This is a genomic window from Phenylobacterium zucineum HLK1 (genome assembly GCF_000017265.1).
In the GTDB taxonomy this organism is placed as follows: domain Bacteria; phylum Pseudomonadota; class Alphaproteobacteria; order Caulobacterales; family Caulobacteraceae; genus Phenylobacterium; species Phenylobacterium zucineum.
The window spans coordinates 2,612,446-2,667,336 of record NC_011144.1; the positions used below are offsets into that span (position 1 = coordinate 2,612,446).

Genomic DNA, 54,891 nt, shown 5'->3' on the forward strand with positions numbered 1-54,891 from the left:
GCCAGTCGGCCCACGACGCCGCGGCCGTGGCCGCCCAGGCCGCGCAGGACGCCGCCGCGGGCGCGGCCGCCGCCACCGAGTCGGCCGCCAACGCCGCCGCCGAGCAGACCGAGGAAACCGCCGCCGCCGCGTCCGAGGCGGTGAACGACGCCGCGGCCGACGTCGCGGACGAGCCCCGCTAGGCCAGCTTTCTGGCCCCGAGCGCCGCGAGCCAATGGGCCTCGCGGCGCTTGAGCTCGTCCGTCAGGCCCATGGGGCTCAGGTCGGGATCCTCGATCCGCTCCAGCACCTCGTAGGAGAGCGCGTCGGCGCCATGCGCCCGCAGCGCCGCCTGCAGGTCGCGGTTGGGGTGGCTGCCCATTCGCAGGGCGAAGCGGACGCTGTTCTCCTGGGCGTCGATGTTGCGCGAGACGCCGATCCAGGCCGCGCCGGCGGCCTCGCAGCGCAGGACGTAGATCCCCGCGGAGACCTTGCGTTCCTTGAAATCCCGGATGGCCTGGCGCTTCGAAGCGGACATGGGCCAGCGTTAGCCGGCCCCGGCCGCAGCGTCAATTATATCCGGGTAAAATAGAGCCTTTGATCGGCGCGCGGCGAGGGCCTACATCGAGGTCATGCGCCAGACCTTCGACGAGACGACCGACCGCAGCTTCGGTCCCAAGCACGTCCCCCTGATCCGCCAGGCCATGGAGGCCCAGGGGCTCGACGGCTTCCTCGTGCCGCACGAGGATGAGCACCAGAACGAATACCTGCCGGCGGCCAACGACCGCCTGGCCTGGGCCACCGGCTTCACCGGCTCGGCCGGAGCGGCGGTGATCCTCAAGGACAAGGCCGCGGTGTTCGTGGACGGCCGCTACACGATCCAGGTCCGCGACCAGGTGGATCCGGCCTTCTTCGAGATCCGCGACCTGGTGGACGGCGGCGTGCCGGCCTACCTCGAGCAGGCGGCCGCCAGCGGCCAGAAGATCGGCTACGACCCCCGCCTGCACAGCCCCGACGCCCTGCACCACCTGCGCGCCGCCGCCGCCAAGGCCGGCGCCGAGCTCCTGCCGGTGGCCGAGAACCCGCTGGACCGAGCCTGGGGCCAGGCGCGCCCGCCGCAGCCGACCGCCCCCGTCGTTCCCCATCCGCTGGAGTACGCGGGCGAGGATTCGGCCGACAAGCGCGCCCGCGTGGGCGAGCTGATCGCCAAGAGGGGCGCCGACGCGGCGGTGCTGACCGCCCCCGCCTCGATCGCCTGGCTGTTCAACGTGCGCGGCGGCGACGTCATCCGCAGCCCCCTGCCCCTCGGCCAGGCCATCCTGAACAAGGACGGCACGGCGCGGCTGTTCCTGGACCCGCAGAAGGTCACGCCCGAGCTGCCGGCCTGGCTCGGCAACCAGGTGCGCCTGGAGACGCCGGGCGACCTGCCCCAGGCGCTGGCCGACCTGAAGGGCCTGAAGGTGGCGGTGGATCCCGCGCAGTCCTCGGCCTGGTACTTCGAGGCCCTGCAGAGCGCCGGCGCCGAGGTGGTCCGCGCCGAGGACCCCTGCGCCATCCCCCGCGCCTGCAAGAACAAGGTTGAGATCGAGGGCAGCCGCAAGGCGCATGTGCGCGACGGCGCGGCCCTGTCGCGCTTCCTCCACTGGCTGGCCACCGAGGGCCAGGAGAGCCCGCCCGACGAGATCACCGCGGTCCAGAAGCTGGAGCAGTTCCGCGAGGCCACCGGCGCGCTGAAGGACCTGTCCTTCGACACCATCGCCGGCGCGCTCTCCAACGGCGCCATCTGCCACTACCGGCCCACCGCGCGGCTGAACAAGCGGGCGGAGAAGGGCAGCCTGCTCCTGGTGGACTCCGGCGGCCAGTACCTGGACGGCACCACCGACGTGACCCGCACCGTGGCCATCGGCGAGCCGACCCGCGAGATGTGCGAGCGCTTCACCCTGGTGCTGAAGGGCCATCTGGCCCTGGCGCGGGTGCGCTTCCCGGCCGGCACCACCGGCAGCCAGCTCGACGCGCTGGCCCGCGTGCCGCTGTGGGAGGCGGGCCTCGACTACGACCACGGCACCGGCCACGGCGTCGGCAGCTACCTGGGCGTCCACGAGGGTCCGCAGCGGATCTCCAAAGCCCCGAACACCGTCGCCCTGCGGCCGGGGATGATCGTCTCGAACGAGCCCGGCTACTACAAGGAAGGCGAGTACGGCATCCGCATCGAGAACCTGCAGTTCGTCACCGAGGCCGAGCCGGTGGCCGGCGGCGAGCGGCCGATGCACGGCTTCGAGGCCCTGACCCTGGCGCCCATCGACCGGCGGCTGGTGGTCAAAGAGATGCTGACCCCCGAGGAGCTGGCCCAGTTCGACGCCTACCACGCCCGCGTGGCGCGCGAGATCGGCCCGCTGCTGGACGGCGAGGCCAAGGCCTGGCTCGCCGAGGTCACCGCCCCGCTCTAGACGGCTTCGGCGTCCGCCAGGGCCCGGACCTGGCGGACGTAGGCCTCGGCGTCGAACTTCTTGAAGGTGTTCGGGCCCATCGACCTGACCGTGCCGAACACCGGCTGCGGCCCCCAGGGGCGGTCGTGCAGGCCGAACAGCCAGCCGACGTTGGTGAAAGAGTTGGGGTCGCGCCCGTCGAGGAACCAGCGGTTGTTGAGGGCCAGCGCCGTCTCCCACGCCTCCTCGGGGCTGGCCGACCAGTGCAGGATCTTCTTGCCCCAGTACATGCGCAGCCGGTTGTGCATGTAGCCTGTGGCCCGCATCTCGAGCATGGCCGCGTTCCAGTAGGAATCGTGCGTCTCGGCCGCCTCGAACTGATCGCGGGTGTAGAGGTGCGGCCGCGGGTCCGAGGCGTGGTCCGCCAGCGTCTGGCGGGCCCACTCGGGCAGGACCTCGTAGCGGTCGTAGGCCGGCGCTTGGAAGGCGTGGTTCATGGCCAGCTCGCGCCGGACGATCAGCTCCTCCAGATAGGTCGCCACGCCGCTGACGACGCCGGCCTCCCGCACCGCGAGCGCGATCTCCACCGGCGAGATCTGCCCGAAGTGCAGGTAGGGGCTGAGGTGCGAGACCGCGCCCGCCTCCGGACGGCTGCGGTCCGCCTCGTAGCGGGCGAGGCCCCGATCCAGGAAGGCGGCCAGGGCCGCGCGGGCCGCCCCCTCGCCCGCCGCGAAGCGCCGGACCGGCGGCACGGACCGGTCGATCTTCAGGCCCGCCAGGACGGCGTCCACCTTGGACAGGTCCACGTCGCCGGCGACGCGCAGGCCGAGGGCGGGATGGTTCACCGGCCGCTCGGCCAGCGGGTGCAGGTAGTCGTCCCACAGCCGGTGCAGCTTCGGCCGGATGGTGCGGGCGGCGTACTCGTGCTTGTTCGAGGCGGCCTCGACGGGGACGACCACGTCGCCTTCCACCTGCACCAGCCGGCGGGCCAGGCCCTCGGCCAGCCTCTCGCGCCAGGCCCGCTGGATGCGCAGGTAGCCGCGGTCGGCCACGACCAGGGCGGCGTCGGCCGCCAGCTCTCGCACCAGCTCGTGCGGCGGCCGTTTGCGGATGACGAAGCCGATCCCCCGCGCCGCCAGCGCGCGCTCCACCTCGGCGAGCCCCCGCAGCATGAAGTCGTAGTGCCGGGCGTTGGCCTCCGGAAAGGCCGCAAGCCCGAAGCAGACCAGCAGCGGCAGCTTCAGCGCATTGGCCTGCTCGACAGCGTATTCCAGGGCGGGATTGCCGCCGGCGCGCTGGGACTGCTGCATCCAGTAGAGCACGTAGCGGGCCCCGGGACGCGGCGGCGCGTCCACGAGGACCTTCAAGCGGGACGAGGGGATCACGGGAGAGTTCGGGCTCCTAGCTGCCGACCATCTCCAACCATTCGTCTTCGGTGAGCACCTGGATGCCGAGCTCGGCGGCCGTCTTCAGCTTCGAGCCTGCGCCGGGACCGGCCACCACGATGTCGGTCTTCTTCGACACCGAGCCCGACACCTTGGCCCCCAGCCGCTCGGCCTGGGCCTTGGCCTCGTCGCGGGTCATCCGCTCCAGCGCGCCGGTGAAGACCACGGTCTTGCCGGCCACCGCCGTGTCGGTCTTGGGCTTCTCGGCGTCGAGGATGGTGAGCTGGCCCGCCAGGTCCTCGACCATGGCCCGGTTGTGGTCCTCGCCGAAGAAGGCCGCGGCGGCCTCGATCACCGCCCCGCCGATCTGGTCGAGGGCGTCCAGCTCCTCGACCGCCTCGGGATCGCGGGCCGCCACCTTGTCCATCGCTTCCAGGAAGTGGGCGGCCGTGCCGTAGCCGCGCGCCATCACCGTCGCGGTGGTCTCCCCGATGTGGCGGATCCCCAGGCCGTAGATGAAGCGGTCCAGGCCGATGGTGCGGCGGGCCTCGATGTTCGCCAGCAGGTTGCCCACGCTGGTCTCGCCCATCCGCTCCATGGCCAGCAGCTCGTCGCGCTTCTCGTGCAGGCGGAAGATGTCGGCCGGCGCCTTGATCCAGCCGCGCTCGAAGAAGGCGGTGAGCTGCTTCTCGCCCAGGCCCTCAATGTCGAACGCCCGGCGGGAAACGAAGTGCAGCAGGTGATTGATGCGCTGGAACGGGCAGGCGAACTCGCCCGAGCAGCGGCGCACCACGGTCTCGGCGCCCGAGGCGGTGGTCTCGCGGACGACCTCGGTCCGGAGCGGGCACGGGCAGACGTGCGGGAAGTCGTAGGGGACGGAGTCCTTCGGCCGCTCCTCGGGGATCACGCGCAGGATCTGCGGGATGACGTCGCCGGCCCGCTGCAGCACGACCGTGTCGCCGACGCGCACGTCGAGGCGCGCGATCTCGTCGGCGTTGTGCAAGGTGGCGTTGGTGACCACCACCCCGCCGACGGTCACCGGCGTCAGGCGCGCGACGGGAGTCAGGGCGCCGGTGCGGCCCACCTGGATGTCGATGGCCTCCAGCACGGTGCGCGCCTGTTCGGCCGGGAACTTGCGGGCGATCCCCCAGCGCGGCGCGCGCGAGACGAAGCCCAGGCGCTGCTGCCACTCGAGGCGGTCCACCTTGTAGACCACCCCGTCGATGTCGAAGCCCAGGTGCGGCCGCTCGGCCTCCATCTCGCGGTAGGCCTCCATGAGGCCCTCGGCGCCTTTCACGCAGCGGGACTGCGGCGTGGTGCGGAAGCCCCAGGCCTTCAGCGCCTGCAGCGCCTCCCACTGGGTCTGGGCGAACGGGGCGCTGACGAAGCCCCAGGCGTAGGCGAAGAAGCGCAGGGGGCGCTGGGCGGTGATCTTCGGGTCGATCTGGCGCAGCGAGCCCGCCGCCGCGTTGCGCGGGTTGGCGTAGGTCTTCTGGCCGGCCGAGGCGGCGGCCTCGTTCAGGGCGGCGAACTCGGCGTGGCCGAGGTAGACTTCGCCGCGGATCTCGATGACCTCGGGCCAGGCCTGGCCGTGCAGCTTCTGCGGGATCTCCCCGATGGTGCGGACGTTGGCGGTGACGTCCTCGCCCACCCGGCCGTCGCCTCGCGTCGCGGCGCGCACCAGGCGGCCGTTCTCGTAGCGGATCGAGCAGGACAGGCCGTCGATCTTCGGCTCGGCCGTGTAGGCGACCTCCTCGTCCAGCCGCAGGAAGCGCTTCACCCGCGCGTCGAACTCCAGCGCGTCCGCGTCCGAGAACGCGTTGTCCAGCGAGAGCATCGGCACGCCATGCTCGACGGGCGCGAACTGCTCGGCCCTGGCCGCGCCGATGCGCAGCGACGGCGAGTTCTCGCGGATCAGGTGCGGGAAGGCCGCCTCGAGTTCGTCGTTCCGCCGTCGCAGGGCGTCGTACGCCGCGTCCGAGATCGTCGGCGCATCCTCGCGGTAATAGCGGATGTCGTGCGCGGCGATCTCGTCGGCGAGCCGGGTCAGCTCTTCGGCGGCCTCGGCCTCGGTGAGGGATTCGACAGACTTCATCGGGCGAAGGTCTAGCGCGGCCTCCCTCCGCCGCGAAGCGGGAGCGCGCGCGGATTCAGGCGCCGATAAGCGCGCGGGCGGCCGCGCGGGCGGCGTCGGTGATCTGGGCGCCGGCCAGCATACGGGCGATCTCCTCCTCGCGGTCGGCTGGCGAGAGGACCTCCACCGCCGTGCGGATGCGCCCCTCCCCATGGGCGGCGTCCCCGGCCTTGGAGATGCGCCAGTGGGCCTCGGCCCGGGCGGCGACCTGCGGGCTGTGGGTGACCACCAGGACCTGCGCGTTCCCTGCCAGCTTCTTCAGGCGCAGGCCGACGGCGTCGGCGACCGCCCCGCCCACGCCCTGGTCCACCTCGTCGAAGATCATCAGCGGCTGCGGCCCGGCGGCGCGGCCGGCCAGCGAGGCCTTCAGCGCCAGAGCGAAGCGAGCGAGCTCGCCGCCCGAGGCGATGGCGCCCAGATCGCCGAACGGCGCGCCGGGATTGGTCGAGACCTCGAAGGCCACCTTGTCCAGGCCCGCGGGCCCCGCCCGCTCCTCGGCCAGCGGCTCGACGGCGACGCGGAACCGCGCCTTGTCCAGCTTCAGCGGCGCCAGCTCGTCCATGACCGACTGGGCCAGGCGCTCGCCGGCGGCGCGGCGAGCCTCGGTCAGGCGGCCGGCGACTTCGAGATAGGCGCCGCGGGCCGCCTTCAGCGCCGCCTCGGCGGCCTTCAGCGCGTCCTCGGACGACTCCACCGCCCGCAGCCGCTCGGCGAAGCGCACCCGGAGCGCCGGCAGCTCGTCCACCGTCACGTTGAGCTTGCGGGCGAGGCCGCGCAGGTCAAACAGCCGCTCCTCGGCCTTCTCCAGCCGGTCGGGCTCGAAGTCGAAGGCGGCGGCCGCCGCGTCGATGGCGGCCTCGGCCTCGCCGGCCTCGATCAGCACCCGGTCCAGGGCGGCGGACGCCTCGGCGACGCGGGAAACGGCGGTCCCGTCCGCCGCCGCGCCGGCGGTCACGGCGCGCTCGCGGGCGCGCTCCAGGGCCCGGACGGCGGAGGCGACCTTCGAGCCCAGGCCGTCGAACACCTCGCGCGCGGCGGCGATGTCGGCCAGGGCCTTTTCGGCCGAGCCCAGCAGGGCCCGCTCTTCGGCAAGCTCGGTCTCCTCCCCTTCCCGCGGATCGAGGCGGTCCAGCTCGGACAGGCGGAAGGTCAGCTCCTCGGTCTCGGCGGCGGCGCGGGCGACGTCCTCGCGCAGGGCCTCGACGGCCTCGCGGGCGGCGCGCCAGTCGCGGTGGCGGGCGGCGACCTCGGCGGCCAGCGGCTCCAGCCCGTCGAACGCGTCCAGCATCGGCCGGTGGGTGCGCGCATCGAGCAGGCCCACGGTCTCGTGCTGGCCGTGCACCTCGAGCAGCGCCTCGCCCAGCTCGCGCAGAACGCCGACGCCCGTGGCCTGGTCGTTGACGAAGGCGCGGGAGCGGCCGTCGGCCGACAGCGCCCGGCGCAGGACCAGGTCCTCGTCGCGGGCGTAGGAGAGGCCCTTCTCCTCCAGCAGCTCCCAGACGGGATGGTCGGGCGCCGGCGCAAAGACGGCGGTGGAGACCGCCTGGGCGGCCCCGCGGCGCACGAGCCCGGAATCGGCGCGCATGCCGGTGGCCAGGCCCAGGGCGTCGAGGATGATGGACTTGCCGGCCCCGGTCTCGCCCGTGAGCGCGGTCAGCCCCGGCCCGATCGACAGGTCCAGGGCCTCGATCAGCACGAAGTCGCGGATCTGCAGGCCGATCAGCATCGCAGGGAACATCGCCCGGAATCAGGCGCGGTTGAAGAGGCGAAGGACGCGATTTGTTCCGCCCCGCCGCCGCGGAAGCGCGAAAGCCCTATTTCGGCTCTGGCGCGGTGGCGGCCGCGTCGGTGGCCGAGGCCTCCGGCGCGGGCGGCTTGATGGTCTGGCCCTTGTCCTTGCGGAACGGCAGGCGCAGCAGGCCCCTGCGGCCGCCGCTCTCGGGCTCGACCGCCGGGCGCAGGCCCTTGTCGGTCAGCAGCCGGTAGGCGTCGCGGTACCAGGGATCGCCCGGATAGTTGTAGCCCAGCACCGCCCCGTTGCGCTTGGCCTCTTCCGTGAGGCCGAGCGTCAGGTACGCCTCGACCAGGCGATAGAGCGCCTCGGGCGTGTGGGTGGTGGTCTGATAGCGGTCGACCACGGTCTTGAACCGGTTCACGGCCGCCAGGGTGTCGCCGTTGCGCAGGTACCAGCGGCCGACGGTCATCTCCTTGCCGGCGAGCTGGTCGTTGACCATGTCGATCTTCAGGCGCGCGTCCTGGGCATATTCGCTGGCCGGATAGCGCTGCACCACCGCGCGCAGCGCCTCCAGCGCCTGGCCGGTCGCGGCCTGGTCGCGGCCCACGTCGACGATCTGTTCGAAGTAGCAGATGGCCTTGATGTAGTGGGCGTAGGCCGCCGCCGGGTTGCCCGGATAGAGCTGGATGAACCGGTCGGCGTCGCCGATCGCCTCGGGATAGTCGTTCGACTGATAGTGGGCGTAGGCCTGCATCAGGATGGAACGGCGCGACCACTCCGAATAGGGGTGCTGCCGCTCGACTTCCTGGAAGTAGTTGATGGCCTGGTTCCACAGGCCGCGGTCCAGCCGGTTGGCGCCGGTCGCGTAGAGCAGCTCGACCGGCCGCTCCTCATAGACCAGGCGCGGCTTCTTCTTGTTGCCGGCGCAGGCGCCGAGGGCGAGCGCGCAGGCGGCGGCGACGAGGACCACCCGGGTAGACGTTCGAACCGAAGACACCTTCACCTCAAGACCAACACGCGCGCCCCCACGCGAGAGAGTCGCTTCTACACCACCGACTGTGGCGAGCAAACGGCGGCGCGTCAGACCGCCTCGGCCAGATCCTCGGCGAAGGTGCGGACCCGCCAGGCGTCGGGCCGCGCGGCCAGGGCGCGGACCAGGGCGTTGTTCAGGCCGTGGCCGGCCAGCACGCCCTCGAAGCGGCCCACCACCGGCGCGCCCAGGACGAACAGGTCGCCGATGGCGTCCAGCGCCTTGTGGCGGACGAACTCGTCGGGCCGGCGCAGGCCCTCGGGATTGAGGATGCGGTCGCCGTCGATCACCACGGCGTTCTCCATCGAGCCGCCGCGGGCCAGGCCCATGGCGCGCAGGGCCTCGACCTCGTGCAGGAAGCCGAAGGTGCGGCAGTCGGCGAGCTCGTCGCGGAAGGCGGCCTCGTCCATGGGCAGGTCGATGGCCTGGGTTCCGATGGCCTGGGAGCCGAAGCGGATCTCGAAGGCCACCTCGAAGGCTTCCGCGGGGCGGAGCGCGGCGCGCTTGTCGCCGTCGATCACCTCGACGGGCGCCAGGATTTCGATGTAGCGGCGCGGGGCCTGCTGCTCGCGGCGGCCGGCGCGGTCCAGCACCCGCACGAAGGGCAGGGCCGAGCCGTCCATGATCGGCATCTCGGGGCCGTCCACCTCGACGACGGCGTTGTCGACGCCGAGCATGACGAGGGCCGCCATCAGGTGCTCGATGGTCGAGACCGTGACGCCAGCGGCGTTGCCGACCACCGTGCCGAGCTGGGTCTTGCAGACCGCCTCGGGCGAGACGGCGATGCGGTTGTCGCTCCCGGAGACGTCGGTCCGCACGAAGACGATCCCCGTGTCGGCCGCGGCCGGACGCACCGCCACGCGCGTGTACGCGCCGGTGTGGACGCCCACGCCCGCGAACAGGGCCGGCGCCTTGACGGTGTGCTGGAACACGGGTGCGGACAAACCGGGACCTTCCACAAACACAACCGGTCCGGCCCCTTCCCGTGACACCGGGACAGCGACCGAGCCTTCGCCCTCAACTCGTGCATAGGGCGGTTTGATGCAGCGCAGCAAAACACTTGCTGTTTCGCTTTGTTTCCCGCGGCTCGCCGCTCAGGAGGGCCTCAGTCCGCGGGGAAGTGCTGCGTGCCGACGAGGTTCATCGAGCGGTCCTGGATGCGCACCTGGGCGTCGCGCCCCAGGCGGGCGAGGCAGGCGGCGAGCGCCTTGGCCTGCTCCTCGGCGCGGCGGCCCGACCGGAACACCAACGGCTCCAGCTCGGCGCAGCGGACGGTCCAGCCGTCCGCCAGCGGCGATACCCAGATGACGCGCTGATAGGCCATTGTCCGTCCTCCCTCGCAGGCTGACGGACGCAAGGATAGCAGGGGGCCCCGCCCCCTGCTTTCGCGATTCTGTGACAGTTCCGCCTAGTTGGCGAGACGGCGCAGGAAGGACGGAATCTCCAGGTCCTCGGCCGTGTCGGGCTCCTCGGCCAGCTGCGGCGCCTCCAGCGGCTGGGCGCCCCCGCGAACCGGGGCCGCCATCGGGGCGGCCGAGGCCGCGGGCCGGGTGTCCATCCGCGCCTGCGGCGCGGCCGGCGGGGCGTCGTAGCGCGGGCGACCGCCGAACAGGCTCAGGAAGCCGCCGCGGGGCTTGCGCGGCTCGTAGGCCGGCTCGGCGAACAGCGGTTCGTCCTCGGGCTCGGCCACGGACTCGTCGACGATCCGGCGCACCGGCGCGAAGGCCGGCTGTTCGGCGACCTCGGCGGCCGCAGCGTCGAAGATGTCGGGCTGCTCCTCCTCGCGGGCCTCGGCGGCGAGGACCGGCTCGGGCTGGGGCGCGGCGGCGACCGGCTGGGCCGGGGCCTCGGCCCGCGGGCTGACGGTGGCCCGCAGCGGCTCGGCGGTGATCGAGCGGCGCTCGACCTTGGGCTCGATGGCGGCGATCGAGGCGCCGTCCATGCCGGTGGCGACGACCGACACGCGGATCATGCCTTCCAGGGTCGGATCGAAGGCCGCGCCGAAGATGATGTTGGCTTCCGGATCGACCTGCTCGGAGATGGCGTTCGCCGCCTCGTCGACTTCCAGCAGGGTCATGTCGAGGCCGCCGGTCACGTTGACCAGCACGGCCTTGGCGCCCTTCAGGGACACCTCGTCCAGCAGCGGGTTCTGGATGGCGTTCTGGGCGGCCATCAGGGCGCGGTCGTCGCCGGTCGCCTCGCCGGTGCCCATCATCGCCTTGCCCATCTCGGTCATGACCGTGCGGACGTCGGCGAAATCGAGGTTGATGAGGCCAGGCAGCACCATCAGGTCGGTGATCGAACGCACGCCCGAGTGCAGGACCTGGTCGGCCATGCCGAAGGCCTCGGCGAAGGTCGTCCGCTCGTTGGCCACGCGGAACAGGTTCTGGTTCGGGATGACGATCAGGGTGTCGACGTAGCGCTGCAGCTCCTGGATGCCGGCGTCGGCCAGGCGCATCCGGTGGCGGCCCTCGAAGTGGAACGGCTTGGTGACGACGCCGACCGTCAGGATGCCGCGCTCACGCGCGCACTTGGCGATGATCGGGGCCGCGCCCGTGCCGGTGCCGCCGCCCATGCCGGCGGTGATGAAGACCATGTGGGCGCCGTCGAGGTGCTCGCCGATCTCGGGGATGCTCTCCTCGGCCGCGCTCATGCCGACTTCGGGATGGGCGCCCGCGCCCAGGCCCTGGGTGACCTGCACGCCGAGCTGGATGCGGCGCTCGGTCTTGGAGAACTGGAGCTGCTGGGCGTCGGTGTTGGCGACGACGAACTCCACCCCCTCGAGCCCCGCCTCGATCATGTTGTTGACGGCGTTGCCGCCGGCGCCGCCGACGCCGAACACGACGATCCGCGGCTTCAGTTCTGTGGCGCGCGGCGCGGAGAGGGAAATGGCCATGGACCTTCGCGTCCTTCCAAATGCGGTCTTGGCGCCGGCGACCCGCCCACCGACGCATCCTGTTTAAGGATGGGTTTACTAGGCGACCGACATCCTTAATCGGGGGTTAAGCCCATAGCGCGAGTCGCCGTTCGGGCGAGCTTGGCCGGAACGAAAAAACCCCTTTCCCCACAAGGATTCCCGCAACGCCGCGCCGGCGCCCGCGGGCGCCGCTGCGTCAACCCGTCGCCGTCGCAAATCCGTCAACCGCCTGTCGCCGTCCTGAGACCCCCCGCCGCTAGCTGCTCGCGCCAAGGAGGCCGGGTCGGCGGCCTCGCGTTCGAGGGGGCGGCCGTGCGGCGACTTCTATCGGTGGGCGCGGCGGCGCTCGTGCTGCTGCCGGCTGCAGCGAACGCTCACGGGCCCCATGGCCACGGGACAGGCTTCGCGCCGGCGCCGGGGGCTCCCGCCAGCCGGGCCGATCCGGCGCAGCGCCGCTGGCAGGCGGGGGACCACCACGTCCACAGCTGGTACAGCGCCGACTGGAAGCCCGCGGCCGACGGGGCCTCCCCGCCCGAGCCGATCATCGGCGGGGACTCCAGCAACAGCATCCCGACGAACGCCCGCATGGCGCTCCGGCACGGGCTGCGCTGGATGGTCGCCACCGACCACGGGGGGCCGAACCACTCGCGGCTGAACCGCGAGAAGGCCTATCCCGAGCTGGTGCAGTCCCGCCGCCAGGTCCCGGGCCTGATCCAGTTCTTCGGCATGGAGCTGGACACCCCTGCGGCCGAGCACTCCAGCGTGATCCTGCCGAAGACCGCCGATGAGGCCGATGTCCTGTTCGGCATCGAGAAGGGCTACAACCGGCGGGAGCCGTGGCCCGCCGATCCGGCGCGGGACACCGAGGCGCGGATGATCGCGGCCCTCAAGCACATGGACGCCCTCCCCGCCAAGCCGGTGGTGATCGCCAACCATCCGTCGCGGACCGCCAAGGCGGTGGGCGAGTACGGCCAGGTCGCGCCGGCCGAGCTGCGCGGCTGGAACGATGCGGCGCCGCAGGTCGCGGTGGGTATGGAGGGCGCTCCGGGGCACCAGGCCGCCGCGCTGAACGCCGACGGCTCGCCCGGACGGACCGAGCCGCGCGGCTCGTACGGCGGCTCGCCCACCCTGGGCGGCTTCGACCAGATGACCGCCCGGCTGGGCGGCTTCTGGGACTCCATGCTGGCCGAGGGGCGGCGCTGGTGGGTCACCTCCACCTCGGACTCGCACCGCCACTACACAGAGGGCGGCGAGGACTTCTGGCCCGGCGAATATTCCAAGACCTACGTGAAGGCGGTCCCCGCCTACGAGGACGTGCTGGACGGGCTGCGCAACGGCCGGGTGTTCGTGACCCTGGGCGACCTCGTCTCCGAGCTGGAGGTGACCGTCCAGACCGCCGACGGACGCCGCAGGGCCGAGATCGGCGGGACGCTGAAGATCCCGCGCGGCTCGGACGTGACGGTGGTGATCCGCGCCCGCGACCCGGCAGGGAAGAACTTCGGCGGACGCTCGCCCGAGGTGGCCCGCGTCGACCTGATCCGCAGCGAGGTCACGGGTCCCGTCGCCGACCGGTCGAGCGACACCAACCCCCGCGCCCGGGTGGAGAAGCGCTTCACCCCGCGCGACTGGGTGCGCGAGGGCGAGCGGCTGTCGATGACGGTGACGCTGAAGGCGGTGACCGAGCCGACCTACGTGCGGGTGCGCGGCACGAACGGCGACGAGGCCGAGCCGCTGCCGGACACGACCGGCGAGGATCCCTGGTCGGACCTGTGGTTCTATTCGAACCCGGTCTTCATCGAGGTCGAGTAGCTAGAGGTTCTCGCGCAGCCAGGCGGCGGCCTTGGCGACCGGATTCGCGCGGGGGTCGAGGGGCTCGCGGCGCAGCTTGGCCGAGGCCAGCGAGCGGGACGAGACCGCCTCGCGCGGGCCGAACGCGGCCCGGTGCAGGATTCCGGCGGCGGCGGTGAACGCCGGGCCCGAGGCGGCGTCGGCCAGGTGCGGCACGCGGCGCGGACGGCCCAGGCGCACCGGACGGTCGAACACCCGCACGGCCACCTCGCGCACGCCGGCGAGCTGGCTGGCCCCGCCGGTCAGCACCAGGCCCGCGCCCGGCTCCACCGGCGCGCCCGAAGCCTTCAGGCGGTCGCGCAGCAGCTCCAGCGTCTCCTCGACGCGCGGCGCGATGATGCCCTTCAGCAAGCTGCGGGGGGCCACGACCGGGCCCGCGCCGGGATCGTCGCCCCGCGGCGGCGCCTCGATCATCTCGCGGTCCTCGTTGGCCGAGGCGATGGCCGAGCCGTGCAGGGTCTTGATCCGCTCGGCGCCGGCGATGGAGGTCGACAGGCCGCGGGCGATGTCCTGGGTCACGTGCTGGCCGCCGACCGGCACGGTCTCGACGTGGACCAGGCTGCCGCCGGTGAAGACCGCGGCCGAGGTCGAGCCGCCGCCCATGTCGATGCAGACGCTGCCGAGGTCCATCTCGTCCTCCTCCAGCGCGGCGAGGGCCGAGACGAAGGGCGCGGCGACCACGCCCTCGAGCTGGAGGTGGGCGCGCTCGACGCAGGCGCCCAGGGTCTGGAACACGGTCTCGGCGACGGAGACGACGAGCAGCTCGACGCCGAGCGTCTTGCCGAACATGGCGCGCGGATCGCGCACCCCGCCCTGGCCGTCCACCGACCAGGCGACGGGAAGGATGTGGACCGCCCGGCGGCCGGGCAGCTTGATCTGGGCCAGGGCGTTCTGGATCGCCCGCACGAGGTCGTTGTCGCCGATCGGTCGCGCGCCGATCGAGACCCGGCCGGCGACGCGCGACGAGGCGAGCTGGCCGCCGGCGGTGGAGACGGTGACGCCCTGGACGTTCACGCCGGCCACGTTCTCGGCCCGCTCCACGGCCTGGGCGATGGCGTCGGAGGCCTCGTCGAGGTTGACGATCGCGCCGCCGCGCACGCCGCGCGACTGGACATAGCCCACCCCGCAGGTGGTCAGCGTACGGTCGGCCTTGCGGACGCCCTCCGGCTTCATGATGAAGCAGGTCACCTTGGAGGCGCCCAGGTCGACGGCGGCCACGACCTTCGGCGGCGCGAGCGCAGCCTTCAGGGCCTCGCGGCCATCCTTCCGGGAAGCTTCAGCACGGGCGGCGGACTTCAGCATTTGAGGTCGTTTCTTCTCCTTACACGCCGGCGGCGGCGAGGCCGCCCGGCGCGGTGGGGTCTGCAGGCGGACGCGGCCGGACGGCCACGACGTCGGGATTGCGCAGGTCGATACGCTCGAAGCCCAGCTCCAGGATTCGCGAGCGCAGGTCGAGCTGTTCGAGCTGGGCCAGGGCGTCCTCCTCGCCGGCGGCGGGGAGCTGGATCAGCGAGCCGTCCTTCAGCCGCAGGTCCCAGCGCCGGTCGTCGACGCGGACCAGGGCCTCCATGCGGCGCATCAGGTTCGGACGTTGGGCCAGGATCGGCAGGATCTGGCCCGCGTGCTCGGCGCCGCCGGCCCCGACCACCAGCGGCAGGGTCGGGAAGCGGGCCGGGTCGGCCTCGGGGATGACGCGGCCCTTCTCGTCGATGACCACCGTGCGGCCGTTGTGCTGCCACACGGCGAGCTGGCGGCGCTCCTCCACGGCGATGACGAGGGTGTCGGGCAGCAGGCGCACGACCTTGGCCTCCTTCACCCAGCCCACTTCCTCGACCCGGGCGCGCAGCGCCTCCAGGTCCATGCCGAGCAGCGGCTGGTCCTTGCGGACCGCGGCGGCGCGGACGATGTCGGGGGTCGCCATCTTGGACGCGCCCTGGACGTGGACGGCGCGCAGGCGGAAGCCCGCGTCGGCGAACTGGCCGTCCACGGCGGCGGCGGCGGTCTGCACGAGGCGCTCGCCCCGCCCGCCGGTGGCGAGCGTCGCGGTCACCGCGGCGACGAGCACCCCGGCCGCGGCCAGCAGGATCAGCTTGGGAGACGGACCCGCGCGCGCGGGCGAACCGGCCCCGCCCTTCGCGGGGCGCCTGGCCGGACTAGGGGGCGCTTTGGCCCGAGGCTTCGCCTGAACTCGCGATCCTCCCCGCTCCGCCGCGGGCATAGGCGTCCTCCGTGATCCACAACACGAGCCGGTCGAAATCCACGCCCTGAGCCGCCGCCTGCTCGGGAACGAGAGAGGTGGGCGTCATGCCGGGCTGGGTATTGACCTCCAAGAGGACCAGAATGTCGTTAATGTCGTCATAACGCAGGTCCGACCGGGTAACTCCGCGACAACCAAGCGCGGCGTGCGCCCGCTCGGAGTATTCCTTCGCCTTTTCAAGCGCGTGCGCCGGCATCCTGGCCGGGACGATGTGCTTCGAGCCGCCCTCTGCGTACTTGGCCTCGTAGTCGTAGAACTCACGCTCGGTCAGGATCTCGGTGACCTCCATGGCCTTGCCGTCCATCACGCCGACGGCCAGCTCCATGCCGCGGATGAAGGGCTCGACCATCACCTGCTCCCCGTAGGTCCAGGAGGGTTCCAGGATCTCCTGCGGCGGCCGGTTCGCCCGGTCGCGGACGATGAACACGCCGACGGACGAGCCCTCGGCGTTGGCCTTGACCACATAGGGCGGCGCCATGACGTGCTCGCGGGCGACGTCGTAGCGGTTGTAGAGCCCGCCGCCGGGCACCGGCACGCCCGCGGCGGCCAGCACGGCCTTGGCCTTGGCCTTGTCCATGGCCAGGGCCGAGGCCAGCACGCCCGAGTGGGTGTAGGGGATGGCCAGCGTCTCGAGCACGCCCTGGACGCAGCCGTCCTCGCCCCAGGCCCCGTGCAGGGCGTTGAAGCAGACGTCGGGCTTCAGGGCCGAGAGCACCTGGGCCAGGTCGCGGCCGGCGTCGATGCGGCTGACCTTCGCGCCCAGCCGCTCGAGCGCGTCGGCGCACTCACGGCCGGAGACGAGGCTCACCTCCCGCTCGGAGGACAGGCCGCCCATCAGGACGGCGACGTGGTGACCGGAGAGCGGCGCTGCCATGGGGCGACTCGCGAGAGCTGAAGGGGTTGCGTCCGCCGTCGCCTACAGGGGCCCTGCGGTCAAGGGGCCTCGCCGCCGCGCTCGCGCCGGCCCAGCAGCCAGAAGAACGCCGCCAGCACGCAGCCCGCCACGATGCCGGCCGTAAGGTCGTGCAGCAGGGTGAAGGCGAAGGTGGCGAACAGCACCGCCCCGCTCCGCCAGCTCCTCATCAGCCGGGCGAACTCGTCCTTCTCGGTCATGTTCCAGGCGACCACCACCAGCACGCCGGCCAGGGCGGCGAGGGGCACGTAGCTGGCCAGCGGGGCGGCCAAGAGCATGAACAGCAGCAGGAAGACGGCGTGCAGGATCCCGGCGAAGGGGCTGCGGGCGCCGGCCCGGATGTTGGCCGCCGTCCGCGCGATGGTGCCGGTGACGGCGATGCCGCCGAACAGCGCCGAGCCGACGTTCGCCAGTCCCTGGGCGACCAGCTCCATGTTCGCCCGGTGGACGCGGCCGGTCATCTTGTCGGCGACGGTGGCCGACAGCAGGCTCTCGACGCCGCCCAGCAGGGTGAACGACAGGGCCGCGGGCAGCACCTTGACGGCGAGGTCCCACGACAGGTTCGGCAGGGCCGGCATGGGCAGGCTTTGCGGCAGGCCGCCGAAGCGCGTGCCGATCGTCTCCACCGGCAGGCCCAGGGCGACGGCGATCAGGGTCGCGCCGACGACGCCGAACAGCATCCCCGGCCAGGTGGGGCGGAAATGGCGCAGCACCAGGATGAACGCGGCCACGCCCACGCCCAGCGCCAGCGCCGCCGGATTGAGCGTCGGCGCCGCCTGGGCCAGGGCCGCCAGCTTTGGCAGCAGTTCGCCCGGCTCATGGCCGGCGAGCGTCAGGCCCGCCAGGTCCTTGATCTGGCTGGCCAGGATGGTGACGGCGATGCCGGCGGTGAAGCCGACGGTCACCTCGTGCGGTATGTGCCGGATCAGCGAGCCCAGCCGCAGCAGGCCCACGATCGTCAGCATGAGGCCCGAGAGCAGCACCGTCAGCAGCAGGCCCTCGATGCCGAATTTCGCGACCGTCGCGGCGACCAGGACGATGAAGGCGCCGGCCGGTCCGCCGATCTGATAGCGGCTGCCGCCCAGGGCCGAGACGAGGAAGCCGCCGACGATGGCGGTCCACAGGCCCCGCTCGGGCGAGACGCCGGACGCCACGGCGATGGCCATCGACAGCGGCAGGGCCAGTATGGCCACGGTGAGGCCCGCCATCGCGTCGCGCTTCAGCGCCTCGGCGCCGTAGCCTTCCTTCAGCGTGCTGGCGAGCTTGGGTTTGTAGCGGTGGGCCGTTGCGGTTCCGTCGGGCATCTTGACCATGGACTGGTAGACGCCGTCGGCCCGGGAGTGCGCCGTACGAACGCGACCATTCGATTTACCAAGTAAGCGGCCACCCCGCCGATCGGCAACTCCGGACCGCTACGGAGGGCGGGCGGCCGATCGCCGCGCTGCCGCCATGACGCTGTCAGCAGGACGACCGCAGGCTGTGGGCCATGAGCCACGTCGCCACCGCCCTGGACGCCCTGCCCCGCCCGCCCTGCGCCGAGCTGCTCGGCTGGCAGGTCCTCGACGCTCGGCCCGAGCAGGGCTGGATTCGCGTCCGCTTCGAGGGGCGCCCCGAATTCCTGAACCCGGCCGGATACGTGCAGGGCGGCTTCCTGGCGGCGATGCTGGACGACACCATGGGGCCTGCGGTGTTCATCCAGTCGGACGGGCGGCTGTTCACCCCCACCATCGACCTGCACGTCAGCTTCCTGGCGCCGGCCCGCCCCGGCCCGCTGTTCGGCGAGGGCCAGGTGATCCAGACCGGCAAGAGCATCGCCTTCCTCGAAGGCCGCCTGAGCGACGCCGACGGCGTGCTCGTCGCCCGCGGAACCGCGAGCGCCCGCCTGGTCCCCGCCGAGAAGGCGCTGGGCTAGGGCTTCGCCCGGAAGTCCACGTCGCTTGCAGCGGCCGCGTGGAGGAAGGCGGCCCAGACGGCGACGTTCTGCGACAGTTCCGCCGGGTCGATCTTGTCCAGCGTGTCGTCGGCCGAGTGGTGCAGATCGAAATAGCGGCTGGCGTCCTGCTCGAACTCGACGAACGGCGCGCCCGCCTGGATCAGGCCCGAGACGTCGGCCCCGCCGAAGCGGGGGGCCTCGCGGCTGACGATGGCGTTCAGCGGCGCGACGGCGGCCCGGAAGGCCTTCATCGCCACATGGTCGCGGCCCGCCTGCGGCAGGCGGATGGTCCAGATGCGGCCGGCGCCGGAATCGCTCTCGCCGACCACGACCATCCTGCCGACCTCGTCCTTGTGGGCGGCGAGGTAGGCCTCGCTGGAGCCGCCCTGCTCCTCAGAGCCCCACATGACCACGCGGATCGTGCGGCGCAGCGGCCCCTGGCCGGCGGCCAGCTTGGCGGCGGCCGTCGTGATGGCGATGCCGGCGGCGTCGTCCACGGCGCCGGTGCCGGCGTCCCAGGAGTCCAGGTGGCCGCCGACGATCAGCACGCCGGCGTCGGGGTCGGTCCCGGGCAGTTCGCCCGAGATGTTGTAGGCGGGGACCTTCGCCTCGTAGCGCGAGGTCATGGCGAGCTTGAGGGTCACCGGCTTGCCGCGGGCGACCATGCGCTCCAGCAGGTCGGCGTCGGGCGTGGACAGCGCCGCGGCGGGGATGCCGCCCGGCCGGGCGCCGCCCGCGTGCGGCAGGCGGGTGTCGTCGGTGGAGAGCGAGCGGATCAGATAGGCGACGGCGCCGCGCTTGGCGGCCTCGACCGGCCCCTGGCTGCGCTGGGCGTTGATGGCGCCGTAGCCCGATCCGTCCTGGGCGCGGGTCATCACGCCGGTGACGACCGCGATCTTGCCCTTCAGCGCGCCCTCCGGCTGGGCCAGCATCTCCTCATAGGTGCGGAACAGCGCCACCTCCGCCGTCAGCCCGCCCTTCGGCGTCGACGAGGAGCCGCCGAGGCCCAGGATGTGCAGCTTGTGCGGATAGGGCCCGACCACCTCGGCGCTCTCCTCGCCGCGGAACCAGCCCGAGGCGGTGAAGGTCTCGACCTTGACGTTCTGGAAGCCGAGCCGCTTGAGCGTTTCGACGCCCCAGTCGCGGGCGCGGTCCATGGCGGGCGAGCCCACCAGGCGCGGACCGATCTCGGTCGTGAGGGACTCGGCGATGTCCCAGGCGGTGGGATCCTTCAGCGCCGCGTCGCGGACGGCGGCGGTCGAGGCGGAGATGTCCTGGTTGACCGTCTGGGCGGCCGCGGGCGCGGCGGCGAGGACGAGGCTGGCGCCGACGGCCAGCAGAGCAAGATTGCGCATGGCCCCGGCGTGCGCGGGCGGCGAGATTCCGTCAAGGCCGCCTGCTGACAAGCGTGGCAGTAGCGGAACGCGCCGGGCGCCTCAGGGACGCCCGATCCGCTTGATCTCCCAGTCGAGGTCGACGCCGAACTTGGCCTTCACGTCGGCGCGGACCGCCTCGCCCAGGCCCTCGAGGTCGGCGGCGGTCGCCTCGCCGGTGTTGATCAGGAAGTTGGAGTGCAGCGGCGAGAACATCGCCCCGCCGAACAGCTTGCCGCGCCAGCCGGCCTCGTCCACCAGCTTCCAGGAGGAGTGGCCGGGCGGGTTCTTGAACGTCGAGCCGCCAGTCTTCTCGCGGATCGGCTGGGTCTTCTCGCGCCGCTCGGTGATCTCGGCCATGCGCGCCTCGATGGCGGCCGGGTCGTCGGGCCGGCCCTCGAACAGGGCGCCCAGGAAGATCAGCGGCTCGGCGGCGGCGCGGGCCGACTTGCGGTAGCTGTAGCCCAGGTCGGCGTTGGAGAGCGTCAGCCGCTCCCCCGCGCGGGTCAGCGCATAGGCCTCGACGAGCACGTCCTTGGTCTCGGCGCCGTAGCAGCCGGCGTTCATCACCAGGGCCCCGCCGATCGTGCCGGGCACGCCGCGGTAGAACTCCAGGCCCGCGATGCCGGCCTTGCCAGCCTCGCGCGCGACGACGGCGTCCAAGGCCGCGGCGCCGGCGTAGAGGCGTCCCTCGCCACGCGGCTCGACCTTGGCGAAGGCCTTGCCCAGGCGGATCACCACCCCGTCCACTCCGCCGTCGCGGACCAGGGTGTTGGAGCCGACGCCCAGCACCGTCACGGGAACCTCGGCCGGCAGGGCCTTCAGGAAGGCGGCCAGATCGTCCTCGTCCTCGGGCAGGAAGATCACGTCCGCCGGCCCGCCGACGCGGAACCAGGTGAACGGCGCCAGCGGCTCGTCCCGCAGGAGCTTGCCGCGGACGGCGGGGAGCCTGTCCTTCCAGGTCATTTGGGCCAGCTCATTCCGCGGCCGCGCCCCCCGAGGCGCTCAGGGCCTCGAGCTCGCCCGGCAGGGCGTAGGCCCAGCTGGTGATGTCGCCGGCGCCCAGCAGCACGACGAGATCGCCGGGGTGGGCCTCCTCGCGCACCAGCGCCGCCAGGCCGGCGGGGGCCGGAAGCGGCAGCACGCGGCGGTGGCCGTAGCGGCGCAGGCCCTCCACCAGGCTCTCCTTGCCGACGCCCTCGATGGGCGCCTCGCCGGCCGCGTAGACGTCGGCCACGATCACCGTGTCGGCGTCGTTGAAGCAGGCGCAGAAGTCCTCGAACAGGTCGCGCAGCCGGGTGTAGCGGTGCGGCTGGACCACCGCGATCACCTTGCCCTCGCTGACCGCGCGGGCGGCCTTCAGGACCGAGGCGATCTCCACCGGATGGTGGCCGTAGTCGTCCACCACGCGCACGCCGCCGGCCACGCCCGTGGTCGTGAACCTGCGCTTCACCCCGCCGAAGGCCGCCAGGCCCTTGCGGATGGCGTCGGGCGAGACGCCGAGCTCCCGGGCCACGGCGATGGCGGCCAGGGCGTTCTGGACGTTGTGCTGGCCGGCCATCGGCAGCAGCAGGTCGTCGAAGCTGATGAAGCCGCCGTCGCGCGGCTGGATCACCACCGAGAAGCGGGCGCCCTCGGGGCCCATGCGGATGTTGTGCGCGCGCACCTCGGCCTGGGGGTTCACGCCGTAGGTCACGAGCCGGCGGTTCTCGACCCGCGCGGTCATGGCCTGGACCTCCGGATGGTCGAGGCAGACGGCGGCGAAGCCGTAGAACGGGATGTTCTCGACGAAGTCCTGGAAGGCCTTCTTCACCGCCTCGAAGTCGCCGTAGTGGTCGAGGTGCTCGGGGTCGATGTTGGTGACCACGGCGACGGTGGACTTCAGCTTCAGGAAGGTGCCGTCGCTCTCGTCGGCCTCGACCACGATCCAGTCGCCGGCCCCCACCTTCGCGTTGGTGCCGTAGGCGTTGATGATGCCGCCGTTGACCACCGTCGGATCGAGCCCGCCCGCGTCGAGGATGGCGGCCACCATCGAGGTGGTGGTGGTCTTGCCGTGCGTGCCGCCCACGGCGATCGAGAACTGCAGCCGCATCAGCTCGGCCAGCATCTCGGCCCGGCGGACCAGCGGCAGACGCCGCGCGCGGCCTTCCACCATCTCGGGATTGTCGGGCTTGACCGCCGTCGAATAGACGATGGCGTAGGCGCCTTCGACGTTCTTGGCGTCGTGGCCGATGAAGATCCTCGCGCCCAGCTTCTCGAGCCGCTCGGTATTGGCCGAGGGCTTGGCGTCCGAGCCCTGCACTTGGTAGCCGGTGCGCAGCATGATCTCGGCGATGCCGCTCATGCCGATGCCGCCGATCCCCACGAAGTGGACGGGGCCGATCTCGAAGGGGACGGGGCGGCGATTCATGGAGTCCTGCTAGCGCATCGGCGCGGCGGGGGAAATATATGCCCCCGCACGTTCGTCATCGCGGATCAGCGGCCGCGCGCCGTCTGCTCCACCACGTCGGCGAGGCGCTCGGCGGCGTCGGGGATGGCCACCGAGCGGGCGGCCTCGGCCATGCGCTGCAGGCGGGCGGGGTTGGTCAGCAGCTTCTCGAGGGCGTTGGCCATGGTGTCGACGGTGAGCTGGTTCTCGCGCGCCACCTCGGCGCCGCCGGCGTCGGCGAGCAGGCGCGCGTTCTGCCCCTGGTCGTCGTCGAGGGCGATGGCCAGCGGCACCAGGATCGACGGCTTCCCGGCGATGGCGAACTCGCAGACGGTGCCCGCGCCGGCGCGGCCGACCACCAGGTGAGCCTCGCGCAGGCGGCCGGCGATGTCGCGGAAGAATGGGGCGATCTCGGCGTCCACCAGGGCGTCGCGGTAGGCGCGGCGGGCGGTGTTCATGGACTCCGGCCGGGTCTGCTGGTGGACGGTCAGCCGGCGGCGCAGGTCCTCGGGCAGCGCCTTCACGGCCTCGGGCACCAGTTCCGACAGCAGGCGCGCGCCCTGGCTGCCGCCGGTGACCAGCAGGCGCACCGGCCCGTTCGGCTCGGGCGGGACGTAGGGGACGTCGGCCAGCGCCCGGATCGGCGGGCGCACCGGATTGCCGACCACGACGGCGCGGCCGGCCACCTTCGGCGGGGCCTTCTTCAGCGTCGGGAAGGCGCAGGCGACCGTGCGGACGTGGGGCGCGAGGATGCGGTTGGTCCGGCCCATCACCGCGTTCTGCTCGTGGATCACCGTCGGCCGGCGGTCCAGGATCGCGGCCACCAGCGCCGGGGCCGACGGGTAGCCGCCGAAGCCCACCACCACGTCGGGGCCGATCTCGCGGAAGGCGGCGCGGGCGTGCATCGCCCCGCGCAGCACGGCGAAGCCGGCCCGCATCATGCCCACCGGGTCGCCCGGCCGGTAGGTGGCCGCCGAGAGGCCGATGCGGCGCTCGGCCGGGAAGTCCTGGGCCAGGCCCGCGACCCGCTCGTCCGAGGCCAGCACGATCCGCCAGCCGCGGGCGATCAGGGCTTCGGCGAGCGCCTGGGCGGGAAAGAGGTGGCCGCCGGTGCCCCCGGCGGCGACGACTGCTGTCTTACGCATGATCCCCCAAAGGGTTAGGCGAAGGCGCCCGCCTTGGCGAGGCCCTCGGTCGGGGTGTAGGCGCCCGGCCGGCGGCGCGTGAGCGCCAGCGCCATGCCCAGCGTCAGGCCCATCGCCAGCATGGACGAGCCGCCATAGCTGATGAACGGCAGGGTCATGCCCTTGGTCGGGATGAGGTTCAGGTTCACGGCCACGTTGATGATCGCCTGCTGGCCCACCAGCACGAAGAGGCCGGCGGCGGCCACCTGCTCGAACGGATCGGTCAGCTTCATGGCCCTGTAGAGGCCGCGGATCACCACGAAGGCGAACAGCGAGATCAGGAGCAGGCTGAAGATCAGCCCGTACTCCTCGGCGCCCACGGAATAGATGAAGTCGGTGTGCAGGTCGGGCACGTGGCGCTTCATCACGCCCTCGCCCGGGCCGCGGCCGAACAGGCCCCCGGCCGAGATCGCCTCGGCGGCGCGGTCCACCTGGTGGGTGTCGGCCTTCTCGGGGGAGAGGAAGCGGTCCACCCGGCTCGCCACGTGGGGGAACAGGAAGTAGGTCGAGGACAGGCCCGCGACCGCCAGCGCCCCCAGCAGCATCACCCACGAGAGCGGCACGCCGGCCATCCAGAACGCCGCCCCGAAGGCCACCGTGATCAGCACCGTCTGGCCGATGTCGGGCTGGATCAGCAGCAGGCCGATCGAGACCACGTAGAGACCGAAGGCGATGGAGACGCCGGGCACGCCCTGCCCTTTCTGCCCCTCGGCGAACATCCACGAGACGAGGATGATCAGGGCCGGCTTCATGTACTCGGACGGCTGGAAGGTGAAGCCGCCGAACTCGATCCAGCGCGTCGCGCCCTTGGCGCTGTGGCCGATGAACGGCAGGGCGATCATCACCGCGATGGCGAACAGCCAGATGAAGAACGCAGCCCTGCGGATCCCCTTCACGTCCAGCATCGAGACGCTGACCAGGATGAAGGCCGAGGCGGCGGCGAAGACGCACTGGCGCACCGCGAAGTGGAACGGATCGCCCACGTTCATCCGAGCGGCGGCCGCCGGGCTGGCGGCGAACGACATCAGGACGCCGATGAAGATCAGCACGCCGACCACGCCCAGCATCCAGCGGTCCACCGTCCACCACCACACGCCGAGCGGCGAGCGGTCCGAACGCGGAAAGGCGTGGGCCTGGGAGACGTTGTTCACCGGGCTCATGCGGCGTCCGCCTGGCCGTCGGCCAGCTTCTGGACGGCGGCGCGGAAGGCCTCGCCGCGTTCCTCGAAGTCGGCGAACTGGTCGAACGAGGCGCAGGCCGGCGACAGCAGCACGATCGCCTCCTGACCCGCGGCCCGGGCGTCCGCGTAGGCCTGGCGCACGGCGGCCTCGATGGTCCCGCTTTCGACGGCGGGCGCCTTGCCGCGCAGCACGTCGGCGAAGGCCGGCGCGGCCTCGCCCACCAGGTAGGCCTTCTCGATGCGCGGGAAGAGGTCGATGAGGCCGTCGATGCCGCCGGTCTTCGGCAGGCCGCCGGCGATCCAGTAGAACTTCGGGTAGCTGGACATCGCCTGCCGCGCGGCGTCGGCGTTGGTGGCCTTGCTGTCGTTGACGAAGCGGACCTTGCCCAGCACCGCCACGGTCTCCATCCGGTGCGCGAGCCCGGGGAAGGTCATCAGGTGCTGGGCCGCCTCCTCGCCCGAGATCCCGAGCCCCCTGGCGGCGGCGTAGGCGGCCGCCGCGTTCTGCCAGTTGTGGCGGCCGGGCAGCGAGCGGGCCCGCTTCAGGTCGGCCACTTCCTGGGCGCGCTCGCCGGTGGCGTCGTAGAGCAGGCCGTCCAGGGCGTAGACCCCGCGGCTCATGGCCTTGGACGCCGAGACCGGCACGATGGTGCGGCGGTTGGCGGCGGTGATCTCGGTGCAGATCCGCTGGCCCCAGGGATCGTCCACGCCGATGACGGCGGTGTCGCCCTTGCCCTGGTTCAGCAGGATGCGGCGCTTGGCGGCGACATACTCGTCCATCGTCCCGTGCCGCTCGAGGTGGTCGGGCGAGATGTTCAGGATCACGGTGACGTCGGCATGCAGCGAGGACGTCAGGTCCAGCTGGTAGGACGACAGCTCCAGCACGTAGACCGCCCCGCCGTGCATGTCCTCGAGGCCCAGCACGCCGTAGCCGATGTTGCCGCCGATCCGAACGTCGCGGCCGGCCTCGGCGCAGATGTGGCCGATCAGCGCCGTGGTCGTGGACTTGCCGTTGGTGCCGGTGATGGCGACGATCTTCGGCCGCTTGTGCTCGGGCGCGGCGTTGACGGTACGGGCGAAGAGCTCGATGTCGCCCACGATCTCGGCCCCGGCCTCGCGGGCCCGCTCGACGGTCCAGTGCGGCGCCGGATGGGTCAGCGGCACGCCGGGCGAGAGCATGACGGCGGCGAACTCCCGCCAGTCGGCCCGGGTCAGGTCGGTCAGCTCGAAGCCCTCGGCCTGCGCAGCTTCTCGCGCGGCCGGCTTGTCGTCCCAGAGCGCCACCTTGGCCCCGCCGGCGACGAGCGCGCGCGCGGCGGCCAGGCCCGTGCGGGCCAGGCCGAACACGGCGACCGTCCGTCCCTCGAAGCCGCTGACCGGGATCATCTGACCGCGCGCCCTCCCCTACCTGAGCTTCAGGGTGGCGAGGCCCACGAGGGCCAGCATGATGGCGACGATCCAGAAGCGGATGACGACGGTCGATTCCGACCAGCCCAGCTTCTCGAAGTGGTGGTGGATCGGGGCCATCAGGAAGATCCGCCGGCCGGTGCGCTTGAACCAGGCGACCTGGATGATCACCGACAGCGTCTCGGCAACGAACAGGCCGCCGATGATCGCCAGCACGATCTCGTGCCGGGTGGCGACGGCCACCGCGCCCACCGCCCCGCCCAGGGCCAGCGAGCCGGTGTCGCCCATGAAGATCTTGGCCGGCGGGGCGTTGTACCAGAGGAAGCCCAGCCCCGAGCCGATCAGGGCGCCGCAGAAGACCGCGATCTCGCCCACGCCCGGCACGAAGTGGAGCTGCAGGTAGTTCGAGAAGACGTAGTTGCCGACCAGGTAGGCGATCAGGCCGTAGGCCGCCGCGGCGATCATCACCGGCACCGTGGCCAGGCCGTCGAGGCCGTCGGTGAAGTTCACGGCGTTCGCCGCGCCCACGATGATGAAGGCGCCGAACAGCAGATAGCCCCACGAGAGGTCGACGAAGTACTGCTTGAAGATCGGGAAGGTCACCGAGGTCAGCAGCTCGGGGTTCTCGGGCGGCTTCTGGGCGAAGACGATGATGATCAGCACCGCCGCCATGGCGATGAACGCCTCGAGCGCCAGCCGGATCTTGCCCGAGACCCCCGCCGTCGTCTGGCGGGTGACCTTGGCGTAGTCGTCGGTGAAGCCCAGCAGGCCGTAGCCGGCGGTGACCAGCACGACCGCCCAGACGTAGGGGTTCGACAGGTCGCTCCACAGCAGCGTGCCCACCAGCAGGCCGGCCAGGATCATCACCCCGCCCATGGTCGGCGTGCCGGCCTTCTCGATCACGTGGCGCTCGATGCCCTCGGCGCGGATCGGCTGGCCCTTGCCCTGCTTGGCCTGCATCCAGCGGATGAAGCGCGAGCCCATGGCCACGACCACGAACTGGGCCGTGAAGATCGCAAGGCCGGTCCGGAAGGTCTGGTATTTCAGCAGGTTGAGGATCGGGACATAGCCCGACGCCGCGAACTGTTCGTACAGCCAGTAGAACATCAGGCGCCCTCCCCCGACCGGGAATCGAGCGCGGACAGGGCGGCCGCGATCGCGCCCGCCTTCGATCCGTTCGACCCCTTCACCATCACCACGTCGCCGGGCTCTACGGCCTGGACGACCTGCGGCGCGAGTTCGGCCGCGGACTCGGCGTAGCCGCCGCGGCGAGTCGGCGGAAGGGCGTCCCAGAGGGATTTCATCAGCGGGCCGGCGCAGAAGACGAGGTCAATCGCCGCAGCCTCCAGCGGCTCGGCGAGGCCGCGGTGGAAGGCCTCAGCCTCCGGCCCCAGTTCGAGCATGTCGGTCAGGGCCACGATGCGCCGACCGGCGGTCTCCCGCGCGCCCAGGGTGGCGATGGCCGAGGCCATGGAGATCGGGTTGGCGTTGTAGCTCTCGTCGATCAGCGTGAAGGCGCCGGCGCCCTTGCGGACCTGCGCCTCGGCGCCGCGGCCGGCCAGCGGCTCGAACGAGCCCAGGGCGGCGAGACCGTCGTCCAGGTCGACGCCCAGCGCCTCGAGCATCAGCAGCACGGCCATGCTGTTCAGGCCCCAGTGCAGGCCGGTCTGCAGGATCGGGAAGTCGAGCGCCTTGCCGTGCAGGCGGGCCTGCACGACCGCGTGGCCCGCGGGAACCTGGAAGTCGATCAGCCGCGCGTCGCACGCCTCGCCCGTCCCGAACGTGCGCACCGTCGCGCCGGCCCGCTCGGCCTCGCCCTTCAGCAGGTCGAACCAGCGGTTGTCGGCGTTCAGAACGGCGACGCCGCCGGGCTCCAGCCCCTCGAAGATCTCGGCCTTGGCGCGCGCCACGCCCGCCTCCCCGTCAGGGAAGTTCTCGGTGTGGACGGGCCCCACCGTCGTGATCACGACGGCGTGCGGCCGGACCATCCTGCTCAGCGGCCGGATCTCATCGGCGTGGTTCATGCCGATCTCGAACACCGCGCGGGCGGTGCCCCGCGGCATCCGCGCCAGGGTCAGCGGCACGCCGATGTGGTTGTTGTAGGACTTCACCGACGAGTGCGCCGGGCCGGCCAGGGTCAGGCCGGCCATGATCGCCTGGGTGACGCTGGTCTTGCCGACCGAACCGGTGACCGCACCGCGCCGGGCCTGCGGCGCGCGCTCGCGGGCGGCGGCGCCCAGCTTCTCCAGCGCGTGCAGGGTGTCGGGCACCATCACCGCCGGGCCGAACACCTGGCGCGAGGCGATGACGCCGGCCGCGCCCTTCTCGAAGGCCTGCTCCACGAACTCGTGGCCGTCGCGCACGCCGGCCAGCGCCACGAACAGGTCGCCCGGCTGGATCGTGCGGGTGTCGATGGAGACGCCGCCCGCGCGGAACGCCTGGCCCGCCAGCTTGCCGCCGGTCGCGGCCGCGATCTCCTCGGCGGTCCAGAGGGGCTCAGCCATGGACCAGCTCCAGCGCCTGGGCCGTCTCGGCCACGTCATCGAAGGGGTGGGTCACGCCGCCCACGATCTGGCCCTGCTCGTGGCCCTTGCCGGCGACCACCAGGATGTCGCCGTCGCGCAGCATCGCCACGGCCTCGCGGATCGCCTCGCGGCGGTCGCCGATCTCGGCCGCGCCCGGGCAGCCCGCCAGCACCTCGGCGCGGATCGCCGCCGGGACCTCCGAGCGGGGGTTGTCGTCGGTGACGATGGCGACGTCGGCCAGCTCGCCCGCCACCTTGCCCATCAGCGGCCGCTTGCCGCGGTCGCGGTCGCCGCCGGCCCCGAACACCACGATCAGCCGCCCGCGAACGTGGGGACGCAGCGCCTTCAGCACCGTCTCCAGGCCGTCGGGCGTGTGGGCGTAGTCCACATAGGCCTCGCCGCCGCGGGCGCCCTGGCCCACGCGCTGCAGCCGTCCCGGCGCGCCCTCCAGCGCCTCCAGCCCGGCGAACACCTCCTCCAGCGTCAGGCCGGCGGCCCAGCAGAGGCCGGCGGCCACCAGGGCGTTCGACGCCTGGAACCCGCCCGCCAGCGGCAGGCGCACGTCGTGAGAGCGGCCCTCGGCCATGATCCGCAGCCACTGGCCCTCGGGCAGCAGCTCGCGCTTGGCCAGCTTCAGGGTCGCGCCGGTCTCGCCAACCGGCATCACCCACTGGCCGGCGATCACGGCGGCGGCGGCGAAGGCCGGGAAGGCGTCGGAGTCGGCGTTCAGCACCGCCGTGCCGCCGCGCGGCAGCAGGGTCTCGAACAGGCGAAGCTTGGCGGCCCGGTAGGCCTCCATCGTGCCGTGGTAGTCGAGGTGGTCCTGGGTCAGGTTCAGGAAGCCGGCGGCGGTCAGCTTCACCCCGTCCAGCCGGCGCTGGTCCACCCCGTGCGAGGAGGCTTCCATCGCGAAGTGGCTGACGCCCATGCCGGCGATCCTCGCCAGCATCTCGGCGACGTCGGCGGCGTCGGGCGTGGTGAGGCCGGGGGGCGTGAGCTGCTCGTGCGTCCCGTCGGGCCGCGAGACGGTGACGCCCAGGGTGCCCATGCTGGCCGAGGTGCGGCCGGCGCGGGCGAACATCTGGCGGCAGAAGTTGGCCACCGAGGTCTTGCCGTTGGTGCCGGTGACGGCGACGCAGACCTGCGGCTGGCGTCCCCAGAACTCGGCCGCGGCCAGGGCGTAGGCTCGGCGGGGGTCCTTGGCCACGATGGTCGGGACGGGCAGGCCGAGGTCGCGGTCGGCGATCACCGCGGCGGCGCCGGCCTGGATCGCGGCGGCGGCGAAGCTGGCGCCGTCCACCTTCGTGCCCGGCAGGGCGGCGAACAGCGTGCCGGCCCGCACCTTGCGGCTGTCGGCGGTGACGCCGGTGATCTCGGGATCCGCCGGCAGGCCGCGCTTCACGATGGCCGAGAGGCGCTTCACTGGCCCTCCCCCATCGGCGCGGCGCCCGCGGGCGCGATCTCGGCGAGCTCGGGCTGGCGCTCGACGCCCAGGAACGGGGCGATGCGCTCGATGACCCGGCCGGCGGCCGGCGCGGCCACCCAGCCGCCGGTGGCGTAGCCGGCGCTGCGGGCGGTGCCGTGCGGCTCGTCCAGCAGGATCAGCACGAAGTAGCGCTTGGCCTCGGCCGGGCCGCTGGTGGGGAACACGGCGGCGAACGAGGAGACCTGACGCTCGTGGTTGTAGGCGCGGATCGCAGGATCGTACTTCTCGCCGGTGCCGGTCTTGCCGCCCACCGACAGGCCCGGGATGTTGGCCGACCGGCCGCTGCCCGCCTCGCCCGCCACGTTGGCGCGCATGATCGACAGCATCTGCAGGGACGTGCGCTCGGACATCACCCGGGGACCGTCGACTGCCGCACCGGGTTCCAGCTTGCGGATGGTCAGCGGCACGAGGCGCCCGCCGTTCAGGATCGCGCCCATGGCCCGGGCGAGCGCCAGCGGGCTGACGTTGATGCCGTGGCCGAAGGAGGTGGAGGCCACCGCGTCCTCGTCCCACTTGCGCGGGGTCAGGGGCCGCGCGGACTCGATCAGCTCCACCGGCGCGGGCTTGGTCAGCCCCAGGCCGTCGAAGTAACGGCCCATGCGCTCGGGGCCGATGCCCACGGCCAGCTTGGCGGTGCCGATGTTGGACGAGTGCTGGAACACCTCGACCAGGGTCAGGACCTTCCGGGCGGCGTGGTAGTCGTGGATCGTCCGGTAGCCCAGCTTGAAGGGCTCGCGCGCGTCGAAGGTCGTGTTCGGAGTGGCGACGCCGGCGTCGAGGCCGATGGCGACGGTGAACGCCTTGAACGTCGAGCCCATCTCGAAGACCGAGGCGGCCGCGCGGTTGGTGCGCACGTAGTCGGTGGCCTGGCCGGGCTTGTTCGGGTCGAAGGTCGGCCAGCTGGCCATCCCCAGGATCTCGCCGGTGTGCACGTCGGTGACGAGGCCCACCGCGCCCTTCGGGGTGAACTCGTGGACGGCCTTCCACAGCTCGTCCTCCAGCGCGCCCTGGACGCGCAGGTCGATGGACAGGGGGACCTGGCCGCCGGCCGCGGCGCGGATCTCCTCGTTCAGCGCGGCCTCGGCGCCCGACAGGCCCTCGCCCCCGGTGTCTGAGAAGCCGATGACGTGGGCGGCGCTCGCGCCCAGCGGATAGACGCGGCGCTGCTCGGGCTCGAAGCTGACGCCGGGCAGGCCCAGGGCGTGGACGCGATTGCGTTCGGCGGGCGTCAGGGCGCCCATCACGAACAGGCGGCGCTGGCCGCGCAGGGCGCGTTCGAGGCGCGCCCTGTCGAGGCCCGGCAGGGCGGCCAGGAGCTGGCGGCGGGTCTCCTCGGTCTCCCAGATCTCGCGCGGATCGATGTAGAGGCCGTAGTGCAGCAGGTCGGCCGCCAGCAGCATGCCGTTGCGGTCGACGAGATCGGCGCGGGAGACTCCGGCCGGCGCGATGCGGCCGCCGCCCCGGGCGTCCGAGAAGAGCGCCGCGCGCGTAGCGCCCACCGACAGCCAGACGAAGCCCAGCACGAACAGCACCAGCACGAAGAAGATGCGCAGGCGCGTGTCGTCCTCGGCGCGGCCCGAGGCGCGAGCCCGCTCGAAGGCGTGCTCGAGACCCCAGATGCGCTCCTTGAACCAGCGCGAGACGGCCGAGCCGCCGAAGGCCTGCTGGCCCAGGCTCATCGCCCGGCCTCGGCGATCCGGAGGCTGCGGCCTTCCGGCGGCGGGGGCGGCGGCACGCCGGGGGTGGCGTCGCTCTCGTTCACCATGGCGGCCACGGCGGACGGGGCCTTGTCCTTCTTCGGCGGGCCGGCGCGGGCGATGTCCATGAGCTGCTCGACCGTCGCCTCACGGCTGACGGTGACCGGCTCCATGTTCAGGTATTCGACGGACAGGCGCTCGATGCGGCCGGGCTGCTCCAGGTGCGCGACCTCGGCCTGCAGCAGGCGGATGCGGGCCTTCTCGGCCTTGATCTGGCGTTCGATCTTGGCGATCTCGGCGCGTTCGTCCCCGGCCATGGTCTTGGCCAGGTAGACCCCCAGGATCACCACCACCAGCAGGCCGACGCCGACCAGGTCCACCAGCCGGAAACCGCGAATGCGGCGGTTCAGCAGGTTCATGCCGCATCCCTCCAGACCGGCGCGTCGGTGCGCACGGCCGCCCTCAGCTTCGCCGAGCGGGCTCGGGGGTTTGCCGCCACCTCCGTCTCGGACGGCCCGCGGGCGCCGTTGAACAAGAGCTGGAAGCTGGGCGCCGGGCCTTGGCGGACCGGGGGCGCGTGGCGCGATCCCGCCGGCGTTCTACCCGCTCGCACCGAGAGGAAGCTCTTCACGATTCTGTCTTCCAGCGAATGGAACGTGACGACGCAGAGGCGGCCCTCCGGCTTCAGGACGCGCTCGGCGGCCGCAAGGCCGGCCTCCAGTTCGGATAGCTCCTCGTTCACGGCGATACGAAGGCCCTGGAAGGCCCGGGTCGCCGGGTGGATCTTCGCGCCGCGGCGGCCGCCCAGCGCCTTCTCGATGAAGTCCGCCAGCTCCAGGGTGCGGGTGAAGGGCTGCTCCTCGCGCCGGCGCGCGATGGCGCGGGCGATGCGGCGGCTCTCGCGCTCCTCTCCATAGACGAAGAAGATCCGCGCGAGCTCGGCCGGCTCGGCGGTGTTCACGAGGTCGGCGGCGGTGGGCCCGCTCGCGCCCATGCGCATGTCCAGCGGCCCGTCCTGCATGAACGAGAAGCCGCGCTCGGCCTGGTCGAGCTGCATGGACGAGACGCCGAGGTCCAGGGCCACGCCGTCGGCGGCGCCCTCGCCCAGCACCTCGTCCATCTCGGAAAAGCGCGCCTCCACCAGGCGGAAGCGGTCGGCGGGAAGCCCCTCGGCGAAGCGCCTGACCGTGGGGTCGCGGTCGAAGGCCACCACCGAGGCGCCGGTCGCCAGGATCGCGCGGGTGTAGCCGCCGGCGCCGAAGGTCCCGTCGATGATCGTCCGGCCGGGCGCAGGGGCGAGCGCGTCCACGACCTCTTGCATCAGGACGGGGACGTGCGGGGTCGTCATCCGGCGCTCCCCTGTCCGGAGTGGGCGAGGCGTGCGGCCCGCTGCTGGGCGCGCAGTTCGGCCAGCCCCTGTCGGGCCAGCTCGCGCTGGGCGGCGCGGTGAGCGTTGAAAGCCTCGCGCTCCCAGATCTGGAAGCGGTCGCCGAGCCCCACGATGGTGACCCAGTCGGTCAGGCCGAACAGGTCGCAGAGGCTTTCGGGCAGGGTGATGCGGCCGGCGGTGTCGAACGACAGCTTGGCCATGCCGCCGAGGACCGAGGTCTCCAGAGCCGAGCGCAGGGGATCGCCGAACTCCAGCTCCTCGATCACGCCGTTGTAGCGGTCGAACAGGGCCTTGCCGCCGCCTTCGATGCAGTCGGCCTCGATGGAGGGGAAGCAGAAGACGCCGTCGAAGGGGCCGGCCGCCAGCGCGCGGAATTCCTGCGGCACGACGATGCGCCGCTTGGCGTCCAGTTGCTTCTCGAAGGTCGAGAGAAACATCCCGCCCCAGGTCCCCTGCCGCGTCCGCCGACCACCGCTCCGCCCCAACGCGGTTTTGGTTAGCGAGACGTTGATTGGGGTATCATGGGATTAATTGGGACACAATGACTCCGAATGACTATTTGCGGCTGAAACAAGAGCCTCGCAGCCAAGTATGGTTAACGCTCTTTAGTTATCCACAGAACATACACTGAACTACTCGCGCCGCCTGATCGGCGCACTGGGCGCTTCGACTTGTGGAAGGGGATCAGACGGCCTGTAAGCCGGGTTCTGTGCCGCCCCGCCCGAGGGCGGAGCGCGGCGATCATTCCTCTGGACCGGCCCTCGCGGACCGGTTCTCGCGACCTACCCGGATCCCTCGGGCCGGCGGCGGCCCTACCGGCCCCTTTCCCGAAGGAGAGGCGCCGGCGCGGAATCCCTATTCGGTCTTGCTCCTGGCGGGGCTTGCCATGCGGCCTCTGTCACCAGCGACCCGGTGGGCTCTTACCCCACCCTTTCACCCTTACCCTGCTCCGCACGAGGCTTCGCCGGGCGGTTTGCTTTCTGTGGCGCTATCCCTGGGGTCGCCCCCGGCGGGCGTTACCCGCCGCCATGCCGTCGTGGAGCCCGGACTTTCCTCGACCCGCCCGAAGGAGGGCCGCGACCGCCCGGCCGTCTGATCCGCGAGGAGAGATGGGCCGGCGCAAGGGCGCGGTCAAGCCGAGAGCCGCAGCAGCGCGATCAGCCGCGCCCGGGTCTCGCCGTCGGCGATCCCGTCGATCCGCTCGGGACGCCAATGGCGCTGGAAGGCCGAGACCACCGTCGTGGTGTCGGCGTCGAACCGGCCCGAAGGCGGCAGGTCGTATCCGAGGCGGGTGAGCCCCGCCTGCAGGGCGAAGACGGCCGCGCCCTCCTCCCCCTCGCCGATCGGCGCGCCGGGGGCCGGCGCCGCCTCGGCCCACAGGCCATGACCGGCCTGCGCGAGGCGCTTCCACGGGAACAGCTCGCCGGGGTCGATCTTGCGGTCGGGGGCGATGTCCGAGTGGCCCACGATGCGGCCGTCCTCGATCATCCAGCGGCTGCGGATGTCGGCGAGCAGCGCGATCACCGCCTCGACCTGCGGCTCGGGAAACGGCCGGTAGCCGAACTCGTGGCCCGGATTGACGATCTCGACGCCGATCGAGGTGTCGTTGAGATTGCGCTGGCCCTTCCAGAACGAGACCCCGGCGTGCCAGGCGCGCCGCTCCTCGGGCACCAGGCGGAAGACCCGGCCGTCCTCCTCCACCAGGTAGTGGGAGGAGACCTTGGCCTCGGGATCGCGCAGACGGTCCAGGGCCGCCTGCCCCGTCTCCATCCCCGTGTAGTGCAGGACGATCGTGTCCGGCGGGGCGAGGCGGGCGTTGAAGTTGGGCGACGGCGCCTCGATGAGCGTCATGGGGGGCGTCATTGGGACCGGTTCCAGACGGCGAGCAGCAGCGGCATCACCTGGTTGCGGCGCAGGGCGATGATCAGCACCCCGGCGAGCGCCACCGCCGTGCCGATGGCCATGCGCGGGCCGAAGGGATCGCCCAGCAGCGCCACGCCCAGCGCGATGGTGGCCAGAGGGGTCATCAGCGTCAACGGCGAGATCAGGTTGGCCTCGTAGCGCTGGATGAGCGCGTAGTAGAGCGTGTGGGCGCCGACCGAGATCACCACGGCCGAATAGACCACCCCCACCCAGAACGGCCAGCCGGCCCGCAGGCCCGCCTCCACCTGGCCGGGCTCGAGGAGGGCCGACAGCAGGGCCAGCGGCGCGACCGAGGCCAGGCCCACCCAGGCCTGGAACTGCAGCGGCTTCACGCCTTCCATCTGCTTCATCATCACCGCGCCCAGCGAGCCGGCGAAGGCGGAGGCGACGACGAACAGCAGGCCGCCCGAGAGGGCGAAGCCGCCCGGATCCCACATCACCGTCAGGGCGCCGGCCAGGGTCAGCGCGATGCCGATCCCGCGCCGCCAGCGGATGCGCTCGCCCAGCATCAGCACCGAGAGCAGGGTGGTCATCGGCACGCCCACCTGCCCCACCACCGCGGCGGCGGACGGGGTCGCGGTCTGCAGGCCCATGAAGAGCAGGGCGAAGTTGCCGCCGCCCATCAGCAGCGCCACGACGATCAGCCGCCAGGCCGGGCGCGGCATGGGGAACAGCCAGGGGAACACCGCTAGCGCGACCACGCCGAACCGCACGGCGGCGTAGAACAGCGGCGGGACGCCCAGCGTCGCGATCACGTACTTCGAGACGATGTTGTTCGAGGCCCAGAGCAGGCACACGAGGGCCAACAGTCCGAAGTCGCGGAAAGACATGTCCGCTTCCGGTTAGGCCGCCCCGGGGCGGCGGGCAATGGCGGTCAGAGAATCCCGGGCGTCACCGGGACGAACGGGTGGAGGACGGCCCCTCCACCCGTCATCGCCCCTTAGGCCGCCTGGCCGAGGCTCAGGGACTCGTAGCGGGCCAGGTGGTGGTCGACCGAGCCGAACGCGCTCTGGATCATCGTCGCGCGCTTGAAGTAGTGGCCGATGGCCATCTCGTCGGTCATGCCCATGCCGCCGTGCAGCTGGATGGCCTGCTCGCCCACGAACTTGCAGGCCTTGCCGATCTGGACCTTCGCGGCCGAAACCGCCTTGGCCCGCTCGGCGTCGTCAGCCAGCTTGATGTTGGCCATGTAGGTCATCGAGATCGACTGCTCGAGGTTGATGAACATGTCGACCATCCGGTGCTGCAGCACCTGGAACGAGCTGATCGGCACGCCGAACTGCTTGCGCTGCTTGGTGTACTCGACGGTGCCTTCCTGCAGGCGGCGCAGCACGCCGCAGGCCTCGGCGCAGGTGGCGGCGATGGCCTCGTCCACCACCTTCTCGACCAGCGGAAGGCCGTGGTCGGCCGGTCCGATCAGGGCGTCGGCGCCCAGCGAGACGTTCTCGAAGTAGACCTCCGAGGCCATGAAGCCGTCGACGGTCGGGTAGTCGCGGGTCGAGACGCCGGCCGCGCCGCGCTCGACCAGGAACACCGACACGCCCTGCGCGTCGCGCTGGCCGCCCGAGGTGCGCGCCGTGACGATGAAGTGGGTGGCGTACGGGCCGCCGATCACCACCGCCTTGTGGCCGTTCAGCACGTAGCCCGCGCCGTCCTTCTTCGCCGTGGTCGTCAGGTCGGCCATGTTGTAGCGCCCCTGCGGCTCGGCGTAGGCGAAGGCGAAGATGTTCGTGCCGCCGATGATGCCGCCGATCAGGTCGGCCGCGCCGGCGTGGCCCGAGTGCTTCAGGAAGCCGCCGCCGATCACCACCGTGGGCAGGTAGGGCTCGACGACCAGCGCCTTACCCAGCTCTTCCATCACCACCATGTTCTCGATCGGGCCGCCGCCCAGGCCGCCCAGCTCCTCCGAGAACGGCGCCCCCAGGATGCCCAGCTCCTCGGCGAAGGCCTTCCAGACGTCGGGACGCCAGTGCGGCGCCTTGGCGAGCGCCGCCCGGCGCTTGTCGAAGTCGTAGTTGTCGGCCAGGTAGCTCGCGACCGTGTCGCGCAGCATCGACTGTTCTTCGGTGAAGCTGAAATCCACGGCGCTTGCTCCGTCTTAAATCTTCTAATCTGTGAATATCTTAGGCGCTTAGAGGCCCAGCACCATCTTGGCGATGATGTTGCGCTGGATCTCGTTCGAGCCGCCGTAGATCGAGGTCTTGCGGCCGTTGAAGTACTCGCCCGCGAGGCCCTCGGCGTAGTCCGGACCGATGCCCAGGTTGTGCCCGGTCATGTCGCGCAGGAACGGCGCGCCGTAGTGGCCCACCGCCTCCAGCGCCAGCTCCTGCAGGCGCTGCTGGATCTCGGTGCCCTTGATCTTGAGGATCGAGCTTTCCGGACCCGGGCCCTTGCCGCTGGACTCGCCGGCCAGGGTGCGCAGCTCGGTGAACTCCAGGGCCGTCAGGTCGATCTCCAGCTCGGCCACCTTGCGGCGGAAAAAGGCGTCGCCGATCAGCGAGCCCCCGGCGTCGGACCGCTCGGTGCCGGCGATCTTGCGCAGCTTCTCAAGGTTGCGCTTCGAGCGGGCGACCCCCGCGATGCCGGTGCGCTCGTGCGCCAGCAGCGCCTTGGCGCAGGTCCAGCCCTGGTTCTCGTGGAAGATGCGGTTCTCGACCGGCACCTTCACGTTGTCGAGGAAGACGTCGTTGACCTCGTGGCCGCCTTCCAGGGTGATGATCGGGCGCACGGTGATGCCCGGCGTCTTCATGTCGATCAGCAGGAAGGAGATGCCCGACTGCGGCTTGGCGTCGGGATCGGTGCGCACCAGGAAGAAGCCCCAGTCGGCGTACTGGCCGAGCGTGGTCCACGTCTTCTGGCCGTTGACGATGTAGTACTCCTTGCCGTCGTCGGCGGTGATCCGCTCGGCCCGGGTCTTCAGGTTCGCAAGGTCGGAGCCCGCGCCCGGCTCGGAGTAGCCCTGGCACCACCAGACATCGCCGTTGTAGATGCCCGGCAGGAACTTCTTCTTCTGCTCGTCGGTGCCGAACGTATAGAGCACCGGCGCAAGCATCGAGAGGCCGAACGGCAGGGTCGGCAGGCAGTCGGCCTTCGCCGTCTCCTCCGACCAGATGTACTTCTGGGTGGGCGTCCAGCCGGTGCCGCCCAGCTCCTTTGGCCAGCCCGGCGCGACCCAGCCCTTCTTGGCCAGCACCTTGTGCCACAGGAGATACTCTTCCTTGGTCAGGGGCCGCCGCTCGTCCTGCGCCTTGCGCAGTTCGGCCGGGTAGTTCTCCTTGATGAAGGCCCGGACCTCTTCGCGGAAGGCGTTCTCTTCAGGCGTGAAGTCGAGGTTCATGGCCATCTCCCTTGCAGGCGTTCGTCGCCGGTTCGCGCGACCCTATACGCGCGCCTCCGCCGCCTGCAAAGATGACGCTAACGTCAACGTAAACACCGATAACGTAATCGCCGATCACTCAGTCCTTGGGCCGGGGATCGAACCGGACGGTCGTGCGCACGACGCGGCCGGTCGCCTGGGCGCCGCCGGGGGGCGGGCTGAGGCGCAGGGTCTGCTGCACCTTCAGGGCCGCCTTGCCGTAGCCGTAGCCTTCGGGCGTCTCGCGGACCACTTCGCACGTGGCCTTGCCCTTTCGGCCCGGCGCGCACTTCACCTCCACCTCGCCGGCCACGCCCTCCTTGCGGGGGCGGTCGGGGAAGAACTCCTGCCAGACGAAGGGGGTCTGCAGTACAGCCCAGCCGTCGTGGGCGTCCACGCGGACCAACGGCCCCCAGGCCGGCCGGAGCCGGAAGCCGATCGCGAAGGTGGCCTCCGCCGGGAGGGCCGCGCCGGGAGCGGCGGGCTCGGCCCGGTAGCGCTTGGCCACGTTCGCCGCCGCGACGCCGAACCCGAACCCGGCGGGCTCCTCGCCCACGGGCCGGCAAGCCGACAGCGCGCCGTCGGCCGACACGGCGCAGGTCACGGTCCCGCTGCCCTCCACGCCGGCGGCGCGCGCAGTCTGCGGATAGATGTAGAGGAGGTTCAGGTCCGGCGGCCGGACGATGCGGGCTTCGGGCGCAGGCGCGCTCGCGGCGGACTGCAGCAGGGCGGCGGCGAGCAGGGTCACGGGCGGCGCGACGGGCATCGGCGATGCAACTCCAGGTTTCCAAGCGCAACTGAAACCAAGCGCTGCGGGTTGGCAACCTTGCCAATGTCGCATTCAGCGGCCACACCTCCCCCGCCCCATGCCACGTATCGTCACCTACAACGTCCATCGCTGCGTCGGGAACGACCGTCGCCTGGACGTCAGCCGGATCGCCGCGGTGCTGGCGGCGCTGAACCCCGACATCGTGGCCCTGCAGGAGCTGGACGTCGGCCGGCGGCGCACGAACTACGCCGACCAGGCGCACGAGATCGCCGAACAGCTCGAGATGGCCTGCCACTTCCACGCCGCCCTGCAGGTGGAGGAGGAGCGCTACGGCGACGCCATCCTGACCGCCTATCCCGAGCGGCTGGTGAAGGTGGGCCCCCTGCCCGGCTACGACCGGATGCGGGCGCTGGAGCCGCGCGGCGCCCTGTGGGTCGAGGTCGAGATCGGCGGCAAGCCCGTGCAGATCATCAACACCCACCTGGGCCTGATCCCGCGCGAGCAGCAGATCCAGGCCGCGCACCTGGCCGGGACCACGTGGCTCGACCATCCCGACTGCCGCTGGCCGGCGATCCTGCTGGGCGATTTCAACGCCACGGCGACCTCGGTGGTCTATCGCACCCTGACGGCCCGGCTTAAGGCCGCGCGGCGGCTGACGCGACGGCGGACGGCGACCTCCACCTTCCCCTCTCCGCTGCCGGTGCTGCGCATCGACCACGTGTTCGTCAGCCCGGGGATCGAGGTGCACGACGTCTTCGCCCCGTTCGATCCGCTGACCCGGGTGGCGTCGGACCACCTGCCCCTGGTCATGGACTTCGACGTGGCCTAGCGCCGCCGGTCTAGCCCTGGGACTGCCGGTGCGCCTGGTCGGAGAGCTCGCGCGCCTCGGCGAACAGCCGCTCGCGCCGCCGGCCCAGCCGCCACGAGTCGGCCACGCCCGCGGGGTCGCCCACGTGATAGGCGGCGATGAACTCCTCGAAGTGCGAGCGGCGCGAGGGGTCGACCGGCACCAGCCGACCGTCGCGGTTCAGGGCGTCCACCGCCCCCACCAGGCCGCCGTGCTCGGCGCGGGCCTTGGTCACCGAGTCGCCCGTCACGCCCAGGAAGTGGCCCACCAGGCGATCCCGCAGCGCCGAGACGTGCAGGCGGGCCGCCTCCTCCTGCGCCTCCACCCCGAGCTCGATCTCGGTGTCGAAGCCGAAGGAGCGGTTGTTGAGGTTCGCCGAGCCCACCCGGACCACTCGGTCGTCGAAGATGCTGGCCTTGGAGTGGACGATGATGTTCGAGCCGCCCGAGGTCGTCGGGTAGAACGCCCGGAAGCGTCCGAACACGTCGGCGGCGCGCAGCCGCCAGATGATCGCCCCGCGCGCCCGGTCCATGGTCAGCTGGTCGAACCAGCTCGGCGACTTGCCCGTGGTGATCAGCAGCACCTCGGGCCCGTCCGGTTCGGCCAGGCGGGCGGCCAGGGCCTCGGCCACCAGCGGCGAGGTGAAATACTGGTTCTCCAGGTAGATCACGTCCCGCGCCTTGCCGATGCACTCCAGCGTCAGGGCCTTGATCTCCTCGACCAGCGGCGCGCCGCGCCAGGCCGGACTGGTGCGGGCGATGGCCACCTCGGCGCCGAAGATGTGCGGCGGCACGTGATCGGGCCAGGGATCGCCCCCGGCGTCCGGGGGCGGCTCGATCGGTTCGGGCTCGGCGGCGCGCCAGCGCTCGCGGAAATGGTCGCCCAGCGCCCTGGCCGCGGCGCCGTCGACCATCATCATCACCTCGTGGCGCGGGGGGTGGTAGCTCTGGCTGGGCATGATCCGCCGCGGATCCACCTCCAGGTGGCCGGGGGTGTCCCAGCGGTCCACAGAGATGTCGCCGCCGCCGCAGAACGCCAGGCGGTCGTCGATCACCAGAACCTTCTGGTGGTGGCAGGCGCCGAACGGGACCTGGTCGTCCAGCCGGAACTTGATGTTGGTGCCCTTGAACCAGCTGCGGGCCTTGTGCGGGAAGAACTGCTGGCTGGCGCTCACCGGCAGGGCCGACTTCCAGATCAGCAGGCGGATGTCGAGGTCCGGCCGGGCCTCGGAAAGCCGGAGCAGGATGCGCCCCACCTCGTCCGGGTCGGCGGGGCCGTCGTAGCCGTCGGGGAACAGCCGCGTACGCGGATCGAAGCCCCAGCCCAGCAGCAGGATCGAGCGCCGGGCCTTCTGGATCGCCTCGAAGGCGGCGGTGAAGTAGGCCTCGTTGTCGATCAGGAACGCCACACGGTCGGCCGGGGCCGTACGCCAGCACGTCTCGCCCGGAGTGAAGACCGTCATCCGCATCCTTGCCATGAGCCCGCGGCCGTCATGGCCACGCTCCAGAAAGCCCATGGCTCAGGTGGGGTTCCGCAGACCTTCCGCGCAAGAGAAAAGCGCGCCGCCCGGGCGGGCGGCGCGCCAAGTCGGCGGCTAGAAGATCGTGAGGGCGGAGAGGTCAGCGCTTGGCGGTGACCGCGGGGCCGCCGAGATAGGCCGAGCAGGGGCCGGTGAGCTCGGCCGTCAGGCGGGCCTTGCGGTCCTCGCTGCGCGCCTCGCGCTTGGCCCGGTCGAACTCGGCGTCGGCGCGGTCGTACACCACCGGCGATCGGGCGCCCTTGGCGGACTTCAGGTAGGCGTCGATCGAGCCGGCGTCGACCACGCCCGTCAGGGTGGTTGCCAGGCCCTTGCAGCGGCTGGCGCGCATGTAGTCCATGTCCGAGACGCGTTCAGCGGCGACGGCGGTCGAACCGGTGGCGGCGGCGAGGGTGGCGGCGGCGATGGCGATGGCGGCGAACTTCATTGGACTTCTCCCTAGAAACCTGAGCGCAAACTGATCCCCGCCACCGCTTCTTTCAAATGAACTTGCCGCAACAATCAGTATTCGCACATGAACCTTTAGTAATGATACGTCCATGTTACGCGTTTCGATAAAATACTTGTAATGATCCGGTCACCCGCGCCAGAAGGGGCCATGGCCGCTCCCCCGCCCAAGCTGGACGCCGCCGGCGTCAACGCGCTGCTCGAGACCGCCTTCCCCGGCATCGCCGCGGGGGGACCGCAGGTCACGGAGGTGACGCCCGGACGGGTGCGCGTGGTCCGCCCGTACGGCGAAGGCCTGCTCCGGCCGGGCGGGGTGATCTCGGGCCCGACCCTGATGTCCCTGGCCGACACGGCGGCCTACGCCCTGGTCCTGGCGCACGCGGGCGACCAGCTCATGGCCGTCACCTCGCAGCTCAACATCAGCTTCCTGCGGGGCGCCGCGCCGGGCGACCTGACGGCCGAGGCCGAGATGCTTCGGCTCGGCCGGCGGCTGGCGGTCTGCGACGTGCGGATCTGGACCGAGGGACCCGACCGGCTGGCGGCCCAGGCGAACGTCACCTACGCTCTGCCCGGATGAGCCAGCCCCCCGCCCCGATCAGGACCCCGTGCATCAAGGTGTGCGTGGTGGACGGCGAGAGCGGCCTGTGCCTCGGCTGCTACCGGCGGCTGAACGAGGTGGCCGGCTGGGCCCGCCTGTCCGAGACCGAGCGCGAGCGGATCATGGCCGAGCTGCCCACGCGCCGCAGTCTCATCCGGCCCGAGAAGCTGGGCCTCCTCTGACGTTCACCGGTTGAAAACGCTGGTCCGCTAGCCTCCCCCCTTCGGTCGGCCGGAAGGCCGCTTGCGGATGGCTCCGGGTGTCTAGCCTCACGAGATATGCGCTGGTCGCGGCGGTCGCCGGGGTGTCCGCCGTGCTGAGCGCCGGCGCCATGCTGGCCTTCGCTCCCGCCCCCCTGCGGCTGGCCAGGCTGGACGCGCCGGGCTTCGGGCCGCCGCCGCAGGGCCCCACCCCCGCCGCCGCGGTGCTGAAGGGCGCGGACGGCCACTTCTGGGCCGACGGCCAGGTGAACGGCGAGCCTGTCCGCTTCCTGGTGGACACCGGCGCCACGGCGGTCGCGCTCACGCCCCAGGACGCCGAGCGGCTCGGCTTCCGCACCCAGGACCTGGACTACTCCTATCGCGTGACCACGGCCGGCGGCCGCTCGCGGGCGGCGGCGGTGACGCTAGCCTCCGTGTCGGTCGGCGGGGCGCGTCTGGACGACGTCGGCGCCCTCGTCATCGAGCGGGGTCTCGACACCTCGCTGCTCGGGATGAGCTACCTAGGCCGCCTCGCCCGTTTCGAGGCCACCCGCGAGGCGCTGTTCCTGCAGCCCTGAGGCCCGCTCCGAGACCGCCGCCAGAGCTCGGTCGATCACCTCCAGACCCGCCCCCGCCTTCACGCCGTCCACCGTCAGGATCCGGCGCCAGGCGCGCGCGCCCGGCACGCCGTGGAACAGGCCCAGCATGTGCCGGGTCATGGCGGCCAGATGCGTCCCCCTCGCGAGCTGGCCCGCGACATAGGGCCGGAACGCCTCCACCGCCTCGAACGGGCTCACCCGCCGGTCCTCGCCGAAGATCCGTGCGTCGGCCTGCCCCAGGAGATCGGGCGTGTGGTAGGCGGCGCGGCCCAGCATGACGCCGTCCACGTGGCGCAGGTGGTCCTCAGCCTCATCCAGCGAGCCGATCCCGCCGTTGATGACGATGGTCAGGTCCGGGCGCTCGGCCTTCAGGCGCCACACCAGCGGATAGTCCAGCGGCGGGACGTCCCGGTTCTCCTTCGGCGAGAGCCCCTTCAGCCAGGCCTTGCGCGCATGGACGACGAAGCTCGTGACCCCCGCCTCCGCGCAGAGGTCCACCAGGGTGAACAGGCTCTCCTCGGGGTCCTGGTCGTCCACGCCGATCCGGCACTTCACGGTGACGGGGACCTTCACCGCGGCGCCCATGGCCGCCATGCACTCGGCCACCAGCTCGGGCTCGCGCATCAGGCAGGCGCCGAACCGGCCCGACTGCACCCGGTCGGACGGGCAGCCCACGTTGAGGTTGATCTCGTCGTAGCCCTCGGCCTCGCCGATCCGGGCGGCGGCCGCCAGCTCGGCCGGCTCGGAGCCGCCCAGCTGCAGCGCCACCGGATGTTCCACGGGATCGTAGGCGAGCAGCCGCTCGCGGTCGCCGTGCAGCACGGCCCCGGTGGTCAGCATCTCGGTATAGAGCAGCGCCCGGGACGACAGCGTCCGGTGCAGGACCCGGCAGTGCCGGTCGGTCCAGTCCATCATAGGTGCAATGGCGAACCTATGAGCTTGATATTTCTGCACTTTTCTCGTAAACTCAATTAGTTGGATCGGTATGCATTTGCGCCATTTTACGCTCCTGCACGCCGGTTTTCGCGGACTTTCGCGATCTCGCTGCACAGGGAGCGCACACGCAAAATGGCCACGTTCACCAAGCTCGACTCTGGATCGTGGCGCGCCCAGGTGCGCCGCAAGGGCCGCTATGTAAGCGAGACTTTCCTCCGGCGCGAGGATGCGCGGCGCTGGGCGTTCGAGGCCGAGTGCGCCATCGATCGGGGTGATACGCCGCGCTCTTCTCGCGTACAGCGCGTTTCGAGCTTCGCCGACCTGATCGACCTGCACGTCGCCGACATGAAAGCTGTCGGCCGAGCTCCGGGCCGATCCAAGGACGCCACGCTCGCAATGCTCAAGCGCGAACTCGGCAGCCTGGACGCTGTCGAACTAGGCCGTGAGCGGCTCATCGCTTTCGGGCGAGCTCGCGCGGCCCAGGGCGCGGGACCCGTCACGGTCAGCATGGACCTCGGCATGATCCGGCTGGTGATTTCTCACGCGGCCGCAGTTCACGGCCTGCCGCTGTCGCTGGAGGCCGTTGACCTCGCACGCATCGCGCTCAAGCGGCTAGGTCTTATCGGCAAGAGCAACGAACGAGACAGGCGCCCGACCGAGGAGGAGATCGAACGGCTCGTCGCCCACTTCAATGACAACCCCCGCCAGGTCATTCCCATGGCGCGGATCATCAGGTTCGCGATCGCGACGGCCCTGCGGCAGGAAGAGATCTGCCGGGTCACCTGGGCGGACCTGAACCCGCGCACCAAGATGCTGACAGTGCGCGATCGAAAAGATCCGCGCGCTAAGAAGGGGAACGATCAGCGAATCCCGCTGCTGGCGGTGTCAGGATACGACGCCCTGGCGCTCATCGAAGAGCAGCGCGGATGTCGAGGCAACGAAGACGATCGCATTTTCCCCTACTGCCACCGGTCCGCCGGCACCGCGTTCACGCGCGCCTGCAAGGAGCTGCAGATCGAGGATCTTCACTTCCACGATTTACGGCATGAGGCGACAAGCCGGCTATTCGAAGCCGGCTTCACGATCGAGCAGGTGGCGCTCGTCTCGGGGCATAAGGACTGGAAGATGCTGCGCCGATACACGCATCTCCGGCCAGAAGCGCTGCATGCCGTGGCCGCGTCAAAGGTGGCTTAGCGCGCGGCTGGCCGCGGCAGCTCGCGCATAAACTGAAACGTCCGCTGCTCGGGCGTGGGCCTGGCAGGCTGTGTCCGACGGACATCGGACGTGGAGAGCTGGCGACCCTGCTCCGCCCACGCCTGCAGGTCCTCAACGGCATAGATCACCCGTCCGCCGACCTTCCGATAAGCCGGTCCAGTCCCGTAGACCCGATGCTTCTCCAAGGTTCGGCCCGAGAGACCCAGGAACCTTCCGGCCTCATGAGTTCGAAGGAAGCGGGTGGGAAGCGGTTGCTCTTCGTGCATGTCTGGTTTCCCGTTGGCGCATCAGCCCAGAGTAAGGGGGCGGCGCTATCCGCCACATGCGCAAGCGTACGGGCTCTCTGCTCGCCCCCGCCTGCCGCCCCGAGCTGTCGGTCGTAACGCCGGCCTCCCTCGGGCTCTTCACGCGCTGGCCGAGACGCTCGTAGATGCACAACGGGCGGACATAAGCCAACTCGCCTGTGTCAGCTCGATCGCCATCCCCGAGGACCTGATTGAGCGAGTCTGCCCCAAGCCGGGAGAGCGCGCCTGGTGGTCTCGAATACCTCCGGCGCCCGACCGCGCGAGGAGCTCGCTGGATCGCTGATCTGGCGGAAAAGCTCCGCACGTCCGCTTCCGATCTGACGCCCGAGAGATCAGCGCCAACTCGCGACGTTCCCGCGGGCGGCTCAACAATAAGCGACGCGCAGATGCCCGAGCTTCTGCCGCCAGATCGCGTCTTTACCTGCGCCGTAAGATGGTATGACAAGGAATCACAAACGTGAGTTGTCTGTAGGCTTATGAGGACGGCGATCCCCAAATCCTCCGCAGATCGCCGCGCGATGCTCTCGACCATGCTGAAGGCGCTGAGACGGCAGCGGGGCTTGAAGGCCGCAGATGTCGCCGGGCGCATGGGAATGCCGCTTCGATCCTACGAGCACTTCGAATCTGGAAAGGGCCGCATCGACGTTGAACGAATTCATCAGTTCGCCGAGGTGCTAGACGTCGACCCTTACGGCATTGTCCTCGGCCTGGAGCTGGCCTCTCCGAGCTTCGCGCTGCGGTGCGCGGACAATAAGGCCGGCACCATCCTGTTGCTGGCGCTTCAGGACTTCGACGCCGGCATCGGCGATGAGCTGCGGGCCCTCGACCCCCACACGCTGATGCGCCACCTCACCGAAGCATTCGACCTGCTCGGCCAGCGCGCCCGGGTTCGGCGCGTCGAGGTGGAGGCGTGGATGCACGATCCGGCGATCGTCGGCCCGCCGCGCAGGGACGAGAGTTCATGACAGCCTCTCGCTGAGGCTTTCGGGAAGGAGACCAAGTCGCCGCGCCCGCACCACGGCCTGTACGCGCGTCCGCACGCCCAGAACTGAACAGGCCTTCGCCAGATGCCCCTCAACGGTGCGCCCGGAGATCCCGAGGATCTGGCCGATGTCGGTTGCGCTCTTTCCCTCCTGAGCCCAGGTGAGACATTCCAGCTGACGCGCCGAAAGCGCGGCGGCGATGCGGTCCCGCTCGGGATGCGCGGGGCGCTCTGCACGGTCGCCGATGGCCGAAGTCATAAGCGTTCTCCTAAACGAGCACAGGTCGTGCACGGCGCTTTGAATATTCAAAAATGCAGACTCGTTCCGGAGAACTAAGCCGCGAACAAATACCCGCAACTCGGCTCCCTAACGCCCGCAAGTTTCTTGCGACTCAGCCACGCAAACTCTGCGTGAACGCAGCTTCGCACGAAGATCTACCTGCTCGCGCAAGTAGGCGTACGCATCGTCCGAGCGATGGCGCTCCGGCATCAAGGGGACCTGAAGACAGGGACCGCCATGCCGCTCGATCTCGCCACCCTTCTGCCGCTCGCAAGCCAGTGCGCGCCCGCCGTCGCGCCATCGACGCTGCTGGCGATCGCAAAGGCCGAAAGCGCCTTCGATCCGCTGGCGATCGGCGTCAATGGAGCTGGCGGCGGCGCCCTTCGGCCGCGCTCGGCGGAAGAGGCGGCTGCAGTCGCCCGGCGCCTGATTGCGAACGGCCGCAGCATCGATCTCGGCCTGGGGCAGATCAATTCCCGAAACCTCAGCCGACTTGGCCTGACCGTCGAAGCCGCCTTCGATCCCTGCCGTAACCTGGCCGCGTCGGCGACGGTGCTCTCCGAAGGGTTCGACCGCGCCACGAAAGTCGCGCCCGGCGAACAGGCGGCGCTGCGCATGGCGCTGTCGATCTACAACACCGGCCACCCAGAGCGCGGCCTGCGAAACGGCTATGTGACCCGCGTCACCCGCGCCGCCGCCAGCCTCGTCCCAGCGCTGCGGACACATGCGGCCGCGAATGTCTCGCCGCCTTCTGCATCTCCCCCCGCGGCGGCCCCGACGTGGGACGTGTTCGCACGCGCCCGGATCAGGTCCGGCGGCTTTGTGCTCACCCCCTCTTCTGGAGATCTCAGATGACTTTCGCCCGCCGGCGCCTGGCGCTCGCCGCCCTGCTTGCGCTCAGCGCCTCCCCCGCCTTCGCTCAATCCACCAGCGTCGGGGGCGATCTCGGCGGCTTCATCCAGAACATCATCGATCTCCTGAACAGCGGCGTCATCCGCGGTCTCGCCGTCCTGGCCGTGATCATCACCGGCATCGCGTGGATGTTCGGCCATCTCGATCTGCGCCGCGCGGGGACCGTCGTGGTCGGGATCATCGTGATCTTCGGAGCCACAACCATCGTCGATCTGATCACGGGAGGGGCCGGTGCGTAACGCCGAGCGCCTGACCGAAGACCCCCTGTTCCTGGCCTGCACCCGGCCTGCCCTGTTCCTCGGGGTTCCGATGGAAGCGGTCGGCGCCAATCTGATCGTCTCGGCGACCGCCTTCCTCGCGGGGGGCTCCCTCGCCTGGCTTCTGGTCGCGCCCGCGCTGCATCTGGTGTTCCAGGCCATCTGCAAGTCCGACCCCAACGCGTTCCGGGTCCTCTACCTGTTCATTGAAACCAAGGGCCGGGCGCGCAATGGCCGGCTCTGGGGCGGCAGCTCGCCGACTCCTCTGCCGCTGCGCCGCCGCTTTGCGACCGCGGAGGTTACCCGTGGCTAGCCTCTCCGCCCGCCGGCGCGAACCAGAACCGGCTCGCTTCCTGCCCTATGCCCTCCATGTCTCCGACAGCGTGCTGGCGCTGGATAGCGGGGCCTTGATGACCTGCTTCCGCCTCACTGGGGCGAGTTTCGAAACGGCCGACATTCGGGACCTCAACGACCGACACGTCAGGCTCAACGCCAGCTGGCGAAATCTCGCCAGCGACCGGCTCGCCGTCTGGCATCATCTCGTGCGGCGTCAGCAGACCGCGTGGCCGGACGGCGATTTCCAGTCGGCCTTCGCGCAAGAACTGGACGCGGCTTATCGCGGCCGCATGGCCGCAGGGCGGCTCTACGCGAATGACCTCTTCGTCACCCTCGTTCTGCACCCCGGTGTTGACCCTGCGGAGCGCACCCAGGCGTGGGTGCAGCGTCTGATCGGCCGCGGCGTCCCCGCCGTCGATGACGCCGATGTCTCGCGGCTCGAGGAGATCGCCGAGGACCTGGCGCAACACCTCAGGCGCTATGAACCGACCCGGCTTGGTCTGCGTCACCTCGACGGTCTCGTCTTTTCCGAGCCGCTCGAGATGCTGCGCCTGATCCTCACCGGTCGTCCTGAGGCCGTCCCCCTCACGCGAGGTCACCTGGGAGCTGCGCTCTACGCCTCACGACTGATCTTTGGCCGTGAGGCGATCGAGATCCGCGACGCCGCCGAGACGCGCTATGCCGGCATGCTGGGGTTGAAGGAGTATCCGGCCGCAACGCGGCCCGGGCACTGGGACACCCTGCTCTCCGCCCCCTTTCCCTTTGTGCTCTCCCAGTCTTTCGCCTTCCTCTCGAAGCCGGCCGCCCAGGCGGTGATGAGCCGCAAGCAGAACCAGATGGTCTCGACGCGGGACCGGGCGGCCTCTCAGATCGCGGGACTCGACGAGGCCCTGGACGACCTGACCTCGAACCGCTTCGCGCTTGGAGAACACCAGGCCTCACTTCTGGTCCTGGGCGACACCGCTCGCGCTTTGGCTGACCACATGTCGCGCGCCAGCGCGCTCCTGGCCGAAAGCGGCCTTGTCGTCGTGCGCGAGGATCTCGGGCTGGAGGCCGGCTTCTGGGCGCAGTTCCCGGGCAACTTCCGCTATCGGCTGCGGCCCGCGGCGATCACCAGCCGCAATTTCGCAGGCCTGGCGCCCTTCCACACCCATCCCGCGGGACGCGGTCATGGCAATCACTGGGGCGAGGCCGTCGCCCTGCTGCGCACCACGGCTGGGTCGCCCTACCACTTCAATTTCCACGCCGGCGACCTCGGCCACACCTTCATCTGCGGCCCCTCAGGCTCGGGGAAGACGGTCGTCCAGAACTTCATGCTCGGCCAGCTGGAGAAGCTCGGCTGCCAGCAGGTGTTCATCGACAAGGATCGGGGGGCGGAAATCTTCATCCGCGCCTGCGGTGGGACGTACCTCACACTGCGCCCCGGCGAGCCCACCGGCTTTGCGCCGCTGAAGGCGGCCGCGGATACGCCGCCAGACCGGGCGTTTCTCCGCGCATTGATCCGCAGCCTCGTCGCGGGCGCGGATGGCGCATTGGGCGTCGAGGACGAGAACGCCATCGAGCGGGCGGTCGCCGCCGTCCTGAAGCTGCCCGCCGACGAGCGCTCGTTCGCGGCGCTCCGCAGTCTCCTCGGTCAGCGGGAAGCCGGCGGGATTGGCGCGCGCCTGGATCGGTGGCGGCAGGGACGGGCGCTGGGTTGGGCGCTCGACGGCGAAACCGATGCGCTGGATCTGTCTCCACGTCTCGCCGGCTTCGACATGACCCATCTCCTCGACTCCGCGGAGGTGCGAACTCCGTTGATGCTCTACCTCTTCCACCGGCTGCAGAAGCTGGTCGACGGCCGACGCCTCGTCATCGACATCGACGAGTTCTGGAAGGCGCTCGGCGACGAGGCCTTCCGGGGGCTGGCTGAGGACGGCCTGAAGACCTTCCGCAAGCAGAACGCCTTCATGGTGTTCGGCACCCAGTCCCCCGCTGACGTCCTGCGCTCGCCGATCGCCCACACGATCGTTGAGCAGTGCGCCACCAAAATCTTCCTGCCCAATCCCCACGCCAGCGAGCGGGATTACGTCGACGGCTTCGGTCTCACATGCCGCGAGTTCCAGCTCATCCGCGACGAGCTCAGCGCCGAACAGCGCCGCTTCCTGGTGAAGCAGGGGCTCGACTCCGTCGTCGTCGAGCTCGACCTGGGCGGCCTCGAGGACGCCCTGGCGGTGCTGTCAGGCCGCGCAGAGACGGTCGACCTGCTCGATCGCATTCGCGGGATCCACGGCGACGATCCCACTGCCTGGCTCGCCCCCTTCCAGCAAGCCCGACGCGAGGCGCGATGAAACCTCTTTGCCTTCCCCTGATGCTGGGGGCGATTTCAGCCGCCACGCCCGCCGCCGCCCAGCTCGTGGTGCACGATCCCACGAACTACGGGAGCCTGCTCAGGCAGGCCCAGACCGCGCTCGATCAACTGAACGCCATGAAGGCTCAGCTCGAGGAGAGCCGCCGGCTTTACGACGGCTTCAACACCGCCTCGGGCGCGGGAGGGCTCGCGCCCCGGCTGACGACGCCCGAGCTCCGGGACTTCATCCCGAACCTCGATGCCTATGTCGCTGCCGCCAGGGGTGACCTCGGCGGGCTCGGAACGCTGGGCGCGCAGGCCAAAGGCATTCGCGAAGGCGCTCGCCTTCACGCTGCGCCCGCCGATCCCGATCTCGAGCGCCAGGGCGACCGGGCGGCCCGCGACCTCGCAGTCGGCCTCGCGGCCGCACGCGCCGGCGGCGAACGTCTGACGGGCCTCCAGGACCTCGCCAGCGCCGTCGACGCGGCGCCCAACGTCCGCGCGGTCATGGACCTGCAGGCGCGGGTCTCGGCCGAGCAGGCGCTGATCGCCAACGACCAGATGCGGCTCCAGGGCCTGGCTATGGCCCAGGCCGCAGAAGATCGCCTGCAGGCCCAGCGCCTGCGTGAGCGCGCTGCCGCGGCCTCGGAAGCGCGGCTCCAGCTCTACAGGCGCAGCATCCGATGAGATCCGCCCTGGTCATCTGCCTCTTCGCGCTCGCGGCCTGTGATCCTTCACCGGGGGCGAACAGTGAGCGGACCGCGGCGCCTAAGCGTCTTGCGGACTGCGCGCCCGCCGACCGCGAGTGCCAGGCGGTCACCGCGCGGCAGGCTTCCGACGCTCGCTTGCAGCGGTTCAAGAAGGACATCCGCTAATGGACGGCTCATTCCGGGTGTTCGGGCCGGCTTACCTCTTCATCGACGGCCGGCTCGACGTCTTCCTCGATCAAGGCGTGGGTCGTGCGATTGCTGAAGTCTCCGGACCGCTACGCCTTGGTCTGGTGCTGTACGTCCTGCTCTATGGCATCGCGATCCTGCGCGGCGCCATCGCTGAGCCGCTGATGGACTTCGCGGTGCGGTCCATCAAGCTAGCCGCGATTTACGGGCTGGCGACGACCCCCGCCTATGGCGACTGGATCACTCAGCCGCTGTTTCACGTCCTGCCCGAGACCCTGGCGCGCACAGTCGCCGGAAACTTAGCAGTGGACGTCGGCAGCGCCTTCGACGACTTCTTTGCCCGTGTGGCCTACCTTGGCGAGACGGTCTCCCGAGAGGCATCCGCCTTCAACTGGGCGCCGCTGCTCGTCGCCGGTGGCGTCTATGTGTTCGGCGCCCTCGCCGCCGCCCTGGGTTTTGGCATCGTCACGCTTGCCAAGGTCGCCCTGGCGTTGCTGATCGCCCTGGGGCCGATCTTTGTCGGGCTTTCCCTCTTCGAGGCCACGCGGCGGTACTTCTTCGGCTGGCTCAGTCAGGCCGTGAACTACCTCGTGCTGTTCGCCCTGATCCTGGCGATCCTGCAGCTCATCCTCGCCCTCGTCGCCCAGCAGTGGAGCGGGCTGGAAGGCCAGGACCCGGTTGTGGCCGGCCTCATGTTCATCGCGCTCTGCCTCCTGGCCGGGATTTTCTTCCTGCAGGTGCCCGCCATAGCCACGGGTATCGCCGGGGGCGCGAGCGCCGGTCTCGCCGACTTCGGCAACGCGGCGGCCGGCGCAGGCGGCGCCCGCATGCCCTTCACCAGCCACGCCACCCGCGGCGGTCGCACGCAGACGATGCGGGAAGGCGGCTCCGTCAGACCCGTGAGAGCCTCCGCATGAGACGCGTTCCCCAGCTGCTGATCCTGGCGGCCCTTCTGACCAGCGCCTGCGCCAGCCACGGCGATGCGCCGGGCTGCCACGGCGCTCGTCGCCCCGCCAATCCGCACGGCTCCGTCCTGGCGCCGGACGCCCAGCAACCGCCGCTTCCGGCTGGCAAGGGAGGGTGCGCATGACGGGCGTCCCGTCTCCGGACCTGAAGGCCTACTTCGCCGAGGCGCGTAGCTGGGACGCCGATCGCCTGCGCCAGGCGAACCGCTCCCGCCGCGTGGCCTGGAGCGTGGCCGCTGGCGCGTCCGCGCTCGCCACAGCCGCAGTGTGCGCCGTCGCCGCGCTCTCGCCGCTCAAGACCGTGGAGCCCTACGTGGTCCGGGTCGACCGGAGCACGGGCGCCGTCGAGGTGATGACAGGGCTCAACGAGGCCGGTGACCTGACTTACGAAGAGGCGGTCACCAAGTCCTTCCTGGCGACCTATGTCCGGGCGCGGGAGTCGTGGCTGCCGCCTGCCGCCGAGGCGAACTTCCGTCAGGTTTCAATCATGTCGACGCCAGCCGAGCAGCAGCGCTGGGCAGAGCGCTTCCGACCATCGAACCCCCTGAGCCCTCAGGTGGCCTGGGGACCGAACGCGGAAGCTGAGGCGCGGGTCCGCGCCATAACCTTCGTCGCCCCCCAGGTCGCCAGTGTGAGGTTCCACCGGACCTTAAGACAGCAAGGTCAGCTGACCGAAAGCGACTGGATCGCAACCGTGGCCTTCGGCTACGCCCGGGCGCCGATGTCGGAGTCCGACAGGTTGCGCAATCCGCTGGGCTTCCAGGTTTCGAGCTACCGCGCGGACCCGGAGGTCATCCAATGACGCTAAGGAACCTCATCCTTGTGGCCAGCCTGCTCGGCGCAGCGCCGGCCGTCGCCGCATCACCCCCGAAGACCCCGGCCAGCGACCCGCGCATCCGAACCGTCGACTACGATCCGCAGCAGGTGATGCGGATCGTGGGCGTTCACAGGACCGCCACCCAGGTGCTGTTCGGTTCGGACGAGACGATCCAGCACGTGGCGCTCGGCGACACCTCAAGTTGGGAGGTCGCGGCTGAGGGATCGATCCTGTTCATCAAGCCGACCTCGTTGCGCGCGCCCACCAATCTGCTCGTGACCACGGCGACCAGCACAGGGGAGACACGCAACTATGTCTTCGAGCTGTCGGCTCGCTCCGGCAGCAGCGCCCGCACGGCGCCAGGCACGACCTTCGTGCTGCGCGTTCGCCATCCACAGCAGGACCAGGCTCGTCTGGTCGGCGCGCTTGCCGCGGAGACCCGAGCTCTTGAGCAGCGTCTGCTCACCCTGAAGCTCGAGCGCGGCGCGATCGAGGGAACGCGGAATCTCTCCTATGCGCTGCAGGGATCCCGGGCGATCGCCCCGTCCGAAGTTTCTGACAATGGACGTTTCACTGTCCTCAGGTTCCCGGGCGCCCAGGCCATTCCAGGCCTCTTCGTCGTGACGCCCGACGGATCGGAAGCGCTCGCGCCCTTCGACGTCCGCGGCGAGTTCGTCGTCGTCCACCAGACCGCGCCGCAACTGCGACTTCGCCGCGGCCGCGAGGTGCTCTGCATCCATAATCTCGCCTGGAGCCCCCGTGGCCCGCGCCTGACCACCGGCACGGCCGCCCCTCAGGTCGATCGGATCCTGAAGGAACAACGCCGATGATCGACCGTCCCTACGCACAGGCGCCAGGGGCGGAGCCGCCCCTGAACCGCGGCATCTCCCCCATTGCGGGAGCCCAGCGCCGCCGGGTTGGCGCGGTCGTCGTCTTCGGGGGTCTGGTCGTCGGCTGCGCCGCCCTTGCTGCGTTCGGCTGGACGCCGGGCGGGACCACCCCCACGCCGCCGCCGCAGCAGCCAGCACGTCAGGTCGTCGCCTTTGAGGGCCTGCGGCCAACCCTTGATCAGCCTGGGCCGGACGCTCCGCAACTTGTTCCTGCGGACCCGGCCAGACCTGTCCCTGCGCTCGATCCCCAAGGAACGTCCCTCGCGGCG

General features: G+C 71.1%; 55 protein-coding genes and 1 other RNA gene (2 of these 56 cut by a window edge). 20 read left to right on the forward strand and 36 right to left on the reverse strand.

All coding sequences use genetic code 11. The features are described 5' to 3' along the window. Positions 1-182, forward strand: the 3' portion of a protein-coding gene (locus tag PHZ_RS23130) for a hypothetical protein (protein ID WP_012522856.1). Its footprint begins 217 nt before the window's first position; the window shows 182 of its 399 coding nt (coding positions 218-399); its start codon lies off the left edge, out of view; its stop codon occupies positions 180-182. Here the strand turns inward: PHZ_RS23130 and PHZ_RS12765 are convergent. Further along, positions 179-517 carry a GIY-YIG nuclease family protein gene (locus PHZ_RS12765; RefSeq protein WP_012522857.1) on the reverse strand — a complete coding sequence of 113 codons (339 nt, stop codon included), beginning with the start codon at positions 515-517 and terminating at the stop codon, positions 179-181. The two genes, PHZ_RS23130 and PHZ_RS12765, sit on opposite strands and share 4 nt — an antisense overlap. Positions 518-611: 94 nt before the next feature. Between PHZ_RS12765 and PHZ_RS12770 the strand changes: the two genes are divergently transcribed. Then, positions 612-2,426: an aminopeptidase P family protein gene (locus tag PHZ_RS12770; RefSeq protein WP_012522858.1), complete on the forward strand. Its 1,815-nt coding sequence runs from the start codon at positions 612-614 to the stop codon at positions 2,424-2,426. Here the strand turns inward: PHZ_RS12770 and PHZ_RS12775 are convergent. The 7 genes from PHZ_RS12775 to ftsZ form a co-directional block, all read right to left on the reverse strand. Next, positions 2,423-3,790, reverse strand: coding sequence for a deoxyribodipyrimidine photo-lyase (locus PHZ_RS12775; RefSeq protein ID WP_012522859.1), 1,368 nt, complete (start codon positions 3,788-3,790; stop codon positions 2,423-2,425). The two genes, PHZ_RS12770 and PHZ_RS12775, sit on opposite strands and share 4 nt — an antisense overlap. Positions 3,791-3,806: 16 nt before the next feature. Continuing rightward, positions 3,807-5,885, reverse strand: coding sequence for an NAD-dependent DNA ligase LigA (gene ligA / locus PHZ_RS12780; protein ID WP_012522860.1), 2,079 nt, complete (start codon positions 5,883-5,885; stop codon positions 3,807-3,809). A 55-nt stretch (positions 5,886-5,940) separates the two neighbouring features. Further along, positions 5,941-7,650: a DNA repair protein RecN gene (gene recN, locus PHZ_RS12785; protein WP_041373511.1), complete on the reverse strand. Its 1,710-nt coding sequence runs from the start codon at positions 7,648-7,650 to the stop codon at positions 5,941-5,943. A gap of 88 nt (positions 7,651-7,738) precedes the next feature. Further along, entirely contained in the window at positions 7,739-8,629 is an 891-nt protein-coding gene (locus tag PHZ_RS12790) for an outer membrane protein assembly factor BamD (protein ID WP_236611825.1), read from the reverse strand. 110 nt (positions 8,630-8,739) lie between these two features. Continuing rightward, positions 8,740-9,621: a UDP-3-O-acyl-N-acetylglucosamine deacetylase gene (gene lpxC, locus PHZ_RS12795; RefSeq protein WP_012522863.1), complete on the reverse strand. Its 882-nt coding sequence runs from the start codon at positions 9,619-9,621 to the stop codon at positions 8,740-8,742. Between the two features lie 173 nt (positions 9,622-9,794). Continuing rightward, positions 9,795-10,013 carry a hypothetical protein gene (locus tag PHZ_RS12800; protein ID WP_041373513.1) on the reverse strand — a complete coding sequence of 73 codons (219 nt, stop codon included), beginning with the start codon at positions 10,011-10,013 and terminating at the stop codon, positions 9,795-9,797. A gap of 84 nt (positions 10,014-10,097) precedes the next feature. Continuing rightward, positions 10,098-11,585, reverse strand: coding sequence for a cell division protein FtsZ (gene ftsZ, locus PHZ_RS12805; protein WP_012522864.1), 1,488 nt, complete (start codon positions 11,583-11,585; stop codon positions 10,098-10,100). 333 nt (positions 11,586-11,918) lie between these two features. On the opposite strand from ftsZ, the gene PHZ_RS12810 reads away from it, so the two are divergent. Further along, positions 11,919-13,415, forward strand: a complete 1,497-nt coding sequence (locus PHZ_RS12810; RefSeq protein WP_148216859.1) for a CehA/McbA family metallohydrolase domain-containing protein — start codon at positions 11,919-11,921, stop codon at positions 13,413-13,415. On the opposite strand, the gene ftsA is transcribed toward PHZ_RS12810, so the two are convergent. The 4 genes from ftsA to PHZ_RS12830 are packed head-to-tail and all read right to left on the reverse strand — an operon-like array spanning position 13,416 to position 17,928. Then, entirely contained in the window at positions 13,416-14,756 is a 1,341-nt protein-coding gene (gene ftsA, locus PHZ_RS12815) for a cell division protein FtsA (protein ID WP_012522866.1), read from the reverse strand. Positions 14,757-14,775: 19 nt separating this feature from the next. Next, the gene (locus PHZ_RS12820; protein ID WP_012522867.1) at positions 14,776-15,672 is read right to left on the reverse strand and encodes a cell division protein FtsQ/DivIB; all 897 of its coding nucleotides are present in this window, start codon (positions 15,670-15,672) and stop codon (positions 14,776-14,778) included. Then, entirely contained in the window at positions 15,608-16,585 is a 978-nt protein-coding gene (locus PHZ_RS12825) for a D-alanine--D-alanine ligase (protein ID WP_012522868.1), read from the reverse strand. Before PHZ_RS12825 ends, PHZ_RS12820 begins: the two co-directional genes overlap by 65 nt. Before the next feature lie 59 nt (positions 16,586-16,644). Then, positions 16,645-17,928, reverse strand: coding sequence for a SulP family inorganic anion transporter (locus PHZ_RS12830; RefSeq protein ID WP_041374181.1), 1,284 nt, complete (start codon positions 17,926-17,928; stop codon positions 16,645-16,647). Positions 17,929-18,110: 182 nt separating this feature from the next. Between PHZ_RS12830 and PHZ_RS12835 the strand changes: the two genes are divergently transcribed. Next, positions 18,111-18,536 (forward strand): PaaI family thioesterase, encoded by a 426-nt coding sequence (locus PHZ_RS12835; protein ID WP_012522870.1) that lies wholly within the window; start codon positions 18,111-18,113, stop codon positions 18,534-18,536. Here PHZ_RS12835 and PHZ_RS12840 read toward each other — a convergent pair. From PHZ_RS12840 to PHZ_RS21745, 19 genes are all read right to left on the reverse strand, one after another. Continuing rightward, positions 18,533-19,912, reverse strand: coding sequence for a M20/M25/M40 family metallo-hydrolase (locus PHZ_RS12840; RefSeq protein ID WP_012522871.1), 1,380 nt, complete (start codon positions 19,910-19,912; stop codon positions 18,533-18,535). The genes PHZ_RS12835 and PHZ_RS12840 overlap by 4 nt on opposite strands. 81 nt (positions 19,913-19,993) lie before the next feature. Further along, positions 19,994-20,896, reverse strand: a complete 903-nt coding sequence (gene murB / locus PHZ_RS12845) for a UDP-N-acetylmuramate dehydrogenase (RefSeq protein WP_012522872.1) — start codon at positions 20,894-20,896, stop codon at positions 19,994-19,996. A 10-nt stretch (positions 20,897-20,906) separates the two neighbouring features. After that, entirely contained in the window at positions 20,907-22,340 is a 1,434-nt protein-coding gene (gene murC, locus PHZ_RS12850; protein ID WP_012522873.1) for a UDP-N-acetylmuramate--L-alanine ligase, read from the reverse strand. A gap of 65 nt (positions 22,341-22,405) precedes the next feature. Further along, complete coding sequence (gene murG / locus PHZ_RS12855) at positions 22,406-23,503, reverse strand: undecaprenyldiphospho-muramoylpentapeptide beta-N-acetylglucosaminyltransferase (protein ID WP_012522874.1); 1,098 nt, start codon at positions 23,501-23,503, stop codon at positions 22,406-22,408. A 14-nt stretch (positions 23,504-23,517) separates the two neighbouring features. After that, complete coding sequence (ftsW, locus tag PHZ_RS12860) at positions 23,518-24,702, reverse strand: putative lipid II flippase FtsW (protein ID WP_041373514.1); 1,185 nt, start codon at positions 24,700-24,702, stop codon at positions 23,518-23,520. Next, positions 24,699-26,108, reverse strand: a complete 1,410-nt coding sequence (murD, locus tag PHZ_RS12865) for a UDP-N-acetylmuramoyl-L-alanine--D-glutamate ligase (protein WP_012522876.1) — start codon at positions 26,106-26,108, stop codon at positions 24,699-24,701. The genes ftsW and murD overlap by 4 nt, the downstream gene beginning before the upstream one ends. Positions 26,109-26,126: 18 nt before the next feature. Then, positions 26,127-27,236 carry a phospho-N-acetylmuramoyl-pentapeptide-transferase gene (gene mraY, locus PHZ_RS12870; protein WP_012522877.1) on the reverse strand — a complete coding sequence of 370 codons (1,110 nt, stop codon included), beginning with the start codon at positions 27,234-27,236 and terminating at the stop codon, positions 26,127-26,129. After that, on the reverse strand, positions 27,236-28,633 hold the full coding sequence (locus tag PHZ_RS12875) for a UDP-N-acetylmuramoyl-tripeptide--D-alanyl-D-alanine ligase (protein WP_012522878.1): 1,398 nt from the start codon (positions 28,631-28,633) through the stop codon (positions 27,236-27,238). The genes mraY and PHZ_RS12875 overlap by 1 nt, the downstream gene beginning before the upstream one ends. Beyond that, a complete protein-coding gene (locus tag PHZ_RS12880) occupies positions 28,626-30,077 on the reverse strand; it encodes a UDP-N-acetylmuramoyl-L-alanyl-D-glutamate--2,6-diaminopimelate ligase (RefSeq protein WP_012522879.1) in 1,452 nt (483 codons plus the stop codon). Before PHZ_RS12880 ends, PHZ_RS12875 begins: the two co-directional genes overlap by 8 nt. Then, a complete protein-coding gene (locus tag PHZ_RS12885) occupies positions 30,074-31,819 on the reverse strand; it encodes a peptidoglycan D,D-transpeptidase FtsI family protein (RefSeq protein ID WP_012522880.1) in 1,746 nt (581 codons plus the stop codon). The genes PHZ_RS12880 and PHZ_RS12885 overlap by 4 nt, the downstream gene beginning before the upstream one ends. Continuing rightward, on the reverse strand, positions 31,816-32,256 hold the full coding sequence (gene ftsL, locus PHZ_RS12890) for a cell division protein FtsL (RefSeq protein WP_012522881.1): 441 nt from the start codon (positions 32,254-32,256) through the stop codon (positions 31,816-31,818). Before ftsL ends, PHZ_RS12885 begins: the two co-directional genes overlap by 4 nt. Then, the gene (gene rsmH / locus PHZ_RS12895; protein WP_012522882.1) at positions 32,253-33,185 is read right to left on the reverse strand and encodes a 16S rRNA (cytosine(1402)-N(4))-methyltransferase RsmH; all 933 of its coding nucleotides are present in this window, start codon (positions 33,183-33,185) and stop codon (positions 32,253-32,255) included. Before rsmH ends, ftsL begins: the two co-directional genes overlap by 4 nt. Beyond that, entirely contained in the window at positions 33,182-33,664 is a 483-nt protein-coding gene (locus PHZ_RS12900) for a division/cell wall cluster transcriptional repressor MraZ (protein ID WP_012522883.1), read from the reverse strand. Before PHZ_RS12900 ends, rsmH begins: the two co-directional genes overlap by 4 nt. A 243-nt stretch (positions 33,665-33,907) precedes the next feature. After that, an RNA gene (gene rnpB / locus PHZ_RS21945) (RNase P RNA component class A) lies at positions 33,908-34,323 on the reverse strand. Positions 34,324-34,358: 35 nt separating this feature from the next. Continuing rightward, positions 34,359-35,078: an N-acetylmuramoyl-L-alanine amidase gene (locus PHZ_RS12905; RefSeq protein ID WP_041373515.1), complete on the reverse strand. Its 720-nt coding sequence runs from the start codon at positions 35,076-35,078 to the stop codon at positions 34,359-34,361. An 8-nt stretch (positions 35,079-35,086) separates the two neighbouring features. After that, positions 35,087-35,980 (reverse strand): DMT family transporter, encoded by an 894-nt coding sequence (locus tag PHZ_RS12910; RefSeq protein ID WP_012522885.1) that lies wholly within the window; start codon positions 35,978-35,980, stop codon positions 35,087-35,089. Positions 35,981-36,090: 110 nt separating this feature from the next. Continuing rightward, positions 36,091-37,233 (reverse strand): acyl-CoA dehydrogenase family protein, encoded by a 1,143-nt coding sequence (locus PHZ_RS12915; protein WP_012522886.1) that lies wholly within the window; start codon positions 37,231-37,233, stop codon positions 36,091-36,093. Positions 37,234-37,281: 48 nt separating this feature from the next. Next, the gene (locus tag PHZ_RS12920) at positions 37,282-38,487 is read right to left on the reverse strand and encodes an acyl-CoA dehydrogenase family protein (RefSeq protein WP_012522887.1); all 1,206 of its coding nucleotides are present in this window, start codon (positions 38,485-38,487) and stop codon (positions 37,282-37,284) included. Between the two features lie 118 nt (positions 38,488-38,605). Then, complete coding sequence (locus tag PHZ_RS21745; RefSeq protein WP_049758234.1) at positions 38,606-39,271, reverse strand: energy transducer TonB; 666 nt, start codon at positions 39,269-39,271, stop codon at positions 38,606-38,608. A 100-nt stretch (positions 39,272-39,371) separates the two neighbouring features. Between PHZ_RS21745 and PHZ_RS12930 the strand changes: the two genes are divergently transcribed. Continuing rightward, entirely contained in the window at positions 39,372-40,103 is a 732-nt protein-coding gene (locus PHZ_RS12930; RefSeq protein WP_012522889.1) for an endonuclease/exonuclease/phosphatase family protein, read from the forward strand. 10 nt (positions 40,104-40,113) lie between these two features. Here PHZ_RS12930 and PHZ_RS12935 read toward each other — a convergent pair whose 3' ends face one another. Continuing rightward, a complete protein-coding gene (locus tag PHZ_RS12935) occupies positions 40,114-41,583 on the reverse strand; it encodes a phospholipase D-like domain-containing protein (RefSeq protein WP_236611826.1) in 1,470 nt (489 codons plus the stop codon). A 157-nt stretch (positions 41,584-41,740) separates the two neighbouring features. Further along, positions 41,741-42,085, reverse strand: a complete 345-nt coding sequence (locus PHZ_RS12940) for a type 1 periplasmic-binding domain-containing protein (RefSeq protein ID WP_049758235.1) — start codon at positions 42,083-42,085, stop codon at positions 41,741-41,743. Positions 42,086-42,256: 171 nt separating this feature from the next. Here PHZ_RS12940 and PHZ_RS12945 point away from each other — a divergent pair, with 171 nt between their 5' ends. The 3 genes from PHZ_RS12945 to PHZ_RS12955 all read left to right on the forward strand — a co-directional run bounded on the left by PHZ_RS12945 (position 42,257) and on the right by PHZ_RS12955 (position 43,481). After that, complete coding sequence (locus PHZ_RS12945; protein WP_012522891.1) at positions 42,257-42,682, forward strand: PaaI family thioesterase; 426 nt, start codon at positions 42,257-42,259, stop codon at positions 42,680-42,682. Beyond that, complete coding sequence (locus PHZ_RS12950) at positions 42,679-42,885, forward strand: DUF1289 domain-containing protein (RefSeq protein ID WP_012522892.1); 207 nt, start codon at positions 42,679-42,681, stop codon at positions 42,883-42,885. The genes PHZ_RS12945 and PHZ_RS12950 overlap by 4 nt, the downstream gene beginning before the upstream one ends. A gap of 77 nt (positions 42,886-42,962) precedes the next feature. Next, on the forward strand, positions 42,963-43,481 hold the full coding sequence (locus PHZ_RS12955) for a TIGR02281 family clan AA aspartic protease (RefSeq protein WP_012522893.1): 519 nt from the start codon (positions 42,963-42,965) through the stop codon (positions 43,479-43,481). Here the strand turns inward: PHZ_RS12955 and dusA are convergent. Further along, a complete protein-coding gene (dusA, locus tag PHZ_RS12960; protein ID WP_041374184.1) occupies positions 43,425-44,474 on the reverse strand; it encodes a tRNA dihydrouridine(20/20a) synthase DusA in 1,050 nt (349 codons plus the stop codon). The genes PHZ_RS12955 and dusA overlap by 57 nt on opposite strands. Before the next feature lie 96 nt (positions 44,475-44,570). Here dusA and PHZ_RS12965 point away from each other — a divergent pair, with 96 nt between their 5' ends. Then, complete coding sequence (locus tag PHZ_RS12965; RefSeq protein WP_041373516.1) at positions 44,571-45,632, forward strand: site-specific integrase; 1,062 nt, start codon at positions 44,571-44,573, stop codon at positions 45,630-45,632. Here PHZ_RS12965 and PHZ_RS23615 read toward each other — a convergent pair. Continuing rightward, the gene (locus tag PHZ_RS23615; protein ID WP_012522896.1) at positions 45,629-45,919 is read right to left on the reverse strand and encodes a helix-turn-helix transcriptional regulator; all 291 of its coding nucleotides are present in this window, start codon (positions 45,917-45,919) and stop codon (positions 45,629-45,631) included. The genes PHZ_RS12965 and PHZ_RS23615 overlap by 4 nt on opposite strands. Before the next feature lie 569 nt (positions 45,920-46,488). On the opposite strand from PHZ_RS23615, the gene PHZ_RS12975 reads away from it, so the two are divergent. Continuing rightward, a complete protein-coding gene (locus PHZ_RS12975; RefSeq protein WP_187149077.1) occupies positions 46,489-46,923 on the forward strand; it encodes a helix-turn-helix domain-containing protein in 435 nt (144 codons plus the stop codon). On the opposite strand, the gene PHZ_RS23780 is transcribed toward PHZ_RS12975, so the two are convergent. Beyond that, on the reverse strand, positions 46,918-47,199 hold the full coding sequence (locus tag PHZ_RS23780; protein WP_083770938.1) for a response regulator transcription factor: 282 nt from the start codon (positions 47,197-47,199) through the stop codon (positions 46,918-46,920). The genes PHZ_RS12975 and PHZ_RS23780 overlap by 6 nt on opposite strands. Before the next feature lie 258 nt (positions 47,200-47,457). Between PHZ_RS23780 and PHZ_RS12985 the strand changes: the two genes are divergently transcribed. From PHZ_RS12985 to PHZ_RS23140, 10 genes are all read left to right on the forward strand, one after another. Then, positions 47,458-48,075 carry a lytic transglycosylase domain-containing protein gene (locus PHZ_RS12985; protein WP_012522898.1) on the forward strand — a complete coding sequence of 206 codons (618 nt, stop codon included), beginning with the start codon at positions 47,458-47,460 and terminating at the stop codon, positions 48,073-48,075. Next, positions 48,072-48,371, forward strand: coding sequence for a TrbC/VirB2 family protein (locus PHZ_RS12990; RefSeq protein WP_012522899.1), 300 nt, complete (start codon positions 48,072-48,074; stop codon positions 48,369-48,371). Before PHZ_RS12985 ends, PHZ_RS12990 begins: the two co-directional genes overlap by 4 nt. Then, positions 48,364-48,702: a type IV secretion system protein VirB3 gene (locus PHZ_RS12995; protein ID WP_012522900.1), complete on the forward strand. Its 339-nt coding sequence runs from the start codon at positions 48,364-48,366 to the stop codon at positions 48,700-48,702. Before PHZ_RS12990 ends, PHZ_RS12995 begins: the two co-directional genes overlap by 8 nt. Then, positions 48,695-51,055: a VirB4 family type IV secretion/conjugal transfer ATPase gene (locus PHZ_RS13000; protein WP_236611827.1), complete on the forward strand. Its 2,361-nt coding sequence runs from the start codon at positions 48,695-48,697 to the stop codon at positions 51,053-51,055. Before PHZ_RS12995 ends, PHZ_RS13000 begins: the two co-directional genes overlap by 8 nt. A 20-nt stretch (positions 51,056-51,075) precedes the next feature. After that, positions 51,076-51,741 carry a type IV secretion system protein gene (locus tag PHZ_RS13005; RefSeq protein WP_049758240.1) on the forward strand — a complete coding sequence of 222 codons (666 nt, stop codon included), beginning with the start codon at positions 51,076-51,078 and terminating at the stop codon, positions 51,739-51,741. A gap of 187 nt (positions 51,742-51,928) precedes the next feature. Further along, on the forward strand, positions 51,929-52,867 hold the full coding sequence (locus PHZ_RS13015; RefSeq protein WP_012522903.1) for a type IV secretion system protein: 939 nt from the start codon (positions 51,929-51,931) through the stop codon (positions 52,865-52,867). Next, on the forward strand, positions 52,864-53,040 hold the full coding sequence (locus tag PHZ_RS23135) for a hypothetical protein (RefSeq protein WP_187149078.1): 177 nt from the start codon (positions 52,864-52,866) through the stop codon (positions 53,038-53,040). Before PHZ_RS13015 ends, PHZ_RS23135 begins: the two co-directional genes overlap by 4 nt. After that, entirely contained in the window at positions 53,037-53,717 is a 681-nt protein-coding gene (locus PHZ_RS13020) for a virB8 family protein (protein WP_012522904.1), read from the forward strand. The genes PHZ_RS23135 and PHZ_RS13020 overlap by 4 nt, the downstream gene beginning before the upstream one ends. Next, positions 53,714-54,562: a TrbG/VirB9 family P-type conjugative transfer protein gene (locus PHZ_RS13025; protein WP_012522905.1), complete on the forward strand. Its 849-nt coding sequence runs from the start codon at positions 53,714-53,716 to the stop codon at positions 54,560-54,562. Before PHZ_RS13020 ends, PHZ_RS13025 begins: the two co-directional genes overlap by 4 nt. After that, positions 54,559-54,891: the 5' end (the start) of a TrbI/VirB10 family protein gene (locus tag PHZ_RS23140; RefSeq protein ID WP_012522906.1), read on the forward strand. The gene runs 708 nt beyond the window's last position; 333 of the gene's 1,041 nt are visible here — the first part of the coding sequence; it begins with the start codon at positions 54,559-54,561; the stop codon falls past the right edge of the window. Before PHZ_RS13025 ends, PHZ_RS23140 begins: the two co-directional genes overlap by 4 nt.

Coding starts and splice junctions, on each gene's coding strand:
- ftsZ (WP_012522864.1), bottom strand. CDS start 11,585: ATGGCCATTTCCCTCTCCGCGCCGCGCGCCACAGAACTGAAGCCGCGG.
- PHZ_RS12965 (WP_041373516.1), top strand. CDS start 44,571: ATGGCCACGTTCACCAAGCTCGACTCTGGATCGTGGCGCGCCCAGGTG.
- PHZ_RS12885 (WP_012522880.1), bottom strand. CDS start 31,819: ATGAGCCTGGGCCAGCAGGCCTTCGGCGGCTCGGCCGTCTCGCGCTGG.
- PHZ_RS12875 (WP_012522878.1), bottom strand. CDS start 28,633: ATGGCTGAGCCCCTCTGGACCGCCGAGGAGATCGCGGCCGCGACCGGC.
- PHZ_RS13025 (WP_012522905.1), top strand. CDS start 53,714: ATGACGCTAAGGAACCTCATCCTTGTGGCCAGCCTGCTCGGCGCAGCG.
- PHZ_RS12985 (WP_012522898.1), top strand. CDS start 47,458: ATGCCGCTCGATCTCGCCACCCTTCTGCCGCTCGCAAGCCAGTGCGCG.
- murG (WP_012522874.1), bottom strand. CDS start 23,503: ATGCGTAAGACAGCAGTCGTCGCCGCCGGGGGCACCGGCGGCCACCTC.
- PHZ_RS23780 (WP_083770938.1), bottom strand. CDS start 47,199: ATGACTTCGGCCATCGGCGACCGTGCAGAGCGCCCCGCGCATCCCGAG.
- ligA (WP_012522860.1), bottom strand. CDS start 5,885: ATGAAGTCTGTCGAATCCCTCACCGAGGCCGAGGCCGCCGAAGAGCTG.
- mraY (WP_012522877.1), bottom strand. CDS start 27,236: ATGTTCTACTGGCTGTACGAACAGTTCGCGGCGTCGGGCTATGTCCCG.
- PHZ_RS12990 (WP_012522899.1), top strand. CDS start 48,072: ATGACTTTCGCCCGCCGGCGCCTGGCGCTCGCCGCCCTGCTTGCGCTC.
- PHZ_RS12770 (WP_012522858.1), top strand. CDS start 612: ATGCGCCAGACCTTCGACGAGACGACCGACCGCAGCTTCGGTCCCAAG.
- PHZ_RS12950 (WP_012522892.1), top strand. CDS start 42,679: ATGAGCCAGCCCCCCGCCCCGATCAGGACCCCGTGCATCAAGGTGTGC.
- ftsL (WP_012522881.1), bottom strand. CDS start 32,256: ATGAACCTGCTGAACCGCCGCATTCGCGGTTTCCGGCTGGTGGACCTG.
- PHZ_RS12975 (WP_187149077.1), top strand. CDS start 46,489: ATGCTGAAGGCGCTGAGACGGCAGCGGGGCTTGAAGGCCGCAGATGTC.
- PHZ_RS13020 (WP_012522904.1), top strand. CDS start 53,037: ATGACGGGCGTCCCGTCTCCGGACCTGAAGGCCTACTTCGCCGAGGCG.
- ftsW (WP_041373514.1), bottom strand. CDS start 24,702: ATGAGCCCGGTGAACAACGTCTCCCAGGCCCACGCCTTTCCGCGTTCG.
- PHZ_RS12910 (WP_012522885.1), bottom strand. CDS start 35,980: ATGTCTTTCCGCGACTTCGGACTGTTGGCCCTCGTGTGCCTGCTCTGG.
- PHZ_RS12835 (WP_012522870.1), top strand. CDS start 18,111: ATGAGCCACGTCGCCACCGCCCTGGACGCCCTGCCCCGCCCGCCCTGC.
- PHZ_RS12920 (WP_012522887.1), bottom strand. CDS start 38,487: ATGAACCTCGACTTCACGCCTGAAGAGAACGCCTTCCGCGAAGAGGTC.
- PHZ_RS21745 (WP_049758234.1), bottom strand. CDS start 39,271: ATGCCCGTCGCGCCGCCCGTGACCCTGCTCGCCGCCGCCCTGCTGCAG.
- PHZ_RS12820 (WP_012522867.1), bottom strand. CDS start 15,672: ATGCCCGCGGCGGAGCGGGGAGGATCGCGAGTTCAGGCGAAGCCTCGG.
- PHZ_RS12825 (WP_012522868.1), bottom strand. CDS start 16,585: ATGGCAGCGCCGCTCTCCGGTCACCACGTCGCCGTCCTGATGGGCGGC.
- PHZ_RS12765 (WP_012522857.1), bottom strand. CDS start 517: ATGTCCGCTTCGAAGCGCCAGGCCATCCGGGATTTCAAGGAACGCAAG.
- PHZ_RS12840 (WP_012522871.1), bottom strand. CDS start 19,912: ATGCGCAATCTTGCTCTGCTGGCCGTCGGCGCCAGCCTCGTCCTCGCC.
- PHZ_RS12945 (WP_012522891.1), top strand. CDS start 42,257: ATGGCCGCTCCCCCGCCCAAGCTGGACGCCGCCGGCGTCAACGCGCTG.
- murB (WP_012522872.1), bottom strand. CDS start 20,896: ATGACCTGGAAGGACAGGCTCCCCGCCGTCCGCGGCAAGCTCCTGCGG.
- ftsA (WP_012522866.1), bottom strand. CDS start 14,756: ATGCTGAAGTCCGCCGCCCGTGCTGAAGCTTCCCGGAAGGATGGCCGC.
- murC (WP_012522873.1), bottom strand. CDS start 22,340: ATGAATCGCCGCCCCGTCCCCTTCGAGATCGGCCCCGTCCACTTCGTG.
- PHZ_RS12830 (WP_041374181.1), bottom strand. CDS start 17,928: ATGCCCGACGGAACCGCAACGGCCCACCGCTACAAACCCAAGCTCGCC.
- murD (WP_012522876.1), bottom strand. CDS start 26,108: ATGATCCCGGTCAGCGGCTTCGAGGGACGGACGGTCGCCGTGTTCGGC.
- PHZ_RS12800 (WP_041373513.1), bottom strand. CDS start 10,013: ATGGCCTATCAGCGCGTCATCTGGGTATCGCCGCTGGCGGACGGCTGG.
- PHZ_RS12905 (WP_041373515.1), bottom strand. CDS start 35,078: ATGACGCTCATCGAGGCGCCGTCGCCCAACTTCAACGCCCGCCTCGCC.
- PHZ_RS23615 (WP_012522896.1), bottom strand. CDS start 45,919: ATGCACGAAGAGCAACCGCTTCCCACCCGCTTCCTTCGAACTCATGAG.
- PHZ_RS12935 (WP_236611826.1), bottom strand. CDS start 41,583: ATGACGGTCTTCACTCCGGGCGAGACGTGCTGGCGTACGGCCCCGGCC.
- rsmH (WP_012522882.1), bottom strand. CDS start 33,185: ATGACGACCCCGCACGTCCCCGTCCTGATGCAAGAGGTCGTGGACGCG.
- PHZ_RS23135 (WP_187149078.1), top strand. CDS start 52,864: ATGAGACGCGTTCCCCAGCTGCTGATCCTGGCGGCCCTTCTGACCAGC.
- PHZ_RS13005 (WP_049758240.1), top strand. CDS start 51,076: ATGCTGGGGGCGATTTCAGCCGCCACGCCCGCCGCCGCCCAGCTCGTG.
- PHZ_RS12900 (WP_012522883.1), bottom strand. CDS start 33,664: ATGTTTCTCTCGACCTTCGAGAAGCAACTGGACGCCAAGCGGCGCATC.
- PHZ_RS12930 (WP_012522889.1), top strand. CDS start 39,372: ATGCCACGTATCGTCACCTACAACGTCCATCGCTGCGTCGGGAACGAC.
- recN (WP_041373511.1), bottom strand. CDS start 7,650: ATGCTGATCGGCCTGCAGATCCGCGACTTCGTGCTGATCGAGGCCCTG.
- PHZ_RS13015 (WP_012522903.1), top strand. CDS start 51,929: ATGGACGGCTCATTCCGGGTGTTCGGGCCGGCTTACCTCTTCATCGAC.
- PHZ_RS12940 (WP_049758235.1), bottom strand. CDS start 42,085: ATGAAGTTCGCCGCCATCGCCATCGCCGCCGCCACCCTCGCCGCCGCC.